The sequence below is a fragment of the Pedobacter nyackensis genome, assembly GCF_900176505.1.
Lineage (GTDB): Bacteria > Bacteroidota > Bacteroidia > Sphingobacteriales > Sphingobacteriaceae > Pedobacter > Pedobacter nyackensis.
This window is the reverse complement of sequence record NZ_FWYB01000002.1, coordinates 717,294-774,964: the sequence shown is the minus strand read 5'-3', so window position 1 is coordinate 774,964 and position 57,671 is coordinate 717,294. Positions and strand designations below refer to the sequence as shown.

At 38.5% G+C, this 57,671-nt stretch carries 56 protein-coding genes (2 of these 56 cut by a window edge); 34 read left to right on the top strand and 22 right to left on the bottom strand.

The window, feature by feature from the left end; translation table 11 throughout:
• The 5 genes from B9A18_RS07580 to B9A18_RS07560 form a co-directional block, all read left to right on the top strand.
• Nucleotides 1-1,193, top strand: the end of a protein-coding gene (locus B9A18_RS07580; protein ID WP_084288635.1) for a DUF4175 family protein. The gene continues 2,122 nt to the left of window position 1, outside the view; the window shows 1,193 of its 3,315 coding nt (coding positions 2,123-3,315); the start codon falls outside the window, past its left edge; its stop codon occupies nt 1,191-1,193.
• 10 nt (nt 1,194-1,203) lie between these two features.
• Nucleotides 1,204-1,638 (top strand): rRNA maturation RNase YbeY, encoded by a 435-nt coding sequence (ybeY, locus tag B9A18_RS07575; RefSeq protein WP_084288634.1) that lies wholly within the window; start codon nt 1,204-1,206, stop codon nt 1,636-1,638.
• Nucleotides 1,639-2,563: 925 nt separating this feature from the next.
• Complete coding sequence (locus B9A18_RS07570) at nt 2,564-4,426, top strand: ABC-F family ATP-binding cassette domain-containing protein (RefSeq protein ID WP_084288633.1); 1,863 nt, start codon at nt 2,564-2,566, stop codon at nt 4,424-4,426.
• A 263-nt stretch (nt 4,427-4,689) separates the two neighbouring features.
• Nucleotides 4,690-6,552 carry a tRNA uridine-5-carboxymethylaminomethyl(34) synthesis enzyme MnmG gene (gene mnmG / locus B9A18_RS07565; RefSeq protein ID WP_084288632.1) on the top strand — a complete coding sequence of 621 codons (1,863 nt, stop codon included), beginning with the start codon at nt 4,690-4,692 and terminating at the stop codon, nt 6,550-6,552.
• Between the two features lie 143 nt (nt 6,553-6,695).
• Nucleotides 6,696-8,324, top strand: coding sequence for an Ig-like domain-containing protein (locus B9A18_RS07560; RefSeq protein ID WP_084288631.1), 1,629 nt, complete (start codon nt 6,696-6,698; stop codon nt 8,322-8,324).
• On the opposite strand, the gene B9A18_RS07555 is transcribed toward B9A18_RS07560, so the two are convergent.
• Together B9A18_RS07555 and nadB are read right to left on the bottom strand one after the other, a co-directional pair.
• Nucleotides 8,325-8,834: a gamma carbonic anhydrase family protein gene (locus tag B9A18_RS07555; protein ID WP_084288630.1), complete on the bottom strand. Its 510-nt coding sequence runs from the start codon at nt 8,832-8,834 to the stop codon at nt 8,325-8,327.
• A gap of 3 nt (nt 8,835-8,837) precedes the next feature.
• Nucleotides 8,838-10,424 carry an L-aspartate oxidase gene (nadB, locus tag B9A18_RS07550; RefSeq protein ID WP_084288629.1) on the bottom strand — a complete coding sequence of 529 codons (1,587 nt, stop codon included), beginning with the start codon at nt 10,422-10,424 and terminating at the stop codon, nt 8,838-8,840.
• Between the two features lie 600 nt (nt 10,425-11,024).
• Between nadB and nadA the strand changes: the two genes are divergently transcribed.
• Nucleotides 11,025-12,017, top strand: a complete 993-nt coding sequence (gene nadA / locus B9A18_RS07545; RefSeq protein ID WP_084288628.1) for a quinolinate synthase NadA — start codon at nt 11,025-11,027, stop codon at nt 12,015-12,017.
• Between the two features lie 44 nt (nt 12,018-12,061).
• Entirely contained in the window at nt 12,062-13,102 is a 1,041-nt protein-coding gene (gene thiL, locus B9A18_RS07540; RefSeq protein ID WP_084288627.1) for a thiamine-phosphate kinase, read from the top strand.
• Here the strand turns inward: thiL and B9A18_RS07535 are convergent.
• Nucleotides 13,099-14,391 carry a DNA recombination protein RmuC gene (locus B9A18_RS07535; protein ID WP_394335617.1) on the bottom strand — a complete coding sequence of 431 codons (1,293 nt, stop codon included), beginning with the start codon at nt 14,389-14,391 and terminating at the stop codon, nt 13,099-13,101. The two genes, thiL and B9A18_RS07535, sit on opposite strands and share 4 nt — an antisense overlap.
• Nucleotides 14,392-14,656: 265 nt before the next feature.
• Here B9A18_RS07535 and B9A18_RS07530 point away from each other — a divergent pair, with 265 nt between their 5' ends.
• Nucleotides 14,657-15,349 carry a zinc metallopeptidase gene (locus B9A18_RS07530; RefSeq protein WP_084288625.1) on the top strand — a complete coding sequence of 231 codons (693 nt, stop codon included), beginning with the start codon at nt 14,657-14,659 and terminating at the stop codon, nt 15,347-15,349.
• A 1-nt stretch (nt 15,350) separates the two neighbouring features.
• On the opposite strand, the gene apaG is transcribed toward B9A18_RS07530, so the two are convergent.
• Both apaG and dusB read right to left on the bottom strand, forming a co-directional pair.
• Nucleotides 15,351-15,737, bottom strand: coding sequence for a Co2+/Mg2+ efflux protein ApaG (gene apaG / locus B9A18_RS07525; protein WP_084288624.1), 387 nt, complete (start codon nt 15,735-15,737; stop codon nt 15,351-15,353).
• A 36-nt stretch (nt 15,738-15,773) separates the two neighbouring features.
• Complete coding sequence (gene dusB / locus B9A18_RS07520; RefSeq protein WP_084288792.1) at nt 15,774-16,781, bottom strand: tRNA dihydrouridine synthase DusB; 1,008 nt, start codon at nt 16,779-16,781, stop codon at nt 15,774-15,776.
• Nucleotides 16,782-16,835: 54 nt separating this feature from the next.
• On the opposite strand from dusB, the gene B9A18_RS07515 reads away from it, so the two are divergent.
• Nucleotides 16,836-17,744: a CPBP family intramembrane glutamic endopeptidase gene (locus B9A18_RS07515; RefSeq protein WP_084288623.1), complete on the top strand. Its 909-nt coding sequence runs from the start codon at nt 16,836-16,838 to the stop codon at nt 17,742-17,744.
• Nucleotides 17,745-17,809: 65 nt separating this feature from the next.
• Nucleotides 17,810-18,619, top strand: a complete 810-nt coding sequence (locus tag B9A18_RS07510) for a phosphatidate cytidylyltransferase (RefSeq protein WP_084288622.1) — start codon at nt 17,810-17,812, stop codon at nt 18,617-18,619.
• 98 nt (nt 18,620-18,717) lie between these two features.
• On the opposite strand, the gene B9A18_RS07505 is transcribed toward B9A18_RS07510, so the two are convergent.
• Both B9A18_RS07505 and mfd read right to left on the bottom strand, forming a co-directional pair.
• Nucleotides 18,718-18,930 (bottom strand): DUF3820 family protein, encoded by a 213-nt coding sequence (locus tag B9A18_RS07505; RefSeq protein ID WP_084288621.1) that lies wholly within the window; start codon nt 18,928-18,930, stop codon nt 18,718-18,720.
• A gap of 10 nt (nt 18,931-18,940) precedes the next feature.
• Nucleotides 18,941-22,282: a transcription-repair coupling factor gene (gene mfd / locus B9A18_RS07500; protein WP_084288620.1), complete on the bottom strand. Its 3,342-nt coding sequence runs from the start codon at nt 22,280-22,282 to the stop codon at nt 18,941-18,943.
• Nucleotides 22,283-22,425: 143 nt separating this feature from the next.
• On the opposite strand from mfd, the gene B9A18_RS07495 reads away from it, so the two are divergent.
• The 5 genes from B9A18_RS07495 (at nt 22,426) to B9A18_RS07475 (ending at nt 26,541) form a co-directional block, all read left to right on the top strand.
• The gene (locus B9A18_RS07495; protein ID WP_084288619.1) at nt 22,426-22,758 is read left to right on the top strand and encodes a DUF2752 domain-containing protein; all 333 of its coding nucleotides are present in this window, start codon (nt 22,426-22,428) and stop codon (nt 22,756-22,758) included.
• Complete coding sequence (locus tag B9A18_RS07490) at nt 22,751-23,107, top strand: TM2 domain-containing protein (protein ID WP_084288618.1); 357 nt, start codon at nt 22,751-22,753, stop codon at nt 23,105-23,107. The genes B9A18_RS07495 and B9A18_RS07490 overlap by 8 nt, the downstream gene beginning before the upstream one ends.
• Before the next feature lie 27 nt (nt 23,108-23,134).
• A complete protein-coding gene (locus B9A18_RS07485) occupies nt 23,135-24,232 on the top strand; it encodes a Nif3-like dinuclear metal center hexameric protein (protein WP_084288617.1) in 1,098 nt (365 codons plus the stop codon).
• A complete protein-coding gene (locus B9A18_RS07480) occupies nt 24,232-24,975 on the top strand; it encodes a zinc ribbon domain-containing protein (protein WP_084288616.1) in 744 nt (247 codons plus the stop codon). Before B9A18_RS07485 ends, B9A18_RS07480 begins: the two co-directional genes overlap by 1 nt.
• Before the next feature lie 72 nt (nt 24,976-25,047).
• Entirely contained in the window at nt 25,048-26,541 is a 1,494-nt protein-coding gene (locus B9A18_RS07475) for a tetratricopeptide repeat protein (RefSeq protein ID WP_084288615.1), read from the top strand.
• Here B9A18_RS07475 and B9A18_RS07470 read toward each other — a convergent pair.
• From B9A18_RS07470 to rsfS, 4 genes are read right to left on the bottom strand one after another with little or no spacing between them, the layout of a single operon-like run.
• Nucleotides 26,538-27,620, bottom strand: a complete 1,083-nt coding sequence (locus tag B9A18_RS07470; protein WP_084288614.1) for a 3-oxoacyl-ACP synthase III family protein — start codon at nt 27,618-27,620, stop codon at nt 26,538-26,540. The two genes, B9A18_RS07475 and B9A18_RS07470, sit on opposite strands and share 4 nt — an antisense overlap.
• A 55-nt stretch (nt 27,621-27,675) precedes the next feature.
• Nucleotides 27,676-28,329, bottom strand: a complete 654-nt coding sequence (locus B9A18_RS07465; RefSeq protein WP_084288791.1) for a LutC/YkgG family protein — start codon at nt 28,327-28,329, stop codon at nt 27,676-27,678.
• 58 nt (nt 28,330-28,387) lie between these two features.
• On the bottom strand, nt 28,388-30,463 hold the full coding sequence (gene ftsH / locus B9A18_RS07460; RefSeq protein ID WP_084288790.1) for an ATP-dependent zinc metalloprotease FtsH: 2,076 nt from the start codon (nt 30,461-30,463) through the stop codon (nt 28,388-28,390).
• A gap of 24 nt (nt 30,464-30,487) precedes the next feature.
• Complete coding sequence (gene rsfS, locus B9A18_RS07455; protein WP_084288613.1) at nt 30,488-30,862, bottom strand: ribosome silencing factor; 375 nt, start codon at nt 30,860-30,862, stop codon at nt 30,488-30,490.
• A gap of 83 nt (nt 30,863-30,945) precedes the next feature.
• Here rsfS and B9A18_RS07450 point away from each other — a divergent pair, with 83 nt between their 5' ends.
• On the top strand, nt 30,946-31,680 hold the full coding sequence (locus B9A18_RS07450) for a biotin--[acetyl-CoA-carboxylase] ligase (protein WP_235005259.1): 735 nt from the start codon (nt 30,946-30,948) through the stop codon (nt 31,678-31,680).
• A gap of 62 nt (nt 31,681-31,742) precedes the next feature.
• Nucleotides 31,743-32,726, top strand: a complete 984-nt coding sequence (gene pfkA, locus B9A18_RS07445; RefSeq protein WP_084288611.1) for a 6-phosphofructokinase — start codon at nt 31,743-31,745, stop codon at nt 32,724-32,726.
• A gap of 32 nt (nt 32,727-32,758) precedes the next feature.
• Here the strand turns inward: pfkA and B9A18_RS07440 are convergent, their stop codons facing one another.
• Together B9A18_RS07440 and B9A18_RS07435 are read right to left on the bottom strand one after the other, a co-directional pair.
• The gene (locus tag B9A18_RS07440; protein WP_084288610.1) at nt 32,759-33,079 is read right to left on the bottom strand and encodes a heavy metal-binding domain-containing protein; all 321 of its coding nucleotides are present in this window, start codon (nt 33,077-33,079) and stop codon (nt 32,759-32,761) included.
• A gap of 51 nt (nt 33,080-33,130) precedes the next feature.
• A complete protein-coding gene (locus tag B9A18_RS07435; protein WP_235005258.1) occupies nt 33,131-33,649 on the bottom strand; it encodes a 5' nucleotidase, NT5C type in 519 nt (172 codons plus the stop codon).
• A gap of 159 nt (nt 33,650-33,808) precedes the next feature.
• Between B9A18_RS07435 and B9A18_RS07430 the strand changes: the two genes are divergently transcribed.
• The 8 genes from B9A18_RS07430 to B9A18_RS07395 all read left to right on the top strand — a co-directional run bounded on the left by B9A18_RS07430 (nt 33,809) and on the right by B9A18_RS07395 (nt 39,548).
• Nucleotides 33,809-34,378 (top strand): 30S ribosomal protein S16, encoded by a 570-nt coding sequence (locus B9A18_RS07430; RefSeq protein ID WP_084288609.1) that lies wholly within the window; start codon nt 33,809-33,811, stop codon nt 34,376-34,378.
• A gap of 75 nt (nt 34,379-34,453) precedes the next feature.
• Nucleotides 34,454-34,981 (top strand): ribosome maturation factor RimM, encoded by a 528-nt coding sequence (gene rimM / locus B9A18_RS07425; RefSeq protein WP_084288608.1) that lies wholly within the window; start codon nt 34,454-34,456, stop codon nt 34,979-34,981.
• A gap of 14 nt (nt 34,982-34,995) precedes the next feature.
• Nucleotides 34,996-35,673, top strand: coding sequence for a tRNA (guanosine(37)-N1)-methyltransferase TrmD (gene trmD, locus B9A18_RS07420; protein ID WP_084288607.1), 678 nt, complete (start codon nt 34,996-34,998; stop codon nt 35,671-35,673).
• A gap of 222 nt (nt 35,674-35,895) precedes the next feature.
• The gene (locus B9A18_RS07415; protein WP_084288606.1) at nt 35,896-36,180 is read left to right on the top strand and encodes a hypothetical protein; all 285 of its coding nucleotides are present in this window, start codon (nt 35,896-35,898) and stop codon (nt 36,178-36,180) included.
• A 34-nt stretch (nt 36,181-36,214) separates the two neighbouring features.
• The gene (locus B9A18_RS07410; RefSeq protein ID WP_084288605.1) at nt 36,215-36,484 is read left to right on the top strand and encodes a hypothetical protein; all 270 of its coding nucleotides are present in this window, start codon (nt 36,215-36,217) and stop codon (nt 36,482-36,484) included.
• A gap of 275 nt (nt 36,485-36,759) precedes the next feature.
• Nucleotides 36,760-37,107, top strand: coding sequence for a 50S ribosomal protein L19 (gene rplS, locus B9A18_RS07405; RefSeq protein ID WP_084288604.1), 348 nt, complete (start codon nt 36,760-36,762; stop codon nt 37,105-37,107).
• A gap of 90 nt (nt 37,108-37,197) precedes the next feature.
• Nucleotides 37,198-38,424 (top strand): Glu/Leu/Phe/Val dehydrogenase dimerization domain-containing protein, encoded by a 1,227-nt coding sequence (locus tag B9A18_RS07400; RefSeq protein ID WP_084288603.1) that lies wholly within the window; start codon nt 37,198-37,200, stop codon nt 38,422-38,424.
• 5 nt (nt 38,425-38,429) lie between these two features.
• A complete protein-coding gene (locus B9A18_RS07395) occupies nt 38,430-39,548 on the top strand; it encodes a mechanosensitive ion channel family protein (protein WP_235005257.1) in 1,119 nt (372 codons plus the stop codon).
• A gap of 72 nt (nt 39,549-39,620) precedes the next feature.
• Here the strand turns inward: B9A18_RS07395 and B9A18_RS07390 are convergent, their stop codons facing one another.
• Genes B9A18_RS07390 through B9A18_RS07380 form a run of 3 tightly spaced genes read right to left on the bottom strand, consistent with a single transcriptional unit; the run spans nt 39,621 to nt 43,059 of the window.
• Nucleotides 39,621-40,280 (bottom strand): phosphatidylserine decarboxylase family protein, encoded by a 660-nt coding sequence (locus B9A18_RS07390; protein WP_084288601.1) that lies wholly within the window; start codon nt 40,278-40,280, stop codon nt 39,621-39,623.
• Nucleotides 40,281-40,334: 54 nt separating this feature from the next.
• Complete coding sequence (hpt, locus tag B9A18_RS07385) at nt 40,335-40,892, bottom strand: hypoxanthine phosphoribosyltransferase (RefSeq protein ID WP_084288600.1); 558 nt, start codon at nt 40,890-40,892, stop codon at nt 40,335-40,337.
• Nucleotides 40,893-40,902: 10 nt separating this feature from the next.
• Entirely contained in the window at nt 40,903-43,059 is a 2,157-nt protein-coding gene (locus tag B9A18_RS07380) for a transglycosylase domain-containing protein (protein WP_084288599.1), read from the bottom strand.
• 160 nt (nt 43,060-43,219) lie between these two features.
• On the opposite strand from B9A18_RS07380, the gene B9A18_RS07375 reads away from it, so the two are divergent.
• The 3 genes from B9A18_RS07375 to B9A18_RS07365 are packed head-to-tail and all read left to right on the top strand — an operon-like array spanning nt 43,220 to nt 45,307.
• On the top strand, nt 43,220-44,308 hold the full coding sequence (locus B9A18_RS07375) for an Mrp/NBP35 family ATP-binding protein (protein ID WP_084288598.1): 1,089 nt from the start codon (nt 43,220-43,222) through the stop codon (nt 44,306-44,308).
• A gap of 56 nt (nt 44,309-44,364) precedes the next feature.
• A complete protein-coding gene (locus tag B9A18_RS07370; protein WP_084288597.1) occupies nt 44,365-44,610 on the top strand; it encodes a NifU family protein in 246 nt (81 codons plus the stop codon).
• Between the two features lie 55 nt (nt 44,611-44,665).
• On the top strand, nt 44,666-45,307 hold the full coding sequence (locus B9A18_RS07365; RefSeq protein ID WP_084288596.1) for a peptidase associated/transthyretin-like domain-containing protein: 642 nt from the start codon (nt 44,666-44,668) through the stop codon (nt 45,305-45,307).
• Here B9A18_RS07365 and def read toward each other — a convergent pair.
• The gene (gene def, locus B9A18_RS07360; protein ID WP_084288595.1) at nt 45,304-45,864 is read right to left on the bottom strand and encodes a peptide deformylase; all 561 of its coding nucleotides are present in this window, start codon (nt 45,862-45,864) and stop codon (nt 45,304-45,306) included. The genes B9A18_RS07365 and def overlap by 4 nt on opposite strands.
• Before the next feature lie 18 nt (nt 45,865-45,882).
• Nucleotides 45,883-47,112 carry a M16 family metallopeptidase gene (locus tag B9A18_RS07355; protein ID WP_084288594.1) on the bottom strand — a complete coding sequence of 410 codons (1,230 nt, stop codon included), beginning with the start codon at nt 47,110-47,112 and terminating at the stop codon, nt 45,883-45,885.
• Nucleotides 47,113-47,239: 127 nt separating this feature from the next.
• On the opposite strand from B9A18_RS07355, the gene htpG reads away from it, so the two are divergent.
• Nucleotides 47,240-49,129, top strand: a complete 1,890-nt coding sequence (gene htpG, locus B9A18_RS07350; RefSeq protein ID WP_200816322.1) for a molecular chaperone HtpG — start codon at nt 47,240-47,242, stop codon at nt 49,127-49,129.
• A 271-nt stretch (nt 49,130-49,400) separates the two neighbouring features.
• Here htpG and B9A18_RS07345 read toward each other — a convergent pair whose 3' ends face one another.
• Nucleotides 49,401-49,865 (bottom strand): pyrophosphohydrolase domain-containing protein, encoded by a 465-nt coding sequence (locus tag B9A18_RS07345; RefSeq protein ID WP_084288593.1) that lies wholly within the window; start codon nt 49,863-49,865, stop codon nt 49,401-49,403.
• 359 nt (nt 49,866-50,224) lie between these two features.
• Between B9A18_RS07345 and B9A18_RS07340 the strand changes: the two genes are divergently transcribed.
• The 5 genes from B9A18_RS07340 (at nt 50,225) to B9A18_RS07320 (ending at nt 54,143) form a co-directional block, all read left to right on the top strand.
• Nucleotides 50,225-50,926, top strand: a complete 702-nt coding sequence (locus B9A18_RS07340; RefSeq protein WP_084288787.1) for a DUF4397 domain-containing protein — start codon at nt 50,225-50,227, stop codon at nt 50,924-50,926.
• A 252-nt stretch (nt 50,927-51,178) separates the two neighbouring features.
• Entirely contained in the window at nt 51,179-51,712 is a 534-nt protein-coding gene (locus B9A18_RS07335) for an RNA polymerase sigma factor (RefSeq protein ID WP_235005256.1), read from the top strand.
• Complete coding sequence (locus tag B9A18_RS07330; RefSeq protein WP_084288591.1) at nt 51,709-53,022, top strand: hypothetical protein; 1,314 nt, start codon at nt 51,709-51,711, stop codon at nt 53,020-53,022. Before B9A18_RS07335 ends, B9A18_RS07330 begins: the two co-directional genes overlap by 4 nt.
• Before the next feature lie 212 nt (nt 53,023-53,234).
• The gene (locus B9A18_RS07325) at nt 53,235-53,834 is read left to right on the top strand and encodes a TlpA family protein disulfide reductase (RefSeq protein WP_084288590.1); all 600 of its coding nucleotides are present in this window, start codon (nt 53,235-53,237) and stop codon (nt 53,832-53,834) included.
• 27 nt (nt 53,835-53,861) lie between these two features.
• Nucleotides 53,862-54,143 (top strand): hypothetical protein, encoded by a 282-nt coding sequence (locus B9A18_RS07320; RefSeq protein ID WP_084288589.1) that lies wholly within the window; start codon nt 53,862-53,864, stop codon nt 54,141-54,143.
• On the opposite strand, the gene B9A18_RS07315 is transcribed toward B9A18_RS07320, so the two are convergent.
• The 3 genes from B9A18_RS07315 to B9A18_RS07305 form a co-directional block, all read right to left on the bottom strand.
• A complete protein-coding gene (locus B9A18_RS07315; RefSeq protein WP_084288588.1) occupies nt 54,140-55,678 on the bottom strand; it encodes a YifB family Mg chelatase-like AAA ATPase in 1,539 nt (512 codons plus the stop codon). The two genes, B9A18_RS07320 and B9A18_RS07315, sit on opposite strands and share 4 nt — an antisense overlap.
• A gap of 123 nt (nt 55,679-55,801) precedes the next feature.
• A complete protein-coding gene (gene ffh, locus B9A18_RS07310; protein WP_084288587.1) occupies nt 55,802-57,136 on the bottom strand; it encodes a signal recognition particle protein in 1,335 nt (444 codons plus the stop codon).
• 83 nt (nt 57,137-57,219) lie between these two features.
• Nucleotides 57,220-57,671 carry the 3' portion of a DUF3078 domain-containing protein gene (locus B9A18_RS07305; protein ID WP_084288586.1) on the bottom strand. 565 nt of this gene lie beyond the right edge of the window, so only the last 452 of its 1,017 coding nucleotides appear in the window; its start codon lies beyond the right edge, outside the window; its stop codon occupies nt 57,220-57,222.

Sequence of the window (57,671 nt, the reverse complement as noted above, 5' to 3'; positions counted from 1 at the left end):
AATTAAAAAATCTGGATGAAAAGAATCAGGAACTGGAGCATCCAAACGCTTTTCAAACGCCGGAGAAAGAAATGAAGGACATTGAGCAGCAACAAAAAAACAGCGAAGAGCAACTCAATAAAAATGACCGAAAAAAAGCTTCCGATAGTCAGCAAAAAGCGGCAGAGCAAATGGAGCAGCAAGCTAAAAAACTAAACGAAATGCAGCAGGAATCTGCTGAAATGGAAAACAACTTAAATGCCCAGGAATTACGCCAGCTACTGGAAAACCTGCTCAAAACCTCTTTTGATCAGGAGAAGGTAATGCTTAATCTGCGACGTCTAAACAGTAATGATCCGCAGTATACCAGCAACGTGCAAAAGCAGCGTGAAATAAAAGACAACATGAAAACCATTGCCGACAGCTTGTTTTCATTAAGTAAAAGGGTTCCACAGATTGAATCTGCGGTAAATGAAGAGATGCAGAAGATCAACTTTAACATCAATAAGAGTCTGGAAAACCTTGGCGAAAGAAATACCGCTGCTGCCAGTAAAAACCAGCAATACACCATGACCTCGGTAAACAATCTTTCTTTAATGCTGAATGAGGCTTTGGATCAATTGCAAAACATGATGAAAAATAGCAAGGGCGGAGGAAAAGGTAAACAGAAACAGAGCATGAAACAGTTGCAGCAAATGCAGCAGCAACTGAACAACAATATGCAAAGGGCCCGTGATCAGATGCAAAAAAATGGCAATAAAGGAGCGGCACCTAAGGGTACAATGAGTGAAGAATTTGCCAAAATGGCCCAGCAGCAACAGATGATCAGGGAGGCGCTGCAAAAAATAAACAGAGAAGACAATAAAGACGGGAAGGGTGGATTAGGCAACCTCAACCAAATGATCGAGGATATGAAAGCCACCGAATCAGAACTGGTAAATAAACGGTTGGAACAGGAAACCATGAAGCGTCAGAAAGAGCTGCTCACAAAGCTCCTGGATGCAGAAAACGCACAACGCGAGCAGGACCAGGACAGTAAAAGGGAAAGTAAAAGTGGAAAAGATCTGCCTCCTTCTTACCAGAAAATGCTGGAAAAATTTAAGACAACAGAGAAAAATGAAACAGAATGGCTGCAGAAGTTACCGCCAAATCTGAACCATTATTACAAAAATAAAATTGCAGAATATTTTAAATTGCTAAATTCGGGGCAATAATTACCATCAGATGAGCAAAGCGAGCATTCATTTTTTTACTGAAGACACCACCTACACCCTTAAAAAGAAAACCATCATTAAAGATTGGATCAAATCTGTTATTGCGGCAGAAGGCTATGTGTTGCAGGAATTAAATTTCATCCTTTGCTCTGACGAGTATTTACTGCGTATGAACCTGGATTACCTTAATCATGACACTTATACCGATGTGATTACTTTTGATAACTCTGAGGAGCCTAAAACGATTGTGGGTGATATATTTATCAGCATAGAGCGTGTACAGGAAAACGCAAAGCAAATTAAAGTATCAACGGCTAATGAGCTCTGCCGTGTCATGATCCACGGAACGCTTCATCTACTGGGCTATTTAGATAAAACTAAAGCAGAAAAGTCGAAGATGACTGAAAAGGAAGATCATTACCTTTCACTTCTGGTTAACGCATAAAATTTAACTCCTGATTTTTGTTAATCAAAAATGGGCATCCGAATGCTGACCCAAAATTCAGCAGCCTCACCTACTATTCAATTTTTTTCTTCCCTTAGCGACCTGAATGAAAAGCTCTGCGGCAAAATATAACACTCCTGGAGAAAATAACCAATGAAAATTGCAGACTTCTTCATGATTTTGAACACCGTTAAAACGCATTTTTCGAGAAAATACAACACAACTCATTTACACTGTTTTTAGCCGTTTTAACAGGTTTTCATATCTTTATGATTAATGTATTGGACTGAGGTCTTTTTATTGCTCTAAAGCGCGCTAACGAGGTCGTTTTTCAGTCCAAATTACCTCCAAAAACAGTCAGCAAAATTTAAACGCTTTAACAATGCAACATTTTTGTTACATTAGATCTGCCGTGAATTTCCGAGTGTTCAAATCATCAAACCAATTTACCGAAAAGGGAATCCCTGCCTTTTGTCAGCCTAATTTAAAAATCGCTTTAAACCTATAGTTCCCAGCCCAGTGATTTGTTTCGTTTTTAACTTCTCTTGATCAGCAGTAAAGAAGAGATCAATCAGTGTTCGATACATACAAATTTATCTCCCGTTTATACCTCGGTTTAAACCATATGAGAACTATATCAACGACCCTGTTTGCACCCTGTTTAGACCCCGTTTACACCCTGTTTAGATATGGGCTAACCCGAACGCTGATCAGTAGCTAATCGGTGATGAATCAGAGGCTACCCAGGCACCGAAAAAACAGTATAGCTGAACACCTAATATTCGCTAGCTATTTGTCCGGTAAAATTTTATTAGATTATTTTAACACTTTTGCTCTGTACATTCAAAAGCGCCAGCTACATACCAAATAATTATTGCTTACTTTTGTAGTAATTTCTTATCTATAATATCGTTAAACACAGACTTTGAGCACACTTATTGCAGCCGAAAACTTAGGCCATGCTTACCACGACGAATGGCTATTTAAAAATTTAACCCTGGGCATCCAGACGGGGCAACGCGTAGCGTTGGTGGGGATTAATGGTGCCGGAAAAAGCACCTTGCTAAAACTTCTTGCCGAAAGGTTCTCTCCTTTGGAAGGAAAAATAGTGAAGAATAAATCCACTAAAATAGGATTTTTAGACCAAGAACCCTCATTTCCAGATGGTTACTCTATCAGCGACTTTATATTTTCACTTGAAAATAAACAACAACAGCTGATTAAGGAATACGAGGAACTGATTGAGGATCCCAATCCGGATGAAAAGAAATTAAACCGTTTGTATGAAGAACTGAGCGAACATAACGCCTGGGAGTATGAACACGAAATAAAAACCATCCTGAGCAGAATGGGCATAAACCATTTGCAACAAAAGATCTCTACCCTATCAGGTGGACAGAAGAAACGTCTGGCATTAGCCAAACTGTTAATTGAAGATCCTGAGATTTATGTATTGGATGAGCCTACCAACCACCTGGATATTGATACCATTGAATGGTTAGAGAAATTGCTGACCACAGGAAACAAAACTTTACTGTTGGTTACCCATGATCGTTATTTCCTGGATAATGTATGTAATACGATTGTAGAACTCGATAGAGGCAAAATCTACAACTACAATGGAAACTATGCTTACTTCCTTGAAAAGAAATCAGAAAGAGAAGCAGCTGATGAAAGTACATTTCAGAAGAACAAAAATCTTTTGAAAAAGGAGTTAGAATGGATGAGAAGAATGCCTGCGGCACGTACTACAAAATCTCAATCCAGGATAGACTCTTTCTATGACTTAGAAAGCAAAACCAAACAAAGATCCGACAATCAAAAAGTCACTTTAAACGTGAAAATGTCCAGACAAGGGAATAAAATACTTGAACTGGATCATATCGGTCAGTCGTTTGATGGCAAAAATATCATCAATGATTTTAGTTATACGTTTAAACGTGCAGACCGAATTGGTTTAGCTGGTAAAAACGGAACGGGTAAGTCTACCCTACTAAATATCATTACAGGTTTTTTAAAGCCTGAGAAAGGAAAGGTAAACACCGGCGAAACTACGGTCTATGGATATTACAAGCAAGGAGGTTTAGCCTTCAATGAAAAAGAGCGTGTAATTGATATTGTAAAGTCGGACGCCGAATATATCAAAATGGCCGATGGTCAAACCATTTCCGCATCGCAACTTTTAACCTTGTTCTTGTTCCCTCCTAAGAAGCAACATGGAATGGTGGAGAAATTAAGCGGTGGGGAAAAGAAACGTTTACACCTGATGAAGGTCTTGATGCAGAATCCAAACTTTCTAATTCTGGATGAGCCAACGAATGATTTGGATATTGACACCTTAAATGTACTGGAAGAATTCCTTGAAAACTTCCCAGGCGTTTTAATTTTGGTTTCTCACGACAGGTATTTGTTAGACAAAATGAGTGAGCAATTATTCATCATGGAAGGCAATGGAGAGGTAGCAATTTACAATGGTAACTATTCTGAGTACAGAATAAGCTTAGATACACCAAAAGAAAAGGTAGAGCCAAAACAGAAAGAAACTATTGAAGTATCTAGCCCTGCTCCTGCTGTAAAAAAATTGAGTTATAAAGAGCAACGCGAATTGGAAGAATTAGAAGTAAGGATCGCTGAGGTTGAGAAAGAGATCGCAGATTTAACTTTATCACTTTCTCATATTGACAGCGCAAATTATTTAGAACTTCAAACAACAACGCAATCAATAGAAAAATTAAACAACGAACTAGAAGTAATAACAGAACGTTGGTTAACGCTTTCTGAACAATAAAGACTATTTAGGGTGATGTACCGTTTATAAAAAGGACGATCAGGAAGCAAGAAAACGAAATGATGTTATTCAGTTTTAAAGACTAATAAGAACAATCCCTACCAGATCCAATCTTTGATTTCAATATAAAACAAAGCATAATTACCTTAAATAAAACAATAAAATAAATTAAAAAAACAAATGTTTCACGTGGAACCCTTCCGAAAAAATCGAATATAAGCTCCATACGTTCCACGTGAAACAATAACTAATAACAAGACGAAATGTTTAAAGAATATGATGTAATCGTCGTAGGCGCAGGCCATGCAGGTTGTGAAGCTGCAGCCGCTGCAGCGAACCTTGGGTCCTCTGTCCTACTGATCACAATGAACATGGAAACCATCGCACAGATGAGTTGCAACCCAGCTATGGGCGGTGTTGCAAAAGGTCAGATTGTGCGTGAAATAGATGCGATGGGTGGCTACTCAGGAATAATAAGTGATAAGACTACCCTGCAATTCCGCATGCTTAACCTTTCAAAAGGTCCGGCCATGTGGAGCCCAAGAGCACAGAATGACAGAAAGAGATTTGCAGAGGAATGGCGTCTTGCTTTAGAGCGCACACCAAATGTAGATTTCTGGCAAGATATGGTAAGCAGCCTAATTATAAAAAACAATACAGTGGTAGGGGTTAAAACTTCTATCGGCGTAGAGATAAAAGCCAAGTCTGTTGTATTAACCAATGGTACCTTTTTAAACGGGCTTATCCATATCGGTGAAAAGAAATTCGGCGGAGGAAGGACAGGTGAAAAAGCTGCAACAGGGTTAACAGAACAACTTACAGAACTAGGCTTTGAAGCCGGTAGAATGAAAACTGGTACCCCACCCCGTGTTGATGGACGCTCGCTAAATTATAGCGTAATGGAAGAACAATGGGGAGATGAAAATCCAGGTCGCTTTTCTTACACGAATGTAGCACTTCCAACAGAACAACGTTGCTGCTGGATTACCTATACTAATGCCAATGTGCACGAAACCTTAAAAGAAGGATTTGAAAAATCACCTATGTTCACTGGTCGTATTAAAGGACTTGGACCAAGGTACTGCCCTTCAATCGAAGACAAAATAAACCGCTTCGCTGAACGCGAAAGGCACCAGATATTCGTTGAACCAGAAGGCTGGAATACTTGTGAGATCTATGTAAATGGCTTCTCTACGTCCCTACCTGAAGACGTTCAATACAGAGCTTTAACACAGATACCAGGCTTCGAAAATGCAAAGATGTTCAGACCAGGATATGCGATAGAATACGATTATTTTCCACCTACCCAGCTGTCTTTAACGCTCGAAACCAAGTTAATCAGCAATTTGTTCTTTGCAGGCCAGATTAATGGTACAACTGGATACGAAGAGGCTGCTAGTCAAGGTTTTATAGCTGGAATCAATGCACACCAGAAGGTAACAGACCAGCATGAGTTAATCATGAAAAGATCTGAGTCTTATATAGGTGTTTTGATAGATGACCTGGTAACAAAAGGCACCGAAGAGCCGTATCGAATGTTCACTTCAAGAGCAGAACATCGCTTACTATTACGTCAGGATAATGCCGATATCAGACTCTCTCCTATTGGCTACAAACTTGGACTGATCAATGATGAGCGTATGGAGATCGTAAATAAGAAGGTCGAAAACTCCGATGCAATTGTAGCTTTTGCTAAAAAACAAGGTATAGAAATGAGCAGTGCAAATGCCATGCTTGAAGAACTTGGAACGAGTGCTTTAAATCAAAATGTAAAAATAGTTAGCTTATTAGGCAGACCACAAATTGGCATAAACGATGTAAGAAAAGTTAGCCCTGCTTTTAATGAAATGCTAAATCAATTTGATAAGGAAACTATCGAGCAAGCTGAAATCAAAATCAAGTACGAAAGCTATTTTGAAAAAGAGCAGGAGATTGTGAACAAAATGCAGAAGATGGAAGATAAGGATATCAATCCTAACTTCGATTATTCACAACTCGTATCTTTATCAAAAGAGGCTCGTGAGAAATTATTGAAGATAAAACCACGTACATTAGGACAAGCATCAAGAATTTCTGGTGTTTCACCATCTGATATATCAGTTTTAATGGTCCATATTAGCAAATAAGATACAAATCACTGATTTATAAATAATTAACTAATAAAAAAACACATTAAAAACTGACCTCATTAGATGAGTTTTAAGACACTTTTAAGAATTCGTAATGATATTGGTTAAAAACAGATATAAATTAAATATAACGCATATAAATGGCTAAAAAACGAATTATAGAAAACTTCAGGAATTTTATAGCGCTTTTTTTCATAAGCATTCTATTTTATGCTTGTGCAAGCATGCAACAGCCTCAGGGAGGACCAAAAGATACCGAGCCGCCGAAGATTTTGAAGATAACACCCAAAAATTTAAGTGTAAATTTCACTGCGACAAAAATTGTACTTGAATTTGATGAATACTTCAAAATTCAAAATGAATCTAAGGAATTTACGGTATCCCCTGAAATGGCAAAAGCTCCATTACTTAAAACTAAGGGTAAAAGACTAGAGGTAAGTATTCAGGATACCCTGGAAAAAAATACAACCTATACCCTTAATTTTGGTAAAGCGATAGCGGACGTAAACGAATCAAACGTTGTAAAAAACTTTACTTATGTTTTCTCTACAGGGCCAAAATTAGATTCATTAAGCATTAAAGGAAAAGTAATCAATTCCGTTACGGGAGAGCCTGAGCTTGATGCACTTGTATTTATACTTCCCTTAAAAAGAGATACTATTTTTGGGAAAAGTAAACCTTCTATATTTACAACTACCGATAGCAGTGGTAATTATTCGCTAAATAACTTAAGAAAAGACACTTATAAGATTTATGCACTAAAGGAAAAAAATGGTGATAAAGTTTATCAGCAAGCATCAGATGAAGTAGGCTTTTTAAAGGATTCTATCGTTTTAGATAAGGTTATGGATAACGTTAATCTAAGTATTTTTAAAGAGGATGCTACCACATTTAGAGTACTGGATAAACGCTTAAACACAGATGGAAGCATTACTTTTTCTTTTAACCAGAAGCTGCAAAAACCAGAAGTTACGGTAACAGAACCTCCTGCGTTGGATGCCACAAAAATCATAAAATTTAGTAAAAACAACGACTCATTAAGGATATGGCTTAAAGATTTGAGTTTTGATTCTACTAAGATTGCCATAAAAGAAGCTGGAAAACTACTACAAAGCGTGACTTTTACAAGGGGTAAAAAGGAAACTTATACCAGGGTAATAAGCGAATCAGATAACATAGATAATCGCATGTTAAACCCAAATAAGCCGCTTAAATTAACCTTTAATTTCCCCATAGAAAGTACTGATCTGACAAAGATCAGTTTATTGGAAGACTCCGTAGCCCGCACAGGGTTTACTTTTGTTAAAGACAGTACCGACCTCCTATCCTATTATTTCAGGTACCCATGGAGACCTAAAAAAACATATGAAATTAAGTTTCAGGCAGGTGCTGTAACAGGTATTTTTAATAGCAAAAACAAAGAATTTATCAAAACATTCGAATTGGCTAACAAGGATGATTATGGTACTTTGATCGTAAAAATTGTTCCACCTGAACTTAACAAAAGTTATATACTTGAGGTATTGGATGGCAATAAAGGTGTAGTAAATACCCTGGTAATAACCAGAGATACAACGGTAAAATTTGCCAATTACAGAGCAGGAAAATACTGGTTAAGGATCAGTTACGATACCAATAAAAATGGTAAATGGGATACTGGCAGTGTTAAACTAGGCCAGCAGCCCGAAAAAATATGGAATGAACCCAAAGAGCTTTCAATAAGAGCCAACTGGGAACGCAATGAGACGGTAACTATTCCAAAGGAATAATTACATAAACCAGTCGGAATACATGATGTAATTATCCGGCAATTTATTCAATAAAGCCCGTTGCTCTTCAGTAATGGGCTTTATTTTTTTAGCGGGTGTACCAGCATAAATATAGCCGCTTTCACAGTGTGTATTTTCCAATACCACAGCACCGGCAGCGATAATACAATACTCCTCAACAAGGGCATTATCCATGATAATGGCCCCCATTCCGACCAAAATATTATCTTTAAGTATGCAGCCATGAACGATGGCATTGTGCCCTACAGAAACTCTGTTTCCTATTGTAGTAGAAGCTTTTAAATAGGTTGCATGGATCACTGCACCATCTTGTATATTAGACTCATTGCCAATCGTAATGCTGTTTACATCACCTCTTATTACTGCATTAAACCACACAGAACACCTATCCCCCATTACAACATCACCAACTATGGTCGCATTTGGGGCTATAAAACAATCACTACCCCATTCCGGGTTTTTATCTTTAACTGGTAATATTACTGGCATAACTTAAAAAATTGTATCTGTTAATTGCTCAGAATGATTAGGATAATCTGTAGTATAGTGCAATCCTCTACTCTCTTTGCGGACCATTGCTGCTTTAATAACTAAGAAAGCCACCTGAATAATATTCCTTAATTCACATAGTTTTACAGACACTTTATTTGCTTTATAAAACTCTTCTGTCTCTTCATGAAGTAAAAATAAACGTCTTAAAGCACGCTCAAGTCTAAAATCAGAACGAACAATACCTACATAATCACTCATTAATTTCTGTGTTTCACGAAGGTTATGTGTAACCAGAATATCTTCATTTGATTGTGTAACACCAAATGCATTCCAATCAGGAATATGCTCTGGAATCACATTATTCTTAAACACTTTAATCGCATCTTCATATATCCTATGCGCAAATACAGGCGCCTCCAATAAAGAGTTAGAAGCTAGTCTATTGGCACCGTGAAGGCCAGTTGAGGAACATTCTCCACATGCATATAAATTTTTAATAGACGACCTGCCATATTCATCTACCATAATCCCACCGCACATATAATGCGCAGCGGGTGTAACCGGTATAAGATCCTTAGTCATATCAATACCTATGGATAAACATTTGGCATATATATTAGGAAAATGTGCTAAAATATCAGATTTCTTACGGTTTCTTATATCCAGATAAACAAAATCTTCGCCTGATTTTTTCATCTCTGCATCAATAGCACGAGCTACAATATCACGTGGTGCCAATGAACCACGTTTATCATATTCATACATAAATTCATCGCCATTTTTCCTGCGCAACACACCACCAAAACCACGAACAGCTTCGGAAATCAGAAATGCAGGATACTCTCCAGGGTTATATAAAGCGGTTGGATGGAACTGAATAAACTCCATATTCCTCACTTTACCTTTAGCACGATAAACCATCGCCATACCATCACCTGTAGCAATTACAGGATTAGTTGTGCTGGAATAAACATGTCCGGCTCCACCAGAGGCCATGATAGTCACACTAGCTAAGATCTTTTCCACATCGTTAAGCTCTGTATTAAAGGCATATATACCATAACAGTTGATATCTTCGGAACTTTTATCCACATGCTCACCTAAATGATGCTGAGTAATTAACTCCAAACAGAAGTAATGTGTTAATATCTCTATGTTTTTATTCTGATGAATTTGTTTTAATAAGACACTTTCAATCTCATATCCTGTAACGTCTTTATAATGTAAAACACGATGTTCAGAGTGCCCTCCCTCCTTTGCCAGATCGTATACACCAGACCTATCCTTATCAAAATTGATCCCGTAATCGATGATTTCCTGAATTCTCTGAGGTCCTTCCTTTACAACAATTTCTACTATCTTCTTGTCACACAGCCCATCTCCCGCAATCAACGTATCTTCTATATGTTTTTCAAAAGAATCATCTTTATCTACCACTACAGCTACGCCACCCTGGGCATATTTAGTATTAGACTCATCTTCGTTTGATTTTGTAACAATTAATACCTTCCCGTGCTTCGCTGCCTTTAATGCAAAGCTTAAACCGGCAATACCCGATCCTATAACCAAAAAATCTACTTTTCTCATTCGTATACTATTGTTTTTCAATTTATTATAAAGCCAAAATAAGCTCTATTAACTGTTCTGCTTTGGAAAAAATTCCTCAGAAATACACAATTTTCCCGCAATTGTTAACAACGTTGATATTAATGTGAATTACATGTCTATATAAACAGAACAAATATTTTTGAATGTTTAAAGCTAAGCTAAAAAGGGAATTTGCCACAATATTTTGAGTTATTTTTAAGCATAGTCAAGGAGTTTATCCACTTTTTGAACAACAACTAACAATAAACATATTCCTATTGATAAAAATATGGTCCAAAAAATATCTCGCTGGAAATCAGCCGATATTTTGAATAAAAATGTCATATAAATGTTAGTAAATTATTAATAACTCAAATAACAGAACAAAAAAAACATATTTATAAACGTTATCAACACACTAATAAACAATAGAAATCTATTTATATTAAAATAATTATAATTTATTGAACTGTTGAAACTGCGTACCTTTACAAAATCTTAAAAACAGTTTTCAAATCACTCAAATGAAAACAGGAACGTTGATAAGTATATTAAAACTTGCAGTACGCATTGAAAAACTGAATAACTTAACAAGACAAAATGGACACCTTAGCCGAATTAAACAGAAAAGGATATATTGAGGAACATATTGATCCAACACTAGATCTCTTTGAAGAAATTGAAAAATTAAAAAAGGAAAAAAATGCAATCATTCTTGCACACTATTATCAGGAACCTGATATACAGGATATTGCAGATTATATTGGTGATAGTTTAGGTCTTTCTCAGGAAGCAGCTAAAACGGAAGCTGATGTAATTGTATTCGCTGGAGTTCATTTTATGGCCGAAACAGCAAAAATTCTTTCTCCTGAAAAAACGGTATTGTTACCTGATTTAAAAGCAGGATGTTCGTTGGCAGATAGCTGCCCACCGCACTTATTCAAAAAATTTAAAGAAAAATATCCAGATCACCTCGTGATCACGTATGTGAACTGTACGGCCGAATTAAAGGCAATGAGTGATATCGTTTGTACCTCAACAAATGCGGTACAAATTGTAGAAAGCTTGCCGAAAGATCAAAAAATTATATTTGGCCCGGACAAGAATTTAGGTGCATGGGTAGCTAAAAAGACTGGTAGAGAGTTAGTTCTGTGGAATGGTGCCTGTATGGTCCATGAGATATTTTCCAGAGAAAAAATTACAAAATTAAAGGAGCGCCATCCGAATGCAAAGTTCATTGCGCACCCTGAATGTGAGGAAGCGGTGTTAAAAATGGCTGATTATATTGGTTCAACTACTGGATTATTGAAATATACCATCAATAACGACGCACGAGAATTCATTGTAGCAACAGAAAGTGGAATCATTCACCAAATGGAGAAAGCTAATCCACTCAAAACTTTCATTCCGGCACCTCCAAATAACAATTGTGCCTGTAATGACTGCCCATACATGAAAAGAAACACACTTGAGAAATTATATTTGTGCTTAAAAAATGGTTTGCCGGAAGTTTCTGTGCCTGCTGATATTATTGTAGCCGCCAGAAAACCAATAGAAAGAATGCTGGAAATTTCAGCAAAATTAGGACTATAGTGAATGTTAGTAACTATGTTAATTAACTGTAAAAGAATAAGATAATGTTTGAAAATAAAGACCGTACGGATATCGCTGAATTGGGTGAATTCGGACTGATTAAGCACCTGACAGATAATTTTAAGGTACAGCATGAGAGTAGTATTAAGGGAATCGGTGATGATGCTGCAGTATTGAATTTTGAAAACAAGGAAGTCCTGATTTCTACGGATTTATTGCTTGAAGGTATTCATTTTGATTTGGCATATGTACCGATGATGCACCTGGGTTACAAAGCGGTGCAGGTTAACTTGAGCGATATTTATGCGATGAATGGTACGCCAACGCAGATTACGGTTTCTATAGGGTTATCGAGCAAATTTCCGCTTGAAGCTGTAGAAGAAATCTATAAAGGTATACAGCTTGCTTGCGATAAGTTTAATATTGATTTGATTGGTGGCGATACGTCGTCCAGTAAACAAGGTTTAGTGATCAGTGTAACCAGTATTGGTCATGCAGAAAAGGGCACTGTTTGTTACAGAAATGGTGCGCAAGAAGGTGATTTAGTTTGTGTTTCTGGTGATTTAGGTGGTGCTTATGTAGGTTTACAAATCCTGGAAAGAGAAAAGCAGATATTTTTGGAAAACCCTAATATTCAGCCTGATCTTGAAGGAAAGGATTACATCATTGAGCGTCAGTTGAAGCCTGAAGGCAGAAGAGATATTGTTGATTTACTGGCTCAGATGGATATTATCCCTACTTCTATGATAGATGTTTCGGACGGTCTGGCTTCAGAAATTTTACACATCTGCGGACAATCTGATAAAGGGGTTACTTTGTACGAGGAAAAGTTCCCTATCGATCCTATGACCTATCAAACTGCAAGAGAATTAGGTCTTGATCCAACGATTTGTGCTTTAAACGGTGGTGAAGATTATGAATTGCTATTTACCATTAAACAAGCTGATTACGAGAAATTAAAACACGATGTAGACATTAGCATCATCGGTCACATCACTGAGAAAAACTCAGGATGTAATATGATTTCCAAATCTAATGTGGTGCATGAATTGAAAGCACAGGGCTGGAATGCTTTTAAAGGCTAGTTTGCCAAAATATCATCATGATCTAAAAATTTGGTGTCAATCTGCTTTGTTGCTTTGGCACCTAATTTTTTGATCTTCTCCGAGGTGTTTGAAAGGTTTCCTGAACCTGTGGATAACTTGTTAAGTGCTTTATCATAAGTATCTTGCGTTAGCTTTAAATTTCGACCTATACCTTCCATATCCGCTAAGAACCCAACAAATTTATCATACATATTGCCACTTAAACGGGCAATTTCCAATACGTTTCTGTTCTGTCTTTCCTGCTTCCAAATGCTGGCGATGGTACGTAAGGTTGCCAGTAGGGTTGAAGGACTAACAATAACTACCCTTTTATCCCAGGCATAATTAAATAGTTCGGCGTCTTTTTGTACTGCTATTCCAAAAGAGGATTCTATTGGAATAAATAGCAATACAAAGTCTGGCGAATTGATTTGATAAAGTTCCTGATAGTTTTTAGCAGATAAACCCTGAATGTGTGATTTGATGGAAATCAAATGCTGTTTAAGCTCTATTTCTCTTTGCTCATCAGTATCCGCAGTAACTACTCGTTCATAAGCTAATAAAGAGACCTTAGAATCGATTACAATATGTTTATCGTCCGGAAGGTCGATAATTACATCCGGTTGCATCCTGGCCCCCTCAAATGAGCTTAAACTGGTTTGTATCCGGTACTCTCTATCCTTGATTAAACCGGAGCGTTCTAAAACTCGCTCCAGAATTACTTCTCCCCAGTTTCCTTGCTTCTTATTATCGCCTTTAAGTGCTTTGGTGAGATTATTCGCATCTTCCTGTATTTGCTTGCTTTGATCCATCAGTTGGGAAATTACTCCTTTTAGTATATTCCGCTCATCAGATTCTGCCTTGTAAACTTTATCTACTTTATCTTCGAATGCTTTGATATTTTCTTTTAGTGGATTTAAAATCACATCCAGGTTTGCGCGATTTTGCGCTGTAAACTTCTCTGTTTTTTCATCCAGTACTTTATTGGCTATATTTTCAAATTCCAGTTTAAAACGTTGCTGCAGTTCGGCAATATATTTTTCCTGTTCAGCCTGCATTTGTTGCTGGGCCAATAAGTTTTGCTCTGCTTTGATCACTTTACCGCGTTCTACCATAAAAATTGAGCGAAGGTCATTCAATTCATCATCCAGTTTTTGCTTTTCCTCCCTGAGCCAGTTTAAAGCTTTTTGATGTTCCTGCTCCTTTAGTTCGAGTAAGGCCAGATGCTGGTTACTATTGGCTGGCTTTTTAAAAAAAAGCACCACCAGTAGTACTAATATTATGATCATTATTGGGATTAAAAATGCTTCCATGCTAATATTTTTATCAAAAGTGATTAAAATCTATGTAAATATCAAATGTTGATTATTTGCTACTAATTTTATTTGAATAACTACACTTGAGTAGTTAGGCTAATTTTTTATTAATAATTAAATACAGTCCTCAATTGGTAAATAAAAGCTAATTATCTGCTTAAAAACGATTTAAAACTGGTTTTAAATAAAATAGGAACGTTTTTTGTTCAATACTATGCGGAAACAGTCATGATATAAAATGGGAACGTATTTAGGTTTGATTATTCCGATACTGGTGGTTAGCATGTTCGTGCAGTGGAGATTCAGAAACAGATTTTCAAAATATGCCGAAATGCAGTTAAATTCAGGTTTTTCGGGAAGTGAGGTGGCAGAGAAGATGTTGCATGATAATGGAATATTTGACGTGAAGGTTGTAAGTACAGATAAAGCTTTATCTGATCATTATAATCCTGAAAATAAAACGGTTAATTTAAGTACAGATGTATACTATGGACGGAGTGTTGCAGCTGCTGCCGTAGCTGCGCATGAATGTGGACATGCAGTACAGCATGCAAGAGCTTATCATTGGTTGCAATTGCGTACGAATATGGTTCCGGTAGTGAGTATTACCTCTAACTTATTGCAATGGATATTGATTATTGGTGTTTTACTCGTTGCTTTTACTTTTAATCCGTTCTTATTGGGTATAGGGGTGCTTGGATTAAGCTTAATTACTATTTTTAGTATCATTACCCTACCTGTAGAGTTTGATGCCAGCAAAAGAGCTTTAGCATGGCTAAAAAATAATAAAGAAGTATTGTATACTACGGAAGAACACACACAAGCAAAGGATGCGCTTTGGTGGGCAGCCATGACTTATGTAGTTGCTGCATTAGGTGCCCTGGCAAACCTATTCTACTATGCCTCTATTCTATTTGGAAGAGCTAAATAGCTTAATTTAAGCGGTAAGGAACAATCAGTTCAAATTCCGGTATATCAACTATAAAATCTTTGTGATCAGCAATGCGTTGCATAAGGTAATTTCCTTTCATGCTACCCATATCTGTATTCAAATTACAAGCTGATACGTAAGCATGACTTTCGCCAGGTTCAATAACAGGCTGCTCTCCTACTACACCTTCTCCCTCTACTTGTCTTTGTGTACCATTGGAATCAAAAATAAACCATTGCCTTCTTTTAAGCTGAACAGCATACTCAGTTAAATTCTCGATGGTAATGCGATAAGCGAACATAAAATGCCCGTTAACCGGGTTGGAATGTTCATCCTGGTAGCTTGTATCAACTGATATTTTTACGCCTAATGTGATCGCTGTAACCATTTTAACTTTATTGTTTTAATAAGTAGTTTTCAAAAATCAGGCCATTTCACCATTGAGGTGAAGGTTATGATATTTGTATGCTATTTCGTCTAATATACTATGAATAGTATCAATATTTTCTTCTTTAACTAATTGCATTCTATAACCTTTAAAGTCTGGAATTCCTTTAAAATAGTTAGCATAATGCCTTCTCATTTCAAAAATACCAACCCTTGGTCCTTTCCAGGCAATTGATTTTTCGAAATGCGTTCTGCAAACTGATACCCGTTCTTCAATAGTTGGACCTGCCAGAATTTCACCGGTATTGAAAAAGTGTCTGATTTCCCTGAATATCCATGGATAACCAATAGCAGCTCTGCCGATCATGATCCCATCTATTTCATATTCCAGGCGCCAATCCGCTGCTTTCTGAATGCTATCTACATCCCCATTTCCAAAAATAGGGATTTTAATTCTTGGGTTACGTTTGATCTCACGGATTAATGTCCAATCTGCCTGTCCTTTATACAATTGTGCCCTGGTACGACCGTGAATGGTTAATGCCTGTATACCAATATCCTGCAAACGCTCAGCAACTTCTTCTACATTTTTAGTGGTATCATCCCAGCCTAATCTGGTTTTTACCGTTACTGGCAAATGTGTGGCTTTAACAACCGCTTCAGTCATTTTTACCATTTTGTCAATATCTTGTAATAATGCAGAACCTGCACCTTTACAAGCTACCTGTTTAACCGGACAACCGTAATTGATGTCCATTAAATCGGGTCCGGCAAGCGTAGCAATTTCAGTTGCTTCGCGCATATGATCTATCTCACTACCAAATATTTGAATACCAATTGGTCTTTCATACTCAAAAATATCAAGCTTAGCTCTGCTTTTTGCAGCATCTCTGATCAGTCCCTCTGATGAAATAAACTCAGTGTACATCATATCAACCCCACTTTGTTTACATACGAAACGAAAAGGTGGATCGCTTACATCCTCCATGGGAGCAAGTAACAAAGGGAATTCTCCCAGATCAATATTTCCTATCTTTACCGACATTTCTCTATCTTCATTGCCAAAATTAACGGCACAAAGGTACAAATATTACAGAAAATGAACTCCATACAAAAATTGAGGGAAGAGAACAGCCCTTTCGTTCAGCTGCTCATGCTGGTATTTTATGCGATAATTGGTTTAATTGCAGCTTCTGCAATTGGCTTTGGTATTGTTTACCTGATGTATGGGGCCGATATTTTTAACAATCTGGATGAGCTGATGGGTACTAAGCCCCAATATTTACCTGCGCAAAGGATTTTTTTAACCGCTCAGCAGTTTGGTCTTTTTTTATTTCCTGCTTTGTTGTTGGCTAAAACTGAGGGACAAAGGTTAAATGTATTTTATGGTTTTAAAAAGCCGGAACTAAAATCGTTTTTTATCGTTTTGCTGCTCATGATTTGTTCGCTGCCTGTTATGGAACTAATCGTTAATTTTAATCAGAAAATGGTGTTGCCAGCACAGTTTAAAGCGCTTGAAGACTGGATGAAAGCTGCTGAAGAGCAGGGAATGGAAACAACGAAGGCGCTTTTAAAAATGGACAATATGGGCATATTTTTGCTCAATATTGGAATGATTGCCTTATTGCCTGCTGTAGCGGAAGAGCTGATGTTCAGAGCCGGTGTACAACGTATTTTAGGCCGGATGTTTCATAATCCGCATGTGGCTATATGGTTTTCTGCTTTTGTATTCAGTGCCATTCACATGCAGTTTTATGGCTTTTTACCAAGGTTATTTCTGGGTGCGGGTTTTGGCTATCTTTATTTCTGGAGCGGCAGTTTATGGTATGCTATATTCGGTCATTTTATAAATAATGCTTATGCGGTGTGTGCAGCATGGTATATGCAAAAAAACAATATACCTTTGTCGGAGGCCGATAAGACAATAAATGTAGCCTGGTATGGCTATATCATCAGTGCTGTAATGACCTTTTTGCTATTTCAATATTTTAAAAAACAAACTAAATGAACCCGACATGATTAAAATAATCATCAAAGGCTCCCATCTGACAATTAAAAACAAAAAATAAATAGATGAAAACCAGAGCAATAACTGCTTTCTTTTTTACCATTGTGATGCTTGGCTCTATCTTTTTAGGCGCCTATACTTTTACTTTTTTCTACCTGATTTTAAGTCTTGTAGCATTGATGGAATTCTTTGGTATGATTAAAACTGTAGGTATCAAACCGCATAAAAACATTGCTTTATTGGTTGCTACATTGATATTTTTAATGACTGCAGGCTATCATTTATTGCAGTTCGACACTAAATTTATGTTGCTGATTATCCCTATAATTTTCTCTGTATTTATCAGTGAATTATATAAAAAGGATAAAACGCCATTTACCAATATTTCCTACACATTTGTGGGTTTTGTTTACATTACAGTGCCCTTTTGCTTTTTTTACGCCCTAGGGTTTATGCAAAATACTGCAGAATATAATTTCCATTTGCCACTTACTTTTTTACTGTTGCTTTGGGCTAGTGATACGGGTGCTTATCTGTTTGGAACTAAATTTGGTAAAACACGTTTATTCGAACGCCATTCACCAAAGAAGTCATGGGAAGGTTTTTTTGGTGGCATGTTGATCAGTGTATTGGCTTCTTATGCCATTTCTTTATGTTTTACAGAACTTAATCCGCTTGTATTAGGTGGAATGTCTGTATTGATTGTTTGTTTCGGTACACTCGGAGATCTAGTAGAATCTATGCTTAAGCGAAGCCTTAATGTAAAAGACTCCGGGAACATATTACCTGGTCATGGGGGTATTTTAGATCGTTTTGACGGCCTTTTGATAGCAGCTCCTATTGTGTATACCTACCTCTATCTGATCCTTAACTAAGCTATTTCTTTTTTACTTTATACATGCTCATAATGAGTAGTGGACCGGACATGGACTCACTATGGACTTGTATAGTCCTTTTAGGAGTCGGCAGAACACTACTTTTTCTTTAGGGGTTGCAGTAAATATTCCAGACCGTTTAGCTTAATTTCATAAAGTGTGGCGATCATCTCGCCTAGTTTACCTGGCGGAAAGCCCTCCTGTTGGAACCAAACTAAGTAGGATTCCGGTAAATCACACATGGTGCGACCTTTATATTTTCCAAAGGGCATTTTCATGGTAACAAGGTCTTGCAGCAGCTGAGGATTCATTTTATTGGGTTTATTTAACCACCATTTCCAGCATTTCTACAGCTTCGTCTATCGTATTCAGGTTATCAAAAGCAATGCGCAATGAATCTTTTACTTCCTTGAGGTTGCATAAACGTGGATGGATCTGTGCAAAATGCAATATTTTATTGAACATTACAGAATCAAAAAATGCCGATTGCTTATCGGTGATGAAATAGCCACGAAGGATGCCTTTTTTAAAGGTTATCTTTTCGAAGGCTAATTTTTTAGCTACCCACTGTAACCTCAACACATTCAGCATCGTTTTTACTGGTGCAGGAATTGGACCAAAGCGATCTTTTAAAGAGCCTTCAAAGGCCTTTAACTGCGTCTCATCTTCAATTTTTGATAGTTCTGTATACAGGTTATACCTTTCAGTAATATTGGTCACATAATCATCCGGGATATATAGTTCCAGGTCGGTATCAATCTGAGTAAAATTAACAAACGGACGTAAAGGCTCATCTTTAAAGAGGTCCTTAAATTCATCTGTTTTAAGTTCCTGAATGGCCTCATCCAGGATTTTATGGTACATCTCGAATCCTATTTCGGCGATAAAGCCACTTTGCTCTGCGCCTAAGAGGTTTCCACTACCTCGGATATCTAAATCCCTCATCGCAATATTAAAGCCGCTCCCAAGGTCTGAAAACTCTTCAATAGCACTAAGACGTTTTCTGGCTTCAGAAGTGAGGGTAGATAGTGGCGGACTCAATAAGTAGCAGAAAGCTTTTTTATTGGAGCGTCCTACCCTGCCCCGCATCTGGTGTAAATCACTCAGACCAAACATATGTGCATGGTTGATGACGATCGTATTGGCATTTGGAATATCCAAACCAGCTTCGATAATGGTTGTGGCTACTAAAACATCTTTTTCACCATTGATAAAATCAAGCATGACATCTTCTAGCTGGTCGCCATCTAGTTGTCCGTGAGCAATACCTATGCGTGCTTTTGGTACCAAAGTTTTAATCAAACCGCCTAATTGAGGCAAATCGTTTACGCGATTATGGATAAAGAAAACCTGCCCACCCCTGTCCAACTCAAATTGTACAGCTTCCTGAATCAATTTATCATTAAAAACATGCAATTCTGTGTTCACCGCCTGTCTGTTTGGTGGCGGTGTGCTCATGATGGATAAATCTCTTGCACCCATTAACGAGAAGTGTAAAGTACGTGGTATTGGTGTTGCTGTGAGTGTTAGCGTATCTACGTTTACACGTAAAGCACGTAGCTTTTCTTTGGATGTTACCCCAAATTTCTGTTCCTCATCAATGATCATGATACCCAGATCTTTGAATTTTACGTCTTTACTAAGTAAGCGGTGTGTGCCGATTACGATATCAACTTTACCTTCAGCCAGTTTGGCGAGGGTTTCTTTAATTTGTTTATTGGTTTTAAAACGGTTGATGTAATCGACCGTACAAGGGAAATCTTTTAAACGGCCTGAAAAGGTTTTAAAATGCTGTAAGGCAAGAATCGTTGTAGGTACCAGAATAGCGGCTTGTTTGCCATTTGCAACGGCTTTAAAGGCAGCTCTGATGGCAATTTCTGTCTTGCCAAACCCAACATCACCACATACCAGTCTGTCCATTGGATGAGGTGCTTCCATGTCCTTTTTAACATCTGCAGTAGCCTTCTCCTGATCAGGAGTATCTTCATAAATAAAAGAAGCCTCTAGTTCCGTTTCCAGGTAGCCGTCCGGACTAAAAGCCGTTCCAACCTGGGATTTTCTCAAAGCATATAGCTTGATCAGATCGCGGGCGATGTCTTTAACTTTTTTTTTAGTCGTCTTTTTAAGTTTATCCCAGGCTTCGGTACCCAATTTATTCATTTTTGGGGCTGTACCATCCTTTCCACTGTATTTAGCAATGCGGTTTAAGGAGTTAATATTTACATATAGCAGGTCATTATCTGCATATACGAGCCTGATCATTTCCTGGGTTTTGCCGTTTACCTCTACTTTTTCAAGTCCGGCATACTTCCCTATTCCATGGTCAATATGGGTTACAAAATCGCCTGGTTTAAGGTCTCTCAGTTCTTTCAGAGTGATGGCCTGACTGCGCTGATAACCTCTTTTAAGCTTGTATTTATAAAAGCGATCAAATATCTGGTGATCGGTGTAAAAAGCTAGTTTTTGCTGCCCATCCACAAAACCTTCCCTTAAAGGAATGTTTACCGGAGTAAATTTAGCCGTCTTATCAATATCGTCAAATATGGCATATAGGCGTTCAGTTTGCTTGGTAGACGAACTGAAAATAAAGTTGTGTATACCTTGCTTTTCGTTTTCCTTAAGGTTATGGATCAGCAAGGTAAAGTCCTTGTTAAAAGAAGGTTGAGGTTTTGTTTCGAATTGAAATACATCATCTGTTTTATAGAAGAATTGCTTTCCAAATTCAATAAGTGGGAAATCATGGAACATATCCCCCATCATTTTTTCGTCGGTGAAGGCGAATTTGGGGTCTATCCAGTCCTGATTTTCCTGCTTCTCTTTTGCAGGAAGCGCTTTCCATAATTCGACGGCTTTTTTATAGCCGCCTTTAACAATGTCTAAGGTAAATTCTACATCCTTAAACCACAGTTGGGTATCTTTTTCTATATAATCAAGAATACTGATGTTGTTTTCGGTGAGGTATTTAGACTGTACATTTGGAATGATGGTCAGTGTTTTTACATCTTCAACAGAGAGCTGACTTTCGATCTCGAAAGTACGAATGCTTTCTACAATATCGCCGAAAAACTCAATACGATATGGCAGATCATGGGAAAATGAAAATATATCAACAATACCACCACGGATAGAAAACTGTCCGGGTTCATACACGAAGTCGGTACGGTTAAAATCGTAATCGAATAAAAACTCATTAATGAAATCGATGCCTAATTTGGCATTTAAGCTGATTTCAAGCGTGTTTTTTTCAAGAATTTCACGGTTTATAACTTTTTCAGCAATAGCTTCCGGATAGGAAACTACGATTTTTCCATATTCCGAATGGTGGTTTAATTCATTTAAAACCTCTGCCCGAGCCAGTACATTAGCGGTGTCTACCTGTGTAAAATCGAAGGCCTTACGAAATGACGAAGGGAAAAGCAATACTTCTTTGTCGAGTATGCTTTCCAGATCGGCCAGGAAATACGAGGCTTCTTCTCTATCAGGAAGTATAAATAATTGAGGCTTATGTAAAAGAAAATAAGTAGCCACTGCTATTGTTGCGTCGGAAGAACCCACTAAGCCTTTAAGCTGAAGTTTGGTGCCCTTGCCCGCGTTAAGGGCCTTTGCCAATGCTACAATACGCTCATCTGTTTTGTATCTGTTGATCAGGTCGCGAATGTTCACATTACAAATGTAATATTTATGGCGAGCTTTAAATGTAACAAAATTTCAATCATCTGATCTAAAGCTTAAAAGGGTAAAAAAGAGAGGAGTACTGCGTTCTGGCGGAAAGATTGTTTACCTTTAGGTAAAAATGATGCTGTAAAATGAAAATATTAAAGCGTTTGCCGTTTGAATTAATCGTTTGGATTATGGCTTTGGTGTTGCTTGGAATGACGGATGTACATGACCATGGTTCGGAACCACATTTTACACTTTGTCCGCTGGCCAATATGGGCTTTACCTGGTGCCCGGGTTGTGGAGTAGGAAGGTCTATTGCGCATTTGCTGCAGGGCAATTTTGGAGCAAGCCTGGAGCAGCACTGGTTTGGTATACCGGCATTGCTGATTATAGGCAGTAGGATAGTTGGTTTGATTAAAAAGAATTTTATTACGCTTAAGGAATTAGGCTTAAAGTATAAGGAGGAAAGATATGTTTGATTCACCATTTATGTCGCTGCCGGGCATCTCGCCACAGGAATATGCGTATTTGCAAAGTGCAACTACAGGATTTAGCGAACAACAATTAAGAGCTTTTTTAATGATCTACAGTAGCAAAAGAAGAAATCCGGATGATATGATTCTTTATTGCATCCTTGGGTTTTTTGTATTTGGATTATCAAGGTTTTTAGTAGGACAAATCGGTATGGGTATTCTATATTTTTTCACTGCAGGATTATGTTTTATCGGGACAATTATAGATTTGATTAACCATAAAAGTCTTGCTTTCGAGTACAACCAGAAAATGGTGTTTGAAAGCCTGCAAATGGTAAAAATGGGTAATCTTTAGTAAAAAAATCTCGTATCTTTACCTGATATGAAGTTATCTGTTTTAATAAGGCACCTGGAGGCGTTTGCGCCTTTAAATTACCAGGAAGATTACGACAATTCGGGCTTGATAGTGGGCGATCCCAATGAGGAGATACACGGAGCATTAGTTGCTTTGGATTGCGTAGAAAGCGTTGTTGATGAGGCTATACTGCATAATTGTAACCTGATCATTACGCATCATCCCATAGTTTTTAAGGGACTGAAAAAGATTACCGGAAAGAACTATGTAGAGCGGGTAGTGTTGAAGGCAATAAAAAACAACATTGCTTTGTATGCGATACATACGAATCTGGATCATGTGCAATATGGGGTAAATGGAGTGATTTGTAGCCGATTGGGTTTACGGAACACGAAGATATTAAGCCCTAAAAGCGCCATTTTAAAGAAACTGATTACTTTTTGTCCAATTGCTCAGGCAGACGTATTAAGAGATGCGCTATTTGCTGCAGGAGCCGGAGATATTTCTAATTACAGCGAATGTAGTTTCAATTCAGAAGGGTTTGGCACCTTTAACGCAGGTGAGGATACAGATCCTTTTGTAGGAGAAAGAGGTATTCAGCACCTGGAGCCTGAGGTTAGGATAGAGACCATTTTTAAGGTTCAGGATGAGCGAAAAGTACTGCTAGCTCTATTCGAGCATCATCCATATGAAGAGGTAGCCTATGATGTTTATGCATTAGAGAATAAACTGGATACTGTTGGAGCCGGAATGATTGGTTGGCTGGAAGAACCAATGGAAGGGGCTGAGTTTTTGAGGTTGGTAAAAAACAACATGGATGCTACTGTGATCAGGCATACACGTTTGCTACCTAAAAAGATCAGAAAGGTAGCTGTTTGCGGTGGATCAGGTAGCTTTTTACTGAAGGATGCCATTGCCGCAGGAGCAGACGCTTTTGTCACCGCGGATTTTAAATACCACGAGTTTTTTGATGCCGATGAAAAAATAGTGATCGCAGATATCGGACACTTTGAAAGTGAACAATTTACATCTGATTTGTTGATAGATATTATTCAAGAAAAATTTCCTAACTTTGCAATCCGTTTAACGGAGCATAACACAAACCCCATAAATTATTTCATTTAATGGAACAAACTGTAGAGCAAAAGCTAAAAGCTTTATACGAATTACAAACCCTGCATACTCAGATTGATAAAATACGTCAGATACGTGGCGAACTTCCAATGGAAGTTGCCGATTTAGAAGATGACGTTGCAGGTCTGGAAACACGTATACAAAAATTCAAAGGCGAATTGGATGATACTGAAGATGCCATTGTAACGCGTAAAAATATGATCAAGGATGCTCAAGGCCTGATCAAAAAATATGAAACTCAATTAAAAGACGTTAAAAATAACCGTGAGTATGATGCCTTAACTAAAGAGGTTGAGATACAAACGCTTGAGATTCAGGTTTGTGAGAAGAAGATCAGAGAGTTCGGATTTGACATTACTCAAAAAACGGAGATTTATGATAAAGCGCTTGCTGATTTAGAATCAAGAAGAAAAGATCTTGAGATTAAAAAAAGTGAGTTAGAGACCATTACTGCTGAAACGGAGAAAGATGAGCAAGGCTTGCTTAAAAAATCAGAGAAAGCTGAAACTCAGATCGACGAAAGATTATTGGTTGCTTACAACAGATTGAGAGGAAATGCAAATAACGGTTTAGCGGTAGTTACTATCGACCGTGATTCATGCTCAGGATGTTTTAACCAGATTCCACCTCAACGTCAGTTGGATATCCGTCAACGTAAAAAGATCATCGTTTGCGAACATTGTGGAAGAATTTTAGTTGACGAAGCGCTTACTCAGGAAGTGGCTCCGGTTTAAAACCAGCTATTACAATATTAAAAAGGGTCAGAAATTCCATCTGGCCTTTTTTTTGTGTTTAAATTTACCCTTATGAAGTCTACACTACCCATGAATAAACTCTTTTTCGCTCTTTTCCTGCTCTTTTTGCCAGGATCATTGTTTGCTAAATTTGATTTCAATGCAAATTGTTTAAAAGCATACGGGCTTATATTTGAACTTAAACTCAATGCTGCGAGGCAGATTATTGCCGCCGAAAAGCGAAGCAATCCAAAGAACTCTATCGTTCCTTTATTGGAAAATTATGCTGATTTCTTTCAGCTGTTGTGCAGCGATAGTAAGGATGAGTTTGAGCGCTTAAAAGGACACAAAAATGCGAGATTAGATCAGATTGAAGATGATGATGCGCAATCGCCTTATCGGTTGTATGCACAGGCAGAAATTAACCTGCAATGGGCCTTGATCAGAGGACGGTTTGGTGAGCAGTTTAATGCGGCAATGGAGATAAAAAAGGCAAATGTTTATCTGCAGGAGAATACAAAGAAATTTCCTTCTTTTCAATTGAATGCCAAGGGGCTGGGGCTGATTAATGCGGTTTTGGGTAGTTTACCTGATGGCTTGATGAAGAGTACGCTTTCGACTTTTGGTATTAAAGGGAATGTAAAGACGGGATTAGCCATGATGCAAAGATTGGCAACGGGTTTACCGGCTTCTTCATTTGAACCTTTTTATGAAGAAGTGGTCTTTTATTATGCATTTGTGCTGACAGATGTGACACATAGTGAAAATGCGTACGCAGAAACGACGAAATATGTTTCAAGGATCTCAGACACCAGTTTGCTTAAATCTTACCTTAAAGCTTATGTATGTGCCAAAAGAGGGCATAATGAAGAAGCGATTACAACCTTAGGGGCAAAACCTACAGGCCCCCAATACCAGTCCTTTCCTTATCTGGATTATCTGATGGGCATTGCGCGATTAAATAAGCTGGATATGAGCGCTGCAGCTCACTTTAATAAGTTTTTGCAGAGTAATAAGGGGGTAAGTTACATTAAGGATAGTTATTTGCACCTGGCCTGGATCGAATTGATTTCGGGTGACGGTAAAGGCTATAATCAGAATATAGCTAAGGTTAAGGGGGTAGGATATGCTATTCATGAACGGGATAAGCAGGCTTTGCAGGAGGTAGCAGCTGGTGTGCCTAATGTTGGACTTTTAAAGGCAAGGTTGTTATTTGATGGTGGTTATTACAGCAAATCAATGGAGATATTGGCTGGAATTAAAGCGGAAGATTTAACTGCTGTAAAGGATAAGACAGAATATTATTACCGCCTGGGCAGAAATAGCGATGAGCTAGGTAAATGGGACGCTGCGCTGGAGAACTATCAGAAAGCAGTGAATTACGGTAAAGGTTTAAAAGCTTATTTCTCGGCCAAATCGGCCTTAAGTATGGGGAAGATCTATATGATGAAAAAGAGCTATCCCCAAGCCAGAACTTGTTTTAATACAGCTATCAATATGAAAGGCCATCAATATGAAAACAGTATTGAAAGTGAAGCCCGAGACAGTTTGAAAAGAATGAATTAAAAGCGGTAAACAAATGCGTTGATATGCATACCTGCGCCAACTGAAGCAAACACGGTATAATCACCCTTATTAACCTTGTAGCCTTCAACATGACCTTTAAGTACGAGGTCGAGTAGAGTAGGTATGCTGGCGACCGAGCTGTTTCCTAACCAGGATATGGTCATAGGTACCAGATTTTCAGGTACAGTATCCAGGTTGTACAACTTAAATAAACGTTTCATAATAGCTGTATCCATTTTACCATTTGCCTGATGAATGAAAACGGTTTTAATGTCTTTTATGTCAATACCAGATTTATCAATTGCTGTTTTTACGACTTGTGGTACGTTTAATACGGCAAATTCATACAGCTTTCGGCCGTTCATTTTTAGGTAAGCATTTCCGCTTTGCTCATCTGGGTTATTGCTTTTTCCCATAACCAGTAATGAGCCGTGATTAATAGCGTGCGTTTGTGTTTTATGAGCAATGATACCTAGTGGAGCATCGTCTTCCTGTGCTTCGAAAATAACCGCTGCTGCGCCATCTGAGAAGATCATACTGTCTCGATCATGCGCATCGATGATTCTGGATAGGGTTTCTGCACCGATAACCATTACACGCTTTGCATCGCCGCTTTGGATAAGGTAATTGGCTTGTATGGCACCCTGTACCCAACCTGGACAACCAAAAATTAAGTCGTAAGCTACGCAATCAGGATTTTCAATTCGTAATGCCTGTTTAATTTTGGCAGCCAGTGAAGGAAGAATATCCATACGGTTACTTCCCATCTTAACATCTCCAAAATTGTGACAGAATATAATGTGATCAAGCGTTTCTTTATCAATTTTGGCGTCGTCTATTGCTCGCTGCGCGGCAATCGCAGCGATAATACTGCTTACCTGATCCTCATCTATATAACGACGTTCGTTAATTTCTGTGATCTCTGAGAATTTGCTGATTATTTCGCTGTTTTCTTTGTCCAGCTTTACGCCATTGTCGTAAAACGTGGCGTTTAAAAAGGCATTTCCTGCGATAATATTTTCTGGAATATAGCTTCCGGTACCCTTAATAACTGAGTTTAAGTTTGTTTTAATGCCCATTTTGAACCATATACTGATTTGGTGTACAGTATAAAATTAGAATAAATATATTAGATTATGAAAAATCTTCAATTAAAAATACGAATAATTCCTTTGGTCCATGAGCGCCGAGTACTAAAGTTTTCTCAATATCGGCGGTTCTGCTAGGTCCAGTGATGGTGCTGATCATTGATGGAATTTGATCGCTGTATTTGTTTTTTATCAATTTAAAAGCATCCTTTAAATCCATTACCATTTGTCCGGTACGGGCAATAACAATGTGATGATGCGGGAAGATGCTTAATCTACGGCCAGCGGCATTCTGATTTGAGACCATAACAGAGCCATTACGGGCAATTAAGGCTTCGCATAGTGTTATGCCTACCTCTGCCATTTCAAAGTCTTTATCGGTCTGATAAAAGGGAAATTCATAGGCAGCAAGCAAATCCTGTAATTCAGGTTCCCAGCAGTATATTTTTCTCCAATTAAATTTTTCGGCTAGCTGCAGGATGTTTTCAATAAATTCTATTCCATTTTCACAGTAGATGAAATTGCCTGAAACTGCGGTAAGCTGTTCTGCAAATAAGATTTCCGGATATTCCCGGTGGTCTGGGCTCTCTGTGTAGAGGGGAGTATCTTCTAAATTTGGATAAGGATTATCTCTTCTTTCCAGAAGGGCTTTTCTTATCTTTTTTAGCATGAGCTCTTTTGAAGAAATGTTTTCTTGCATAAAAGATGGATTTGCAGCCATTCCACATATTGGAATGGCTGTTCCATAAATATTGTGATTAAGATTCTGTTTGTACCGGGTTTATTGGTGTTGCAGTGTCGCCAACTCCATCATGCAACAATCCTTCGGCTGCAGGCTTCTGATCGCCTGTACCATTTACAAATTCGTCGTAAGTAGTACGGTTATCAAAAGGACGTTTGCCTAAAATTTCCTCTAAATCGGCTTGGAAAAGAATCTCTTTTTCAATTAATTTTTGAGCTAGTTTTTCTAAACCGTCTCTTTTTTCTGTAAGTAATGCTTTAGTTCTTACGTATACCTCAGCAATTAACAGACGAACTTCGTGATCAATCATTTCTGAAGTTTTTTCAGAATATGGCTTGTTGAAGTTGTATTCGTTCTGAGGATCATGGAAGGATACATTCCCAATGGTACTGTTCATACCATAAATCGTTACCATGGCATATGATAACTTGGTGATACGTTCCAGGTCATTTTGTGCACCTGTAGATATTTTACCAAAAACGATGTCTTCAGCAACACGACCACCCATAGTCATACACATTCCATCGGTCAACTGTTCTGTAGTATACAGGAACTGCTCTTTAGGAAGGTATTGTGCGTAACCTAATGCGGCAACACCACGGGGAACGATAGATACTTTTACCAAAGGATCGGCATGCTCAAGGAACCAACCAGCGATGGCGTGACCGGCTTCATGATAAGCAACGATTCGTTTTTCTTCCGGAGAGATGATTTTATTTTTCTTCTCTAAACCACCAATTACGCGGTCAATAGCATCCTGGAAATCCTGCATGTCTACAAAATCCTTATTGCGACGGGCAGCAATTAGCGCTGCTTCATTACAAACGTTGGCAATTTCAGCACCTGCAAATCCCGGAGTTTGTGCAGAAAGCTTTTTGGCATCAACGATCTGATCGGTTTTGATTGGTTTAAGGTGAACTTTAAAGATTTGTTCACGTCCAACTAAATCAGGTTTATCAATTGATATTTGTCTGTCAAAACGACCTGGTCTCAATAGGGCAGAGTCTAATACATCCGGACGGTTTGTAGCTGCAAGAATGATAATTCCTGAATCAGTACCAAAACCATCCATTTCAACCAGTAACTGGTTTAGTGTGTTTTCACGCTCGTCATTTCCACCCATCATGCTGTTTTTACCACGAGCACGACCGATCGCATCAACCTCATCAATAAAGATGATACAAGGCGCTTTATCTTTGGCTTGTTTAAACAAATCACGAACACGTGAAGCACCAACTCCAACAAACATCTCAACAAAGTCTGAACCTGAAAGCGAGAAGAAAGGTACTTGCGCCTCGCCGGCAACTGCTTTAGCCAATAACGTTTTACCTGTACCCGGAGAACCTACCAATAGGGCTCCTTTAGGGATTTTACCCCCTAAATTGGTGTATTTTTTAGGGTTTTTAAGGAAGTCAACGATTTCCATAACCTCTTGTTTCGCCTCTTCAAGACCAGCTACATCGTTAAAAGTAACGTTTACCTGACTTTCTTTATCGAATAGGGTGGCTTTTGATTTTCCGATATTGAAAATCTGACCACCACCGCCACCGGCACCACCGCCCATACGACGCATGATAAAGATCCAGAAAGCGATAAATAATAAAACAGGTAAGATTATAGTTAAGAACCAGGAGTTAAAAGAACTCTGTCTGGTTATTTTTTCAGCCAGCACCTGTTGTAATGGAGGTATGTCTTTTTGAGCCTCTTTCAGATCCTTATCCAGCTGATCAAAAGAGCCTGCATTGAAATAAACTGTCGGGGCTTCTGCAGCACCAAAATTACTCTTGCTCAGGTAGTCTTTATATTTAGGAAGTTTAAGTTTGTCCTTTTTAATGTAGACCTCAACTTTAACCAGATCTTCGTGTTTGTAGGCGATTAATTTATCTACATCACCCGGTATCAGCATTTGTGTTTCAAATGTGCGATACGGAATGGTCTTTGCAGTATCCCCGCTAAACAGGAATTGCAGTAAGATCAGCCCTAGAATAATAGCAGCATATACCCAAAAAATATTAAATTTTGAACCTTTTTGAGGTTTTTTAGGAATATTTGGGATCTTCAATTTGGGCTTCGTATTAGGATTCTCTTTCATCATTTAAAAAATGGAGGTGAATGATTAGGCGCTTTGGTATGACGTAGACTGGGCATCTCCCCAAAGGTCTTCAATACCATAAAATTCGCGCTTTTCGGTTTTAAATATGTGAACTACTACGTCAAAATAATCAAGGATAATCCAGTCGGCATGCTCCTGACCTTCTTTTCTCCATGGATTAGTTTGAGTTTTCTTATAGATTTCTTCTTCTACACTATCGGCAATTGCCTTTACCTGGATAGAGGAATCTGCGCTGCAGATGATAAAATAATCAGAAACTGAACTGTTAAGTTCTCTTAAATCTAGCCTTACAATGTCGTGTCCTTTTTTTTCCTGTATGCCTGATACAGCTATCTCTGAGAGGTATGTAGAAAGGTTTCCAATTTTAGTTTTTACCATTAAAATGTTTTAATTTTGATAAACAAATATACAATCAACACTTGCAAAATAACACTTTTCCCACATTATTTGTTGGTCAAAATTTGATCAGATTACCTGAGGTTGATTCTACCAATAACTTTTTAAAAGCAATTGTGTCAAATTCCGAGCCATTAGCCGAAGGGACTGTAATTATGGCAGATAAACAATTTGCTGGTAGAGGGCAACAGGAGAATACCTGGTACTCGGAACCTGGTATGAACCTTACTTTCAGTATTTATCTAAGCCCCCTCTTTTTACCTATAACCAGTCAGTTTCTACTTAATATGGCTGTTAGTGTGGGTGTTAGGGATGCGATAAATGATTTTTTAGGCGGTGGACTGAAGGTGAAATGGCCTAATGATCTATATTATAATGATCAGAAACTTGGAGGGATTTTAATTGAAAACATCTTATCGGGAAGTAAATATAAAGCTGGTATCGTAGGAATAGGAATCAATGTAAACCAGTTGAATTTTGATCCGATGCTATTAAATCGACCGATTTCAATGGGTAAAATTTTACAACGGGATGTTAATTTATTGGAGCTTTTAGCAAAAATTTGCACTCATATTGAGGCTCAGTACCTGAGATTAAGATCTGGGAACTTTAATAGTTTGCAGAATTCTTACCTTTCCGGGCTGTACAGATTTAAGGAAAAGGCATCGTACCGGCGTCTCGGGGAAGTTTTTGAGGGAACGATAATAGATGTGACTGAGCAGGGCTTGCTTGTGATGTTAAGTAATGGGATTGAAAAGCACTATAATTTTAAAGAAGTAGAATTTTTAAACAACATTTAAAGATTATGGTTATTTTCACCGACTCAGTAGTAGAAGTATTTTTAATCCGACGGAGAAACTAAATGAATAAAATAAAAAATATTGGAGTATTAACTTCAGGTGGCGATGCTCCTGGAATGAATGCTGCCATTAGGGCAGTTGTTAGAGCGGCAATTTATTACGATTTACAAGTTACGGGTATTTTAAGAGGCTACGAAGGTTTAGTTCATGGAGATTTTATCGAGATGAACAGGAAATCTGTGGCCAATATTATTCAACGTGGAGGTACAATCTTAAAAACAGCACGTAGTGATGCTTTCCGGACAACGGAAGGACGTGCTCAGGCATATGAGCAGTTAAAAAAACATGATATAGATGCGTTGATCGTGATAGGTGGGGATGGAACATTTACAGGGGCTAATTTATTCAGCGCTGAATTTGATTTCCCTATCGTTGGCTTGCCTGGTACTATTGATAATGATTTGCAGGGAACTGATTTTACGGTCGGTTACGATACGGCTATCAATACCGTTGTAAATGCGGTTGATAAGATTAGAGATACAGCTGAATCGCACGACCGGTTGTTTATCGTTGAGGTGATGGGAAGAGATTCAGGATTGATTGCTTTAAGGAGTGGTATTGGTGTTGGAGCTGAGGCAATCCTTATTCCGGAAGCTAATATGGGTGTGGAAGGATTGATTACCAGATTGGAAAGCGGTCGTAAGGATAAGGCTTCTAAGATTGTTGTGGTTGCAGAAGGTGATGAAGTGGGGGGTGCTTTTAATGTAGGAGAGGCTTTGAAGAAGAAATTTCCTAACTACGACATCAGGGTTTCTGTATTGGGGCATATTCAGCGCGGAGGTAAACCTAGTTGTATGGACAGAGTGTTAGCTAGCCGTTTTGGTGTTGCAGCAGTTGAAGGAGTAATCAATGGTCAGTCCGGTGTAATGGTTGGACAGGTAAACAGAGAACTTGTGTTTACGCCATTTGGACATGCTATAAAGCATATAGATGCTGAGGAGGTAAGTCCGGCCTGGTTAAAACTGGTAGAGATATTATCATTATAATAAAAAAGGCCCTTTAAAGGGCCTTTACTATTTTATTCAATAATTACTGCGGTACCTGTTGCGGCTACCATCAGCATGCTACCACCGCTTCCTACGGTTTCGTAATCAAGGTCTACACCAATAATGGCATTGGCGCCCATTGCTGCAGCATATTGCTGCATTTCATTTACTGCGGTCTCTTTTCCTTCTCTTAATACTTGTTCATATGAACCGGATCTGCCGCCAACGATATCGCGGATTCCGGCAAAAAGGTCTTTAAAAATATTGGCGCCAATGATGGTTTCGCCACTAACAAGGCCAATATATTTGACTATTTTTTTGCCTTCTATTGTGTTTGTTGTTGTAATCAGCATATGGATATTTTTTAAGGATTTGATAGTTGGAAATGGATAATGTTACAGTTATTATGACAATTTCTCGAGAACCTGCTGCCACGTGTCTACACGCTCGTAACCTGTAATCAATAGGTTGTGGGGAGAGGAAAATAATAATTTCCGCCCCTCAAAGCCTTGAAAGTTTTTAATGCGATCGTCTATCATTATATCTACATTGACAATTTTGTCGCCACAGAATATGATGTTTTTCCAGCTTATAAAAGGAAAATGATCGGCTAGCCAGTCGAGTTTATCTTCTAAGGAGTTTCTAAATTCTGTTGCTGCCGAAACGATATATACTTCATTGTTTTCTTGCAGTCGTTTAACAGCCTCAATGCTGCCTTCAATAACAGGAAGGTCTCTAAAAAAGCCCTTTTCATTGATGTAATCGAACCATTTGTTGTTGGCGTGCTCAGGAACATGATGATAGATTTCGTTGCCCGGATCAACAATAAGATTTAAAGGCACACCATAGTCGCGATTATATAGTTTAATGAATTTACTCAAGGGATCAGCTAACACTTCATCCATATCAATGGCTATTCTCATTTCATTTTGTTTTATTCAAATATCTTAAATCATGGAATAGTTTAGGTAATGAATTAAAAAATATTGCATCTTGTTAATCATTAGTATTTTACTTACTTTTGCAACCCCGCAAGCATGAAGCTCCGGGAACTATGTTGAATACATAAAAACAAAGAAGAAATGGCAACTAAAATCAGATTGCAAAGATTCGGTAAAAAAGGGAAACCTTTTTTCCACGTAGTGGTAGCGGATTCCCGTTCACCAAGAGATGGTAAATTCATTGAGCGTTTAGGTTCTTACAACCCAAACACCAATCCTGCAACCATTGATATCAATTTCGATAAAACTTTAGACTGGGTAAACAAAGGTGCTGAGCCTACGGATACTTGTCGTGCTATCCTTTCTTACAAAGGTGTTTTATACAAAAAACACTTAGAAGGTGGTGTTAAAAAAGGCGCATTAACTGCTGAGCAAGCTGAAGTTAAATTTGCTGAATGGTTAGCTGCAAAAGCTGGTCAGATTGACGGTAAAAAAGACAGTTTAACTAAATCTAAAGAGGAAGTTAAGAAAGCTGCTTTAGCTGCTGAAGCTAAGAAAAATGCTGATCGTGCTGCTGCTTTAGCAATTAAAAATGCACCGGTTGAAGAAGTTGTAGCGGAAGAAGAAGTAGTTGAAGAAACTGCTGCTGCTGAAGAGGCTCCTGTAGCTGAAGCTCCTGCTGCTGAAGAAAACAAAGAAGAACAAGCATAATATTTTTGTTATTCTGAATGATAGCGAAGAAATTTCATGAAAATGAATTCTTCGCTATTTTTATTATAGGTATTTATGACACAAGAAGAAGCGTTTTACATAGGGTACATTACCAAGACAAAAGGGTTAAAGGGTGAGGTTCAATTATTTTTTGAATATGATGAACCGGGATTGTTAGATCTGGATGTGGTTTTTGCAGAGATCAATGGTAAAATGGTTCCGTTTTTTGTGTCGTCCTGTAAGTTGCAAACCAATAATACGGGCAATTTTTATTTCGATGATGTTGATCATATAGACAAAGCTCAGGCTTTGGTAAGGAAGAAAATCTATCTTCCCTTATCTAAGATGCCGGATCGCTCGGACGACGATTTTCATTACAATGATCTTAAAGGCTTTATCGTTTCGGATGAGACGCAGGGAGAATTGGGGGAAATTATTGAGGTGAATGAATATCCACAGCAGTTCGTAGCAACGGTTTTATACAAAGGCACGGAGATTATGTTCCCTCTAAATGAGGACATGATTGTTGAAATTGATGAAGAGGAAGAGACTTTATTGGTGGATCTGCCGGAAGGATTACTGGATATTTATCTGTCAAATTAATTTAACTTTACAACATGCGTTTCGATATCATATCTGTTTTACCTGATTTGCTGGACAGTCCTTTTGCTCATTCTATTCTTCAACGGGCCCAAAAGAAGGGCATAGCAGAAATTGTTGTCCATAATTTGAGGGACTACGCCACTAACAAGCAGAAAAGTGTGGATGATTACCCTTATGGTGGTGGCAGCGGGATGGTGATGTCAATAGAGCCTTTTGCCAGGTGCATTGAGGCGCTTCATGCTGAACGCAAATATGATGAGGTTATCTTCATGAGTCCGGATGGTGAAACTTTTAACCAGACGATTGCTAATGAGCTTTCAGGAAAGGGAAATATCATGGTCCTGTGCGGTCATTATAAAGGCATAGACCAACGTATCAGGGATTTATTTGTGACCCGGGAAATCTCAATAGGTGATTATGTACTTTCTGGTGGCGAATTGCCAGCCGCAGTGCTTGTTGATGCTATTGTGCGGTTAATTCCGGGGGTTTTAAATGACGAAACTTCTGCATTGTCTGACAGTTTTCAGGGTGAATTGCTGGATGCGCCTGTTTATACGAGGCCGGCAGACTGGAGGGGGCATAAGGTTCCTGATGTTTTACTGAGTGGCCATGAGGCTAAAATCAATGAGTGGCGCCACGATCAGGCGTTGATCCGTACGCAAACCCGCAGACCAGATCTCTTAGAGGATTAATATTATTTTCAGGTTATCTATTTGTTGCTACATTTTTTATGTAGTTTAATTGGTTGTGCCTTATTTTTTTGTGTCCCGTTAAAGGTGTTGCTAAAAAAATAATTTAGTTTATTTGGTTATTGTATTCGAATTTTAGTAGATTCACGCTAAAAAAATATGCGTTTGTCGTTATTTTAAGTACGAAGAGAAGAATCGAATTAACACTAACTAAATATACATGCCATGACAAACAAAGTAAGGAAGTACAAAATAAATGATTTTTTGTTGCGCCTGCCGGTATCTCAATACAGAGAAGCGGTCAGGGTTATCCCAAAAGTTTTAGGGGTATCCTTAAATACGTTTCATAATTACCGGAATATTCTAATAGACGATTTACAGGATATTCCTCATGAAAAAGTGATGCTGTTTGAAAAATTATTTGAAATGAAGGTTGGGGAGCTGAGGAACAGAAATATGAGCTGTAAACCTTTAAAGGAGCTTTTGCAATCTGAGGACTCCCGTAGATAGTATACTAAAGATCAGCTAACCTAAATTTTAAGATATGTATAAGTATAAGATCAATGAGTATTTATATCAGTTGAATGTTGTTGAGTATTCTGCGGCAAGGAAAATCATTCCAAAAGAATTGGATATTTCATTAAATACCTTTCATAATTACCGTAACATAAAAAGCGATGACTTGGCAGACATTCCCTATCACCTGGTCAGAAAAATGGAAATTCTGTTTAATATGAAGAGAGGTGGTCTCGAAAATATAACGATTAAGGGAACCGATTTGAAAACATTAATTTATCAAAACCAGAAAAAGTAAATATTATTTTTTTGTTTTTATTTTTTTGAATTGCATTGTTCAAGTAGTGGTTTGAGCTATTTGTATCAATCGCCCTAATTGATGAATTAAAGCGGGTTCATCGCTTTCAGATTCTTATTTTAGCCTGATTACTAAGGTGCTGTGTTTTACTTTGGGAATGTGGAAATTTAAAAGAATGTGGAAAAAAATAAAAAATGCTTTTATTTTTAAAATAAAATCCCTAATATTGCAGTCCGATTTTAAACAACAAAAAGTCGGCTTAATAGCTTAAAATCATGGATTTAGTAAAATTTGTTGAAGAGCAGGTAATCGCAAAAAATGACTTTCCTGCCTTCAAATCAGGAGATACAGTGAGTGTTCACTATAAAATTCGCGAAGGTAATAAAGAACGTATTCAAATTTACCAAGGCGTAGTATTACAACGTAATAGCGTTGGTGCTAGCGAAACGTTTACCGTTCGTAAAATGTCTAACGGTGTTGGTGTGGAACGTATATTCCCTATCAATTCTCCGAATATCGCTAAGATAGAAGTTAATAGCCATGGTAAAGTTCGCAGAGCGAAATTATTTTATCTACGTGAATTAACTGGTAAAGCAGCTCGTATAAAATCTAAAAGAGTTTAGATATTTAAAAAAAAATATATTAACCTCACCGATCATATCGGTGAGGTTTTTTTGTTTGTATATCTTTGCGCCAACTAACTTAATATAATAATGAAAGAACTGTTAAAGAAATTTGAGGAGAAGCGACCGGAGATTGTTTTTGAGTGGAAAGATAAGGAGTCTGAAGCTGAGGGCTGGGTTGTGATCAATTCGCTGCGTGGTGGAGCTGCCGGTGGTGGTACACGGATGCGTAAGGGCCTCGACAAAAGAGAAGTTGAATCTCTTGCGAAAACAATGGAAGTGAAATTTACGGTATCAGGACCTCCGATTGGTGGAGCGAAGTCTGGTATCAACTTCGACCCTGCTGATCCTAGAAAAAAAGAAGTATTGGAGCGCTGGTACAAAGCTGTAATGCCTTTATTAAAAAATTATTACGGTACCGGTGGGGATTTGAATATTGATGAGATTCATGAGGTGATTCCTATTACGGAGAATTATGGCTTATGGCATCCTCAGGAAGGTGTAATCAATGGTCACTACCATGCCAGAGAAAACGAACGTATTCACCAGATTGGTCAATTGCGTTATGGCGTATCCAAAGTGTTGGAGGATTTGAATTATACGCCTGATATCAAAAGAAAATATAAAGTTGCGGATATGATTACCGGCTACGGTGTAGCGGAGTCGATTGCACATTTTTATAGCATATGGGGTGGTGAATTAGCGGGCAAAACCGCAATCATTCAAGGCTGGGGTAATGTAGCAGCAGCTGCAGGATATTATCTGGCTCAAAATGGCGTAAAAATCGTTGGTATTATTGACCGCGTTGGTGGATTGATCAATAAAGAAGGTTTTACTAAAGAGGAGATCATCGCTTTATTTAATAATAGAGTTGGAAACACATTGGTGTCTCCGGATCTTATTTCTTTTGAAGAGGCTAGCAAGCAGATCTGGAATGTAGGTGCAGAGATATTTGTTCCTGCGGCAGCATCTAGACTTGTTAAACAAGATGAAGTGGATCAGTTGATCGCTGGTGGCCTGGAAGTGATTGCCTGCGGTGCAAACGTTCCTTTTGCGGATAAAGAGATTTTCTTTGGAAGCATCATGGAGCATGTTGACGAGCATGTTGCCGTAATTCCTGATTTCATTTCAAACTGCGGTATGGCAAGAGTTTTCGCTTATTTGATGCAAAGAAATATAGAGATGAGTGATGATGCTATATTTACAGATGCATCTCAGGTGATCTATAACGCAATGAAAGCCGTACATCTGGAATCTGATAAACGTACTGGACTTTCTAAAACAGCATTTGAAATTGCATTAAAACAATTGGTATAATTAATATGGACAATCAATTTTTTGAACAGATTTTCTGGGGTAATACGGCTAAACAATACTGCGTTTTTGTGGGGATTGTTTTATTGGGGTTGTTGTTTAAAAGATTGGTTTCCAGGTTATTTAGTCTTTCGCTTTTTAAGATATTTAAGAGTTTTGCCGAGGAAGTTAATGGCGATACTTTTGTTGCGCTGCTTATTAAGCCAATAGAGTCATTCATCACCTTTTGTACCATATATCTTGCGATCAATAAGTTAAGTCACCCACTTGATATCGTGCTTTGGGATAAGCCGAAGACGAAGCTTGAGGTGACTATTGGGGATTGTTTAGATAAAATTTTTCTATTTCTGATTATCCTTGCAGTTTTCTGGATTATTTTAAGAATAATTGATTTTATAGCCTTTGTGTTAAAGCATAAGGCTATAAAATCTAATAATAGGGCCGATGATCAATTGGTGCCGTTTTTAAAAGAACTGACCAAAACATTAATCTGTTTTCTTGGATTTTTTGTGCTGCTCGGCTTTGTTTTCGAAATCAATGTCCTTACACTGATAACAGGTTTAGGTATTGGTGGTATCGCAATTGCCCTTGCCGCCAAGGAAAGTCTGGAGAACCTGATCGGATCATTTACCATATTTCTTGATAAGCCTTTTACAGTTGGAGATGTTGTTAAGGTTGATGGAATTGAAGGAACGATAGAAAAGGTTGGCTTTAGAAGCACCTGGTTGATTAGTCCGGATAAAACCACAATCGTAATCCCTAATAGGGCTATGATCGACGGCGTACTTGAAAATGTAACACTCAGAAACTATAGAAGAGTGAATTTCTTTATCGGAATCACTTATGAAACGGATCCGGCAGATATTAAATTGATATTAGAGGCAATTGGAGGCTTTCTGGCGGCACATCCGGATACAAAGGATGGTTATGCTGCTTTTGATAATTTTGGCGATTCTGCCTTAAATATTCAAGTAGTTTACCTTGTTACAAACATGGAGTTCGGTAAGCATGTAAAAGTGAAAGAAGAAATCAATTTTAAACTGATAGAAATTGTTAAACAATATAGGTCAGACTTTGCCTATCCAACACAAAGATCAATTGAGGAGAAAGCTTACTCAACGAATTAGCCAATAAAAAAGCGCAGACAATATATGTCTGCGCTTTTTTATATCCTAAAAAGAGGATTTACCCCTCAATTATTATGCAAGTTCAGCTAATACGGTAATACCGCCTTTTACTACCTGATTCAGCTCCAGATTTACCTTGGTGCCTAGAGGTAAGAATACATCTACTCTTGAACCGAATTTGATAAAACCGAATTCTTTATTCTGTTCAACTTTATCGCCTTCCTTCACATACCAGACAATTCTTCTGGCAAGCGCTCCGGCAATTTGTCTGAACAATACAGGAGTCCCGTTTTTATGTTCTACAACAACTGTTGTACGCTCATTTTCTGTAGACGATTTAGGATGCCATGCAGCTAAATATTTACCTGAGTGGTATTTAAAGAACTTAACTACACCTGAAATAGGATTTCTGTTGATATGGACGTTTACCGGCGACATGAATATGGATACCATTAGTCTTTTATCTTTAAAATATTCTCCTTCTTCGGTTTCTTCAATCACTACAACTTTTCCATCTGCAGGACAGATTACCAGATTTTCACCGGTAGTAAATGTGCGGGATGGATTTCTGAAAAATTGTAAAACGGTAACTAAAAGTGCGAATGAGAAAATATAGATTAGCCACCTTAACCAGGTTATATCATCGAATTTATAAGAAATAACGGCATTCAGAATAAAGATGAAAAGTACTGATAATGCAATGGTAGTGTAACCTTCTTTGTGTATGGTCATTGATATAGATTGTATGTTGTATGTTTTCACAAAATTGTGAAAAAAAAATTACATTTAAGGCAATTGAGACGGAACAGTTTTCTCACTGTAGATATCCTTAAGGTTTCTGCCAAGCCCATTATAGTCTAAACCATAGCCCACCACAAATTCATTTGCGATTTCAAAAGCCACATATTCAAGCTCATCAATTGGCTGTTTTAAGGCTTCAGGTTTAAATAATAGCGTGCATACCCTAACTGATGCCGGGTTTTGCTTGTGCACTTCGCTGAGTACGTGTCTAAGGGTAAAGCCAGTGTCTACAATATCTTCAACAATAATGATGTCTCTATTGTGCAGGTTGTCTGGCAAACCGAAGGTTTCTTTTATTTTTCCGCTGCTTTCAGCGCCATCATATGAGGATACGCGAATAAACCCAATTTCACAAGGGGTTTCAATTTCTCTAAGCAGATCGGCCATAAAAAGAAAGCTGCCATTTAATACCCCGATAAATATGGGGCAGCGGTCTTCGTAATCTACATTTAGCTGAATACCAATCAGACGGGTGCGTTTGCTGATATTGTCATTATCTAAAAGAATTTCGAACGTTCTATCTTCTATTTGAATTTTATTCATGCTGGTTATATTAAAGCTGGGTGGCTTTTTCTTTTTCCTTCTCTTTTTTTCGTTGGTCCCTTCGTTCCTGCCTTAATTCTTTTCTTGTTTTGGTCGTATCAGTTTTAACGGCCGGAGTAGTTGTAGTATCCTTTTTCTGTTTGCCAAATATCCGGTCGAACAGACTTTTTGAAGCATCGTGCGTTTCAACAGCCGGTAGTGGATCTTCGTTGTCAAAATCATTGGTGTCTATTGTTGCCGTGTCAGGGAGCAGATATTTTCTTAACCCTTCACGCAAGCGAACATTGTAAAAGCCATAGCCGCTACTATCCGTTGGGGTAAGTCCCCGGCCAGCCATAATCTTGCCTATAAATTTAAAATATGGATACATGTAGTCCTTAAGGCCACCATCATCTTTAAACTTATATAGGGCTATTTTAGGTCTGGGAACAATATTGGCCAGGAAAATGCCTTCGCCAATATTCAGGTCAGATGGCTTTTTGCCAAAATAGTATCGGGTGGCCTCTCCAATTCCGTAAATGTTCTGCCCCATTTCAATGATGTTAAAGTACACTTCCAGCATTCTGTTTTTACTTACCAGACGATTATTTTCTATCAGCCAGACGATAAGGATTTCCTCCGCCTTTCTGGATAAAGTTTTTTGTCTGCTGAGGAATATATTTTTAACCAGCTGCATGGAAATGGTACTTCCACCTCTTACAAATCTCTTTTCCTTAAAATTAACGGCAATGGATTTACGGATAGATTCCAGCACAAAGCCTTTATGGCTAAAAAATGAAGGATCTTCCGAGGTTAATATCGCGTTTTTAAAGTTGCTGGAAACCTCAGAAAGCGGTGTATAGTTAGGATTGGCAGGACCAATCAAGATGTCGCGCATTGGTTTACCACGCTCATATGGCGTATAAACAAAGTCCTTATTTATCTTTTGCAGGTCTGTTTTTCCCCATTTCAGGATTTTAAAATTAGTTGGCGTAAGGCCTGAATAAAACTTTACGCTATCCGGTAGCGAGCTATCCAGGTAAAAATTCAGGTCATAACGTATTTTACCACTTACACGCATTCCATCAAGAGATTCGAATAAGCCCTGAGGGAAAGCACTTAATACCTCCTGGGCATCCTGATCTGGAGCATGGAGTTTTACTTCATAAATTTTATTCGGAGAAAGGGTATATTTTAAATAAGGGTGTATGGAAGCTTTTTTCAGAAATACGGTTGATGAGCTATCCAGAGCGACATAATTTTTGCCAATTAACATATCCGCATCAATCTTTGCATCAGGAACGATGATGTCATTGGATGCAATTTTAGGATGGTTGATGAGTAAATTTTTTATTGACCACGAGCCTGATATTTTGAAATCATCACCACTGTACTCGGCACTTTTCATCTCAGTTCTTACCGTGTCGAAGCTAAATTTAGCTCGCAGTTTACGTTCCAGATAAGGGAGTTCAACTTTCTTATTATCTGCAAAAAGCATGATGTCCATTTGTTTTTTTCCTGGTTTTACCGTTCCGTTAATATGCCAGGTCGACTCGGTGCCATTCACTAAAATGGTTGAATTCAAGTCACCATCTTCTATTGTAGCTTTAGTGGTTAGGAAAGTAAGTTTAGCGGTGTCGTTATCGTTTACATTCAATAAAAAGTCCTTAATCTCCATATTGTCCGGGATCTTATACAAAACCTGGTTCAGGAGGTTATGCGCCAGGTCGGACAGGTCAACTTTAGATTTCTTTTCTGTATCGTCGTTCTTTTTTCTTTTCAGCAGGAAATCGAGATTGCTTAAGGAGTCTTTAAAAACGATGTTCAACTGGCCAACATTCAGGTTGATTTCAGAGAGCTTAACATCACCAAAAATCAAAGGAAAGAGTTTAACCCCGATGGTCATGTCGGATATCGTGGTCAGGGTATCACGGTCTTTTGGAACTACCGAAACATCTTTCATGTGTATGGTACTTAATCCCTTAAAGCCATATTCGGCGATTTTCACCTCCAATCCGTAGTCTTTCTCTGCTTTGGCGATGGCCTTTGCCATCATTTTATCTAAGAGGGTTTCTCTTTTGTTGTAGGCAATAATGCCAGCGGTAATCAGCAGAAGAAGAAAAATCCCCAATACCCACACTCCGGCTTTTACGTATTTTTTGGGGATGTTAATTTTTGGAAGGTGCATGCTATAAAATAGATTTTATTGCTAACGTTAAACTCTGGTGTTTATTTCGTGTTAAAATTACAATAAAAAGGAGCATTCCCCGACGAGTTATTCACTTTATTGCAATATTGTTGGTGGTGTTCATGGTTGCTATCACAGTTTTAGCTAGTTTTGAATAATTATGATTAGCCCAGAACAAGTCCTAGCCGCTTTGAGAAATGTTGAAGATCCCGATCTTAAGAAAGATCTGGTTACGCTGAACATGATCAAAGACTTAAAAATAGTAGATAAACAGGTAAGTTTTACCCTTGAGTTGACAACTCCTGCCTGTCCGATGAAAGATATGCTGAAAAATGCATGTTTAAATGCCGTTAAGCATTTTGTTAGTCAGGAAGCAGAGGTAGAGATCAATATCACTTCAAGGGTAACTAAGCCTATGGATACCACACAGCTTAAAGACATCAGGAATATTATCCTGGTTTCTTCAGGTAAAGGTGGTGTTGGTAAATCTACTGTGGCCAGTAATTTAGCTATCACCCTTGCTGCTGATGGAGCTAAGGTTGGCTTAATTGATGCGGATATTTATGGGCCTTCAGTTCCTACCATGTTTGATCTTGTGGGTGCAAAACCTAGCGCAAGAGAAACTGAGGATGGGAAGACCCTGATATTGCCGATTGAGAAATACGGTATAAAATTACTTTCGCTAGGCTTTTTTGCGGATCCCGATCAGCCAGTGCCATGGCGTGGACCGATGGCTTCTAATGCAATTAAGCAACTTTTTAATGATGCCGACTGGGGTGAGCTGGATTATCTGATTGTAGATTTACCTCCGGGCACTGGAGATATCCATATTACCGTTACTCAGAGTTTCCCTATCGCAGGTGCAGTGATTGTTACTACACCCCAACAGGTGGCTTTGGCCGATACACGTAAAGGATTGGCGATGTTTAAAATGCCAAGTATCAATATTCCGGTTTTAGGTGTAATAGAGAATATGGCTTATTTTACTCCTGAAGAGTTACCGGACAACAAGTATTACATTTTTGGAAAAGATGGTGGAAAGGAGCTGGCGAAATCATTCTCAGTACCGTTCTTAGGAGAGATTCCTATTTTACAGAGTATAACTGCAGGCGGCGATAGCGGTGTGCCGGTAGCTTTAGATAGGACCAACAAAATAGCAGTATCTTTTGCAGAAATCGCCGGCAGAGTTGCACAGCAGATTGCCATAAATAATGCACAAACGGCAGGAGACCTTTCTTTGACCGTTTAAAAATGGTTCAAATGAGGAAAAAAATTACTATTTTTATATTTTAATAATTTACCAAAATGAATTTAACTGAACAAGTAGAGCAAGCATTAGAAACGATCAGGCCATATTTAATTGCTGATGGTGGAAATGTTGCTATTGAGGAGATTACGGCTGAAAATGTAGTTAGATTGAAATTATTGGGTAACTGCGGATCCTGCAAGATGAGTTTCATGACGATGAAAGCAGGTGTAGAACAAGCGATTATGAAAGCTGTTCCGCAAATTACCGCTGTTGAGGCGATTAACCTGGTTGAACCGGTTTAGTCGATTTAACACAATTTAACTAGCCGTTTTATTTATAACAGCTATTTTTGTAATTATGAAGTACGCACTAACCATCATGTTGTTTCTTTTAGGCTCTTCAGTGTTTGCGCAGCAAATTACAAAGGAGAAACCATTGATTCAATTTACCGGTATCATTACCGATGTGGATAGTAATACGGTTGTACCTTATGTTACGGTTACCAATTTAACCAATAAGGGACAGCGTTATGCTGCCAATTACAAAGGATATTTTTCATTTATCGCCCATCCTGGGGATACGATATTATATACAGCAATAGGTTATAGAGACCTGTTGCTGGCTATTCCTACTCAGACTGCAGACAGTAAGTATACTGCCATGATTAAAATGAAGGCAGAAATTGTAAATCTACCTACAGTAAGGGTTTACCCTTGGGCAACGGTAGAAGACTTTACAAGAGATTTTATGTCTATGAAGATTGCAGATGATGATTATGTCATCGCAGCTCGTAATCTTTCGGCAGAGAGCCTTACCGGTCTAATTCAGAGCTTACCACGTGATGGAGGAGAGATTCAGGGTATTAATTATAGGCTAAACCATGATCGTGCTTTAAACAAGAACATGGTTCAGACTAATCCTTTATTGAACCCATTTGCATGGGGTAAGTTAATGCAGTCTATCTTTAAAGGAGATAAGATCAGAAGCGAAAGTAATTAACGTCTTTTGTTTTGGTGCGGAAAACGCATCTTATAATCCGCTTTTACATTCCCTTTAGAAATCGCATCAAGCTTGCTTTTAAGCATTCTTTTACGCAATAAGCTTAGGGTATCTGTAAACAGCTTTCCTTCAATATGATCATATTCATGCTGAACTACACGTGCAGGCATTCCTGTAATGGTTTCCTCATGAAGCTCCCAGTTTTCATCATAGTATCTGATTAGTACATTAGGCTTGCGCATAACATCTTCTCTAATATCAGGAATACTTAAACAGCCTTCATTAAAAGCCCAGGGTTCACCTGTTTCTTCAATGATCTGGGCGTTAATGAATACTTTTTTGAACGGGTTTTTATCATCCTCATCGGCTCCAGTATCAACAATAAACAAGCGGATCGGTAAACCTATCTGCGGCGCGGCCAGTCCAACGCCATGCGCATGATACATGGTTTCGAACATGTTGCTTATTAATTGTTTAAGGTCCGGGTAATTCTCATCAATAGGTGTGCATACCTTTTTCAGAACCGGATCTCCGTAGGCTATAATGGGTAGTTTCATAGTGCAAAAATACAAATATTACCCTAAAGGATAAAAGGTTAAGGATGTAAGATTACTTTCATCTAATATTTCATTGGCAATATTGGCCATATCAGCAGTACTTACGGCCTGAATTTTCTTGAATATGATTTCAAGGCTGTCAATATTATCATAATCGATCAGGCTTTTTGCCATGGCCACGATCAGGCCAATCCTGTTTTCTTCTCCCAGTGCAATCTGACCAATAAACTTATTCTTAGCCTTTTGTAGTTGAACTTCAGTTAAGGGTTTGTCTTTTACCTTTTTGAATTCTTTAAGGATCAGCGCTAATGCTTTGTTCACTTTTTCCTTGTCTGTACCAAAATACAAAGTAAAAATACCCGTATCGCTAAGTGGGCTGTAGCTGGTCTCGATGGTATAGGCAATGCCGTATTTCTCTCTGATCTGTAAATTCAGGATAGAACTCATTCCGGTGCCGCCAAGCAGATTATTTAACAACAATAAGCCAGTTTTGTAGGGATGGTGTAAAGAGTAAGCCTGCGTACCCATCATGATATGTGACTGTTGAATGGGCTTTTGAAAACTTTGTATAAGAACTGGCGCCTTTACCGGGACTATCCGTGTATTTTTATATGGATTGGCCGGGATGTCCGCATAATGCTTTGATCCAATTTTTACCAGCTTGTTTAAAGAGTAATTGCCTAATACTGCAATCACAATTTTATCGGTATGATAGTTATCCTGAATAAACTGCAGAATATCCTTTTTATTTAGCTTATTTACACTTTCGGTAGTGCCCAATATGTTTCTACCTAGTGGATGACCCGCCCAAAGCAGATCTTCAAAATCATCACATATTGCTTCCTCCGGCTGATCGAGATAAGAGGAAATCTCATCCAGGATCACACTTTTCTCTTTTTCCATTTCATCTTCCGGGAAAGTTGAATGAAAAACGATATCATTAAACAGTTCTAAAGTTCTGTCCAGATATGGATTAAGGAAAGAAGCATGGATGCAGGTGTATTCTTTAGTCGTATAGGCGTTCAGGTCAGCTCCCACGCTTTCCAGTCTGTTCAGAATCTGGTTGGTGTTGCGTTTTGCTGTACGCTTAAAAATCAGGTGCTCAATAAAGTGTGCCAAGCCCGATTGCTCGGCTTTTTCGTCTCTGGAACCACTGTTTATGATGATACAGGCATGAGATATTGCAGATGCTGAAGGTACATGAAGTAAGCGGATGCCATTTGGCAAGGTATGAACGTTGTATTCCATTAAAGGGCAAAGGTACACAGAAAAATATCATGGGATTATAATTTTATCAGAACTGTCAATTTGACAACAAAGGGAGTTTGGAATGGCCATTGATAAGGGTGTTATGTACTTAAAAATGAGTTTACATATGAGCATAGAAGAAAAAGGAAGCATTTCCATTCACACGGAGAACATTTTCCCAATAATCAAGAAATTCCTGTATTCAGATAACGAGATCTTTTTAAGAGAACTTGTATCAAATGCCGTTGATGCGGTACAAAAAATCAAGCGTTTAGCTGCACTTGGTCAATATAGCGGAGAACTGGGCAATCCATTAGTAGAGGTTGCAGTAGACGAGGAAAAAAAGACCATTACCATTACAGATAATGGTTTGGGTATGACCGCCGAAGAGATTAAAAAATATATCAACCAGGTAGCTTTCTCTGGTGCGAGTGAGTTCGTTGAGAAGTTTAAAGATGCGAAAGATGCAAACGAGATCATCGGTAAATTCGGTCTAGGCTTCTATTCTGCATTTATGGTTGCGGATCTTGTAGAGATCCAGACCCTTTCTTATCAGGATGGTGCGGAGCCTGCCCGTTGGGTATGTGATGGTAGTACTGAATATGAAATTACAGCTGGTAACAGAACCACTAGAGGTACTGAAATCATTTTACATGTCAATACAGAATCAGAAGAGTTTTTAAGCAAAAATAAGCTGGAAGAGATTCTGGATAAATATGGTAAGTTCTTACCTGTTCCAATTAAGTTTGGTACCAAAACAGAACAGGAAGAAGATGGCGAAGATGAAGAAGGAAAACCTAAAACCAAGAGTGTTGAGGTTGACAATATCATTAATACCACGAATCCAATCTGGACAAAAGCACCTGCAGATTTGTCAGACGAAGATTACCTTTCGTTTTATAAGCAATTGTATCCTTTCTCAGAAGATCCTTTGTTCTGGATTCACCTGAACGTAGATTATCCTTTCAACTTAACGGGTGTTTTATACTTCCCTAAAGTGAAGAATGATTTCGATATGCAACGTAACAAAATCAAATTGTTCTCTCGTCAGGTGTTCATTACTGATGAAGTAAAAGACATCGTTCCTGAGTTCTTAATGTTGTTACATGGTGTAATTGATTCACCGGATATCCCATTAAACGTATCAAGAAGCTTCTTGCAGGCAGATAGTAACGTTAAAAAGATCAACAGCTATATCACTAAAAAAGTGGCTGACAAGCTACAGGAACTGTATAATAAAGACCGTAAAGGTTACGAAGAGAAGTGGAGTGATATTGGCTTATTCGTGAAATATGGTATGGTGAGCGAAGAGAAATTTTACGAAAAAGCGAAAGACTTTGCTTTGTTAACCAATACTAGAGAAGAGCATTACACATTAGAAGAATACCACAATAAGGTGAAAGACACACAGACCGACAAAAATGGTCAGGTTGTTTACATCTATGCTAATGATCCGGCTAAGCAGGATAGCTTTATCCAGTCAGCCAATAAAAAGGATTACGATGTGTTATTGATGAATTCTCCGATAGATAATCACTTCATCAGTCAATTAGAGCAAAAGCTTGAAAAAACGGCCTTAAAACGCGTAGATTCAAGTGTAGCGAGCAAACTGATTGACAAAGACGATCACGTAGAGTCGGTATTGACAGAAGATCAGTCTAAAAAAGTTAAAGACATCTTTGAGAAAGCGATAACAAAACCTGGATACAGTGTAGAAATTGTGGGCTTAAATCCTGATGAATTACCCGTTACTGTGACTATGGATGAGTTTATGCGCCGCATGAAGGATATGGCTGCAATGGGTGGCGGTATGGGCTTTTATGGCAGCATGCCGGATAGCTACAAAGTGGCGATCAATGGTAACCATAAGTTGATTGGAAAGATCATTGCTACAGATAACGAAGCAGAGCAGGGTTTACTTGCTAAACAAGCAGTAGATTTAGCTTTGCTTGCGCAAGGAATGTTAACAGGAGCGGAATTGACGGCTTTTGTTAGTAGAAGTGTAGAGTTGATTTAAAACCCTCTTAAGAAAGGTTGAAGGCCGGATGTTCAAAATGAACATCCGGCCTTTATTTTTTTATGTCTGGTAACAGGCAAAGCATCAGGATGACGAATAAATTATCAGGCTGCTATTGGTCTGCTATTAGACTGGTATTGGTTTGGTATCGGACTGCTTTTAGCAGTCTGATGCCATGTTATAAAGCAGAGTCTTCTCAGCCTAATTTGATAACCCGCCACATGGCTTGTTGCATAGGCTTGGGTTTGATTTAGATGAGTCCTGTGTTTCCTTAGATCAGACTTTGTAGATCCGCAGGAGAGTAGTTGATTGATTTTAAGGTTTTATTATCATTTGTTCTGTATACCAGGAACAGTGATTCTTCTTCTTTGTGATAAGCATCACATTGCTGAGTCGTTCTATAATGCTGAATGGTTTCATTAGCTTCTTCAATAGATTTGCAAGCCTTACTCATATTTGAGCGGTGTACTTCTTCAAAAAGGGCTTTAAACTTATCAGCTAACCCAAATTCAAGAATCGCACCTGATAATACATATTGCAGGTCGCACAAAGCATCCGCAACTTCAACAAAGTCGTTCGCTTCGATGGCTTCTTTCAATTCGTTCAGCTCTTCGGCTAATAATGAAACTCTCAAATTTGCACGCTCTATAGCAGGGATGCCTGGTGTTTCTTTTATAGGGTGCTTAAAGGTTTTATGGAATTCTGCTACTTGATTTAGTGAATTTGCTTCCTGCATTTTTTTAGGGGTTATGTTGTGAGTTAAATTTACAATGTTTTTCTGTCCACAAAATTAAGGGATTAAAATTAATTTGTCAGATCGGGGGGCAAACATTACGGTTGTCCAGTCTTGGGGGCTAACAGCAGCGTTAAACGGATATGGGCTTCAACAACATCCAGCCCAATCTTGAGCGGATCTGCTCTGGGAATAAAAAAATACTGCCGGCTGTAGCGTTTTTGTATCAGCCCTCGTTTTAATAAGAAAAACAGTTAATGGCCATTAACGCATTGTTTTAAGAATTTTAAAAAATTAAATCATGGAGCCTTTGTCAGTTTGCAAATAATGACAGCTTCGAACCCCTTAAAAAATATATGATTATGAAAATTTCCAATTTCAAAGCGATATTTAAAACCTTTATTGCCGTGGTTACAGTTTCAGTAGTTTTTGCTGCTTGTTCAAAAGAGAAAATAGAGCCTCAGCAAGTAGCTGGTCTTTCTTTCATTAACGCTTTCCCTACTGCCGATTCTGTAGATTTTATTGTTGACCAGACTCGGGTTAATCTAAAACCGTTAAAATACAACAGTAAAATTGATTATCTGAACCTGTTCCCTGGAAACAGACTATTAGGTATAGCCAAACATGGTAAAAACAAGTTTCTTGCTTCACAGCGTTTTCCTTTAGCTTCAAGTGTAGGATATTCATTCTTCGTATTGGATACAATGGATTCAAACCCTAAAAAATTCCTTTTGCTTGAAGATGACCTAAGTGCTCCTGCTGCTGATAAAGCCAAAGTTCGTTTCGTGAACTTAAGCAAGGATGCACCTGCATTGAGCCTTGCTGTTAATGGAGGTACTACAGATTTGTTTACCAACAAAGCATTTTATGAGTCTACCGCTTTTACTTCTGTTGATCCGGGAGAAAGCTTAACTTTTAATATCAAAGCGGGTGAGTCAGTTAAAACTACATTGCCAAATGTTAAAATTGAGAAAGGTAAAATCTATACGATTTATGCCAAAGGTATCTCAACAGCAACAGTGGATAGTTTAAAATTAGGAGCTGCAATTTACACACACAAATAATATCTGCTTATATTTGAGGGTGTTCGAAAAGTTCCGGTCTACCCGTAATTTTTCAAGCACCCTCATTTTATTGTTTTGGTTTGGATTACAATGCCGCTAACAATGATCACCTGTAAATGACGTTTTTAACCTGTAAAATAGATGGTGTACTAATGGAACTCATATAAACTAACCCTAATTGCTGAAGAAAGAATGCTCAAGTTTGAGGACGCTATAGCGGGGTGTTTAAGGAACGACAATAAAAGCAAAGAAATGATGTATAAATCTTTCTATGGCTATTTAATGGGCGTAACTTTACGTTATGTGGACGACAGAAATGATGCAGAAGAGTTAGTTAATGATAGTTTTATAAAGATTTTTAAAAGCATAGGCCAGTTTAATGGACCTAAGTACGAAGATCAGTTGCAGAAAGCTTTTAAAGGCTGGATAGCCAGAATTTCGTCCCGAACGGCGATAGATTTCCTACGTGGTAAAAAGACTTTTTTATATGTAGACGACATTACGGAAGAGCAGCAGCCGCTCATTGAGCTGAATGCAATTTCACAATTAAATGTGCAGGATATTATGAAGCTTTTGAATGAGCTGCCTGAAACACATAAATTAATTTTTAATATGTACGAGATTGAAGGCTTTTCGCATGAAGAGATTTCAAAAATACTGAACATCCCAGAGAGCTCATGCAGGGTTTATTTAACAAGAGCAAAGAACAAGTTGAGAGAGCTGTATAAAAACTCCCTGATGAATTCATATGAACCGACAACAATTCAAAATATCCGAAGCGTATGAAACCGGTAGATGACGAGCTGTTTGCTCACATAAAGGAAAGTTTGACGGAGCATGAGGAGGCCTATGTTCCGGGTGCATGGGAGCACTTTGAGAAAAAAGAAAGCAAAAGAATCGGATGGTATTGGCTTGCCGGCTTAAGTAGCGCTGCCGCTGTCCTTTTAATCGGGTTTGCCTTATTCTATTCTGCAAATAACACGCCTGATCATAGGATCGTGCTGGAAGGAAAAGTTAAACCGATCAAACAAAATGTAAATAGATTGCCGGATACACCTTCAGCGGTGATAAATCCCGGTGCTGCAACCCAAAACCTGGAAACAGAAGTCGCCGAGAACGAAGCTGTGGTTGCGCAAAGAGAAAATAATCAGGTGCATAATAACCCATTGATTGTTACGGTTAAACAACCAGATCCGATTAAGCATGATGCTATTGTTTCAAATGTGCAACCTGTGATTTCTCCGAGACAAATTAATGCGTCAAACCCCGTGGTACGTGCTGATCAAAATGGAGTAAAGCAATCTGTTAATGATTCAATAGCCCTTGCCAAGGTTGAGATTAAAGAGAAGCCTGTTGTTGAGGACAATAAGCCTCGCAGTTTTCAAGAGTTTCTTGATGCTGAAGTTAAAGCGAATAAAGGAACACTGGCTGCGACAAAATCGACAACTAAAAAGATTGATAAATGGGATATGGGTGTTGTTGTTGCCCCTTCTATTGACAACAGTAAAAAACTGAATATGGGCTATGGATTTAGTTTGGATTACGCTTTATCCAGTAAAGTTTCTATTAGCTCAGGAGTTTCCTATAATGAAATGGGGGCTTCAAAAAGTGCAATTAGTAATGCTAATTCTGCACCAAACTCTCCTGCTGCTCCATCTGCAATGGTAACGGAAACAAAAAGTTTGCAGTCCGTTGAAGCTAGCCTTGTAGGAATCGATATTCCTCTTGGGATCAAATATAACCTGAGTAAGAAATTATATACCAATGTTGGGGTGTCTGCTTTTGCTATTTTAAACCAGACGCAACAGCATAATTATCTGCGGGGGACAGTAGAATATGTTCCTTCCACTATGACTAATGTTGCAGGTTTTAAAGCTGTTTTCATGGAAAAAAAGGTTTCAGAACCCGTTCCTGTTGAAGAGATCAGAGATGATAAGTACTTAGGGTTTTACAATCTTTCCTTTGGGTATAAGCAAAGCATATCCGGTAATAAAGCATTTTCTGTAGAACCTTTTATGAAGTTGCCTATGAAATCCTTTACAAAGGAAAACCTGCACCTTATGGGTACAGGGGTGAGGTTGAAATTTGATTTTTAATCAAGTTTACTCTTCTTTTAATTCCTTTAATATCCTTTCTATCTCTTTTGCATATATTGAATAGTAAGCCTTAAGCCAACAGGTTCTAAATAAAGGAAGTATAGAAACTGCTGATCAGCTTTAAACAATGGAATGTCAAAAGCGAACACCATTAAGCTCGGTGAAGAATAATCTCGTAACTTTACAACAATTGTTAGCTTTAATAATAGATCATGGAGAAATATTTCACTAAAAAGAACATTATAAATGCATTATTTTTTGGCTTTATTTTGTTGCTTATTTTTGTTCCTTCAACCAAGGCCCTAATGATAAGAGGCTTGATGAAGGTTGGACTGTTCAGTCCTTCTCTTGAAAGCCCTTCAGTTGAGACTGCCATTGAAACCGCTCCTATGGATCTTTCGGGTATCAAGTTTAAAGATGCCTCGGGTAAGGTGCTGGATTTAGGCGACTTAAAAGGGAAAGTTGTTTTTTTGAATTTCTGGGCCACATGGTGTCCTCCTTGTATCGCCGAAATGCCTTCTGTAAACAAGCTATATGAACAGTTTAAAAACGATAAGGAAGTTGTTTTTATATTGGTTGATGCTGATGGAGATTTTGCAAAATCACAAAAGTTTATGGATAAGAAGGACTATAACTTGCCTGTTTATATTGCCGACAGCAGTGTTCCGGAAGTGATCTTTAAAGGTTCTTTGCCAACTACTGTTGTATTCGATAAGATGGGACGGGTCTCTTATAATGAGGTGGGTGCGGCGAACTATGCCAGCGATAAGTTTGTCGAATTTATAAAGCAATTAAAGGCATCAAAAAAATAAGAATTCTGTAAATCAAACACATATTTTATGCAAGAACCATTTGACATTACGATAGGGACAACAGATTACGCGGTATTTCCGGAAGGCAACGATACTTACGTTATTTTTAAGGATGGAAAAGAATATGTTCATATTCAAAAGGACACAGAAGAGCAATGGTTAAAGTTGGATGATGAAACTGCGCTTCCTCTATTTGAAGCTAATGAGGAAATCAATGCCATAGGCAGAGCGATAATAGCTTATGTGCCGGAAGAGGAAGAAGAAGAAGAAGATGAAGAAGAGGATTCGGACGAATTCTTATTGAATTAGCCCGACCAGCTGTCACGGTCAAGGCTTCGGTAATGAATCGCTTCAGCCAGGTGCTCTAATTTGATCTCTTTGCTCTTCGCAAGATCGGCAATGGTTCTCGATACTTTTAAAATGCGGTCGTAAGCCCGGGCCGAAAGGCCCAGCTTTTCCATTGCGCCTTTAATTAAACTTTGCCCTGCAGCATCTATTTTACAAACGTTCCTTACCATATTAGGACTCATCTGAGCATTATAATACAGGTTGTGACTGGCGCTAAACCGCTTATCCTGTAAAGCACGGGCTTTAATTACCCTTTCTCTTATTGTTGCACTGTTTTCGGTTATAGAGGATGACGTCAGCTCATTAAAGTTTACAGGGGTCACCTCAACATGGAGGTCGATTCGGTCTAGCAAAGGGCCTGATATTTTGCTCAGGTATTTCTGGACAACGCCAGAACCACAGATGCATTCTTTTTCAGGATGGTTATAAAAGCCGCAAGGACAAGGGTTCATCGAGGCAATGAGCATGAAGCTGGCAGGGTATTCAACACTTGATCGCGATCTGGAGATGGTTACACAACGATCTTCAAGTGGTTGTCGCATCACTTCAAGTACGCTACGCTTAAATTCAGGCAATTCATCTAAAAATAGTACGCCATTGTGGGCCAGCGAGATTTCACCGGGTTGTGGATTGGCACCACCCCCTACCAGGGCCATGTCGGAAATCGTATGATGTGGGCTCCTGAACGGGCGTTCTGTCATTAGTGATTCTGCTGCATTCAATTTTCCGGCTACAGAATGTATTTTTGTTGTCTCTAATGCTTCCTGTAGGTTTAATGGAGGTAAAATGGTAGGCAGACGCTTAGCCAGCATGGTTTTTCCTGCCCCTGGAGGGCCAATCAGAATTAAGTTGTGTCCGCCTGCTGCGGAGATCTCCAATGCCCTTTTTATGTTTTGCTGTCCTTTTACATCCGAGAAGTCTTGCTCATAGCTACTTACATTGTTGAAAAACTCATCCCGGGTATTGACAATTACAGGTGCTGGTTTTTCGGTACCATTAAAAAAAGCGATCACTTCCGTTAAGTTACGCATTCCATATACCTCCAGCTCATTTACAATGGCGGCTTCCCGGGAATTGTCTTTTGGGAGGATAAATCCTTTGAAACCTGCAGCACGCGCCTGGATGGCGATGGGAAGTGCGCCTTTAATAGGCTGTAAGCCGCCGTCTAAGGAGAGTTCTCCCATGATGAAGTGTTTGTCTGTCTCCGGGCTTTCTATTTGTTCTGAGGCTGCTAAAATAGCTATGGCGATGGGGAGATCGTAAGCTGAGCCTTCTTTGCGGATATCCGCAGGAGCCAAATTGATGACGATCTTTTGTCGGGGCATTTTAAAGCCGGCCGATTGGATGGCACTTTCAATCCTTCTGAGGCTTTCCTTAATGGCATTATCGGGCAGGCCTACAATGTGGTATTTATTGCCTCCACCTATACTCACCTCTATGGTAATGGTTAAGGCATTCACTCCAAAAACAGCGCTGCCGTACGTTTTTATTAGCATAAATGTGAATCTATGCGGATTTGAAATGAGGTTGGTAAAGAATTGCCATTTATTTTAAAAATAAGGCAAAAAAAAATCCCAACCTATTAGTGGTTGGGATCGGTTAGGTTGTTGTAATATGTTTTACCTCTGTGGCATTTTAGGCATGTTTTTCATCATCCTTGCTGCTGTTGCAGGGTTGGAGAATTGTTTCATCACTTTACGCATATCTTCAAACTGTTTAATCAGTTTGGTTACTTCCTCTATTTTATTACCTGAGCCTTTTGCAATACGCAGTCGTCTGCTTTGCTGAATGCTGTCAGGGTTTTCACGTTCAAATTTAGTCATCGACTGGATAATGGCTTCTACATTTTTAAAAGCATCATCTTCAATTTCAACGTTTTTCATCATTTTGCCAACACCAGGAATCATGCCCATCAGATCCTTCATGTTACCCATTTTTTTAATCTGCTGGATCTGGTTGTAAAAATCGTTGAAGTCGAATTTGTTTTTACGGATCTTTTTCTGAAGTTCGGCAGCTTCTTTCTCGTCAAACTGCTCTTGTGCACGCTCAACAAGGGAAACCACATCACCCATCCCTAGAATACGTGAAGCCATCCTTTCAGGATAGAACACATCAAGGGCTTCCATTTTCTCGCCGGTACCGATAAACTTGATCGGTTTGTTGACTACAGATTTAATGGAAAGGGCAGCACCACCGCGGGTATCACCATCTAATTTCGTTAATACAACCCCGGTAAAGTCAAGTCTGTCGTTAAAAGCTTTTGCCGTATTAACCGCATCCTGCCCGGTCATGGCATCAACAACAAACAGGATTTCGTGCGGTTTTGTACTTTCTTTTACAGCAGCGATCTCGTTCATCATCTGCTCGTCTATTGCTAAACGACCTGCTGTATCTATAATGATTACATTATTGTTTTGTTTTTTACCTTCGGCTATACCTTCCATGGCAATAGCAACCGGGTCTTTAGACGCCGTATTTGCATATACCGGAACACCGATCTGCTCGCCCAGGATCTGTAACTGATCTACGGCCGCCGGTCTGTATACGTCGCCCGCTACCAGTAAAGGTTTCTTCCCTTTGCTTTTAAGGTAGTTCGCCAGTTTCCCGGTAAAGGTCGTTTTACCCGCACCATTCAGACCAGCAATTAATATGATGGTAGGATTTGCTTTTAAGTCAAGCTCAGTAACCTCACCGCCCATTAAGGCCGTAAGCTCATCGTTCATTACTTTGGTAAGCAACTGACCCGGAGAAACAGCTGTAAGTACGTTTAAGCCTAAAGCTTTTTCTTTTACCTCATCGGTAAAGCTTTTTGCTGTTTTATAGTTTACGTCGGCATCTAATAAAGCCTTACGGATCTCTTTCATGGTCTCGGCCACGTTGATCTCTGTAATGCTTCCTTGTCCTTTTAAAACTTTAAACGCACGATCTAGCTTATCCTGTAAATTTTCAAACATTTTCTTTAATGCTTAGTGTTCAATTTTTTGTAGCCTCAAAGGTATTAAATTTGGAGGAAACAGTTGGGATTAATTAAAAAGTATTAACGTGGGAAGACAAACATAACGCCCAGTGCGAGCGACTGGCTACCCTGTATCTTGGTATCATTGTCTCTGTCAAATAAACCAACACCTGTTAAGGAAACGTTCATTAAGCGGTTTAATTTCGACGTAATGGAAACATCCAGCCTGTGATCGACATTCACCAAAGCTCTGTCGTAAGGAATAAACATCTGATACCTGGCTTTTAAAACCGTATTGGTAATTACTTCTTTCTCAAAGTTACTTACAATCTGAAAAGCCAGCTCATTCTTGAACTTTTTACCATATTCTACGCCATATTTTGGAGCAATTGGCTTATTCGGATCAGTTGGAATGTCATAAACCGCGGTGTCTAGAACAAAGGTTTGCCTGGCACTACCAGTACCAATTCTGGTAGAAAAATATTTATTCGGTTTATACTCAAAACCGAAGGATTCAGTAAGATAGCCGGGTG

Excerpts from the sequence above, each read along its gene's own strand:
- trmD (WP_084288607.1), top strand. The coding sequence starts at position 34,996 with ATGCGTTTCGATATCATATCTGTTTTACCTGATTTGCTGGACAGTCCT.
- B9A18_RS07410 (WP_084288605.1), top strand. The coding sequence starts at position 36,215 with ATGTATAAGTATAAGATCAATGAGTATTTATATCAGTTGAATGTTGTT.
- B9A18_RS07510 (WP_084288622.1), top strand. The coding sequence starts at position 17,810 with ATGAAAACCAGAGCAATAACTGCTTTCTTTTTTACCATTGTGATGCTT.
- B9A18_RS07380 (WP_084288599.1), bottom strand. The coding sequence starts at position 43,059 with ATGCACCTTCCAAAAATTAACATCCCCAAAAAATACGTAAAAGCCGGA.
- B9A18_RS07365 (WP_084288596.1), top strand. The coding sequence starts at position 44,666 with ATGAAGTACGCACTAACCATCATGTTGTTTCTTTTAGGCTCTTCAGTG.
- B9A18_RS07555 (WP_084288630.1), bottom strand. The coding sequence starts at position 8,834 with ATGCCAGTAATATTACCAGTTAAAGATAAAAACCCGGAATGGGGTAGT.
- B9A18_RS07395 (WP_235005257.1), top strand. The coding sequence starts at position 38,430 with ATGGACAATCAATTTTTTGAACAGATTTTCTGGGGTAATACGGCTAAA.
- ftsH (WP_084288790.1), bottom strand. The coding sequence starts at position 30,463 with ATGAAAGAGAATCCTAATACGAAGCCCAAATTGAAGATCCCAAATATT.
- ffh (WP_084288587.1), bottom strand. The coding sequence starts at position 57,136 with ATGTTTGAAAATTTACAGGATAAGCTAGATCGTGCGTTTAAAGTTTTA.
- B9A18_RS07505 (WP_084288621.1), bottom strand. The coding sequence starts at position 18,930 with ATGAATCCTCAGCTGCTGCAAGACCTTGTTACCATGAAAATGCCCTTT.
- B9A18_RS07485 (WP_084288617.1), top strand. The coding sequence starts at position 23,135 with ATGAAGTTATCTGTTTTAATAAGGCACCTGGAGGCGTTTGCGCCTTTA.
- B9A18_RS07465 (WP_084288791.1), bottom strand. The coding sequence starts at position 28,329 with ATGCAAGAAAACATTTCTTCAAAAGAGCTCATGCTAAAAAAGATAAGA.
- B9A18_RS07435 (WP_235005258.1), bottom strand. The coding sequence starts at position 33,649 with ATGAGAATAGCCATTGATATGGATGAAGTGTTAGCTGATCCCTTGAGT.
- rsfS (WP_084288613.1), bottom strand. The coding sequence starts at position 30,862 with ATGGTAAAAACTAAAATTGGAAACCTTTCTACATACCTCTCAGAGATA.
- rplS (WP_084288604.1), top strand. The coding sequence starts at position 36,760 with ATGGATTTAGTAAAATTTGTTGAAGAGCAGGTAATCGCAAAAAATGAC.
- pfkA (WP_084288611.1), top strand. The coding sequence starts at position 31,743 with ATGAATAAAATAAAAAATATTGGAGTATTAACTTCAGGTGGCGATGCT.
- B9A18_RS07470 (WP_084288614.1), bottom strand. The coding sequence starts at position 27,620 with ATGGGCATTAAAACAAACTTAAACTCAGTTATTAAGGGTACCGGAAGC.
- B9A18_RS07495 (WP_084288619.1), top strand. The coding sequence starts at position 22,426 with ATGAAAATATTAAAGCGTTTGCCGTTTGAATTAATCGTTTGGATTATG.
- nadA (WP_084288628.1), top strand. The coding sequence starts at position 11,025 with ATGGACACCTTAGCCGAATTAAACAGAAAAGGATATATTGAGGAACAT.
- B9A18_RS07370 (WP_084288597.1), top strand. The coding sequence starts at position 44,365 with ATGAATTTAACTGAACAAGTAGAGCAAGCATTAGAAACGATCAGGCCA.
- B9A18_RS07330 (WP_084288591.1), top strand. The coding sequence starts at position 51,709 with ATGAAACCGGTAGATGACGAGCTGTTTGCTCACATAAAGGAAAGTTTG.
- B9A18_RS07530 (WP_084288625.1), top strand. The coding sequence starts at position 14,657 with ATGGGAACGTATTTAGGTTTGATTATTCCGATACTGGTGGTTAGCATG.
- B9A18_RS07315 (WP_084288588.1), bottom strand. The coding sequence starts at position 55,678 with ATGCTAATAAAAACGTACGGCAGCGCTGTTTTTGGAGTGAATGCCTTA.
- apaG (WP_084288624.1), bottom strand. The coding sequence starts at position 15,737 with ATGGTTACAGCGATCACATTAGGCGTAAAAATATCAGTTGATACAAGC.
- B9A18_RS07475 (WP_084288615.1), top strand. The coding sequence starts at position 25,048 with ATGAAGTCTACACTACCCATGAATAAACTCTTTTTCGCTCTTTTCCTG.
- hpt (WP_084288600.1), bottom strand. The coding sequence starts at position 40,892 with ATGAATAAAATTCAAATAGAAGATAGAACGTTCGAAATTCTTTTAGAT.
- rimM (WP_084288608.1), top strand. The coding sequence starts at position 34,454 with ATGACACAAGAAGAAGCGTTTTACATAGGGTACATTACCAAGACAAAA.
- nadB (WP_084288629.1), bottom strand. The coding sequence starts at position 10,424 with ATGAGAAAAGTAGATTTTTTGGTTATAGGATCGGGTATTGCCGGTTTA.
- B9A18_RS07390 (WP_084288601.1), bottom strand. The coding sequence starts at position 40,280 with ATGACCATACACAAAGAAGGTTACACTACCATTGCATTATCAGTACTT.
- B9A18_RS07415 (WP_084288606.1), top strand. The coding sequence starts at position 35,896 with ATGACAAACAAAGTAAGGAAGTACAAAATAAATGATTTTTTGTTGCGC.
- B9A18_RS07430 (WP_084288609.1), top strand. The coding sequence starts at position 33,809 with ATGGCAACTAAAATCAGATTGCAAAGATTCGGTAAAAAAGGGAAACCT.
- B9A18_RS07355 (WP_084288594.1), bottom strand. The coding sequence starts at position 47,112 with ATGGAATACAACGTTCATACCTTGCCAAATGGCATCCGCTTACTTCAT.
- B9A18_RS07490 (WP_084288618.1), top strand. The coding sequence starts at position 22,751 with ATGTTTGATTCACCATTTATGTCGCTGCCGGGCATCTCGCCACAGGAA.
- mnmG (WP_084288632.1), top strand. The coding sequence starts at position 4,690 with ATGTTTAAAGAATATGATGTAATCGTCGTAGGCGCAGGCCATGCAGGT.
- def (WP_084288595.1), bottom strand. The coding sequence starts at position 45,864 with ATGAAACTACCCATTATAGCCTACGGAGATCCGGTTCTGAAAAAGGTA.
- B9A18_RS07320 (WP_084288589.1), top strand. The coding sequence starts at position 53,862 with ATGCAAGAACCATTTGACATTACGATAGGGACAACAGATTACGCGGTA.
- htpG (WP_200816322.1), top strand. The coding sequence starts at position 47,240 with ATGAGCATAGAAGAAAAAGGAAGCATTTCCATTCACACGGAGAACATT.
- B9A18_RS07480 (WP_084288616.1), top strand. The coding sequence starts at position 24,232 with ATGGAACAAACTGTAGAGCAAAAGCTAAAAGCTTTATACGAATTACAA.
- ybeY (WP_084288634.1), top strand. The coding sequence starts at position 1,204 with ATGAGCAAAGCGAGCATTCATTTTTTTACTGAAGACACCACCTACACC.
- B9A18_RS07375 (WP_084288598.1), top strand. The coding sequence starts at position 43,220 with ATGATTAGCCCAGAACAAGTCCTAGCCGCTTTGAGAAATGTTGAAGAT.
- B9A18_RS07340 (WP_084288787.1), top strand. The coding sequence starts at position 50,225 with ATGAAAATTTCCAATTTCAAAGCGATATTTAAAACCTTTATTGCCGTG.
- B9A18_RS07335 (WP_235005256.1), top strand. The coding sequence starts at position 51,179 with ATGATGTATAAATCTTTCTATGGCTATTTAATGGGCGTAACTTTACGT.
- B9A18_RS07560 (WP_084288631.1), top strand. The coding sequence starts at position 6,696 with ATGGCTAAAAAACGAATTATAGAAAACTTCAGGAATTTTATAGCGCTT.
- dusB (WP_084288792.1), bottom strand. The coding sequence starts at position 16,781 with ATGTCGGTAAAGATAGGAAATATTGATCTGGGAGAATTCCCTTTGTTA.
- B9A18_RS07345 (WP_084288593.1), bottom strand. The coding sequence starts at position 49,865 with ATGCAGGAAGCAAATTCACTAAATCAAGTAGCAGAATTCCATAAAACC.
- thiL (WP_084288627.1), top strand. The coding sequence starts at position 12,062 with ATGTTTGAAAATAAAGACCGTACGGATATCGCTGAATTGGGTGAATTC.
- B9A18_RS07535 (WP_394335617.1), bottom strand. The coding sequence starts at position 14,391 with ATGATCATAATATTAGTACTACTGGTGGTGCTTTTTTTTAAAAAGCCA.
- B9A18_RS07400 (WP_084288603.1), top strand. The coding sequence starts at position 37,198 with ATGAAAGAACTGTTAAAGAAATTTGAGGAGAAGCGACCGGAGATTGTT.
- B9A18_RS07440 (WP_084288610.1), bottom strand. The coding sequence starts at position 33,079 with ATGCTGATTACAACAACAAACACAATAGAAGGCAAAAAAATAGTCAAA.
- B9A18_RS07325 (WP_084288590.1), top strand. The coding sequence starts at position 53,235 with ATGGAGAAATATTTCACTAAAAAGAACATTATAAATGCATTATTTTTT.
- B9A18_RS07515 (WP_084288623.1), top strand. The coding sequence starts at position 16,836 with ATGAACTCCATACAAAAATTGAGGGAAGAGAACAGCCCTTTCGTTCAG.